General features: G+C 60.4%; 51 protein-coding genes, 1 other RNA gene and 3 pseudogenes (2 of these 55 cut by a window edge). 20 read left to right on the top strand and 35 right to left on the bottom strand.

From position 1 onward, the window contains the following. From ACIN8IBEIGE_RS21190 to ACIN8IBEIGE_RS21180, 4 genes and pseudogenes are all read left to right on the top strand, one after another. Positions 1-703 (top strand): annotated as a pseudogene (locus ACIN8IBEIGE_RS21190) (MCP four helix bundle domain-containing protein) (its annotated part extends 74 nt beyond the left edge of the window); the annotation flags it as partial. Between the two features lie 78 nt (positions 704-781). Continuing rightward, the gene (locus ACIN8IBEIGE_RS21185; RefSeq protein WP_372240010.1) at positions 782-1,561 is read left to right on the top strand and encodes a methyl-accepting chemotaxis protein; all 780 of its coding nucleotides are present in this window, start codon (positions 782-784) and stop codon (positions 1,559-1,561) included. A gap of 100 nt (positions 1,562-1,661) precedes the next feature. Continuing rightward, positions 1,662-1,758, top strand: an RNA gene (gene ffs / locus ACIN8IBEIGE_RS10085) — signal recognition particle sRNA small type. An 80-nt stretch (positions 1,759-1,838) separates the two neighbouring features. Then, positions 1,839-2,147: a DUF6538 domain-containing protein gene (locus tag ACIN8IBEIGE_RS21180; protein WP_372239984.1), complete on the top strand. Its 309-nt coding sequence runs from the start codon at positions 1,839-1,841 to the stop codon at positions 2,145-2,147. A gap of 32 nt (positions 2,148-2,179) precedes the next feature. Here the strand turns inward: ACIN8IBEIGE_RS21180 and ACIN8IBEIGE_RS10080 are convergent, their stop codons facing one another. Next, positions 2,180-2,467: a DUF3509 domain-containing protein gene (locus ACIN8IBEIGE_RS10080; RefSeq protein ID WP_160014504.1), complete on the bottom strand. Its 288-nt coding sequence runs from the start codon at positions 2,465-2,467 to the stop codon at positions 2,180-2,182. A 70-nt stretch (positions 2,468-2,537) separates the two neighbouring features. After that, entirely contained in the window at positions 2,538-2,759 is a 222-nt protein-coding gene (locus ACIN8IBEIGE_RS10075; protein ID WP_090256116.1) for a hypothetical protein, read from the bottom strand. Between the two features lie 461 nt (positions 2,760-3,220). On the opposite strand from ACIN8IBEIGE_RS10075, the gene dnaX reads away from it, so the two are divergent. From dnaX to ACIN8IBEIGE_RS10055, 4 genes are all read left to right on the top strand, one after another. Beyond that, positions 3,221-5,311, top strand: coding sequence for a DNA polymerase III subunit gamma/tau (gene dnaX, locus ACIN8IBEIGE_RS10070; protein ID WP_160014503.1), 2,091 nt, complete (start codon positions 3,221-3,223; stop codon positions 5,309-5,311). Between the two features lie 18 nt (positions 5,312-5,329). Further along, positions 5,330-5,656 (top strand): YbaB/EbfC family nucleoid-associated protein, encoded by a 327-nt coding sequence (locus ACIN8IBEIGE_RS10065; protein WP_090385942.1) that lies wholly within the window; start codon positions 5,330-5,332, stop codon positions 5,654-5,656. A gap of 143 nt (positions 5,657-5,799) precedes the next feature. Then, positions 5,800-6,399, top strand: coding sequence for a recombination mediator RecR (gene recR / locus ACIN8IBEIGE_RS10060; protein ID WP_090385944.1), 600 nt, complete (start codon positions 5,800-5,802; stop codon positions 6,397-6,399). Between the two features lie 108 nt (positions 6,400-6,507). Then, positions 6,508-7,656 (top strand): acyl-CoA dehydrogenase family protein, encoded by a 1,149-nt coding sequence (locus ACIN8IBEIGE_RS10055; RefSeq protein WP_160014502.1) that lies wholly within the window; start codon positions 6,508-6,510, stop codon positions 7,654-7,656. Between the two features lie 75 nt (positions 7,657-7,731). Here the strand turns inward: ACIN8IBEIGE_RS10055 and ACIN8IBEIGE_RS10050 are convergent, their stop codons facing one another. Together ACIN8IBEIGE_RS10050 and ACIN8IBEIGE_RS10045 are read right to left on the bottom strand one after the other, a co-directional pair. Next, positions 7,732-7,944, bottom strand: coding sequence for a cold-shock protein (locus ACIN8IBEIGE_RS10050; protein ID WP_069516724.1), 213 nt, complete (start codon positions 7,942-7,944; stop codon positions 7,732-7,734). Between the two features lie 344 nt (positions 7,945-8,288). After that, positions 8,289-8,654 (bottom strand): annotated as a pseudogene (locus tag ACIN8IBEIGE_RS10045) (helix-turn-helix domain-containing protein); the annotation flags it as partial. 96 nt (positions 8,655-8,750) lie between these two features. Here ACIN8IBEIGE_RS10045 and ACIN8IBEIGE_RS10040 point away from each other — a divergent pair. After that, the gene (locus tag ACIN8IBEIGE_RS10040; protein WP_160014501.1) at positions 8,751-8,951 is read left to right on the top strand and encodes a hypothetical protein; all 201 of its coding nucleotides are present in this window, start codon (positions 8,751-8,753) and stop codon (positions 8,949-8,951) included. Positions 8,952-9,015: 64 nt separating this feature from the next. Here the strand turns inward: ACIN8IBEIGE_RS10040 and ACIN8IBEIGE_RS10035 are convergent, their stop codons facing one another. The 5 genes from ACIN8IBEIGE_RS10035 to ACIN8IBEIGE_RS10015 form a co-directional block, all read right to left on the bottom strand. Continuing rightward, positions 9,016-10,032: an alpha/beta hydrolase gene (locus ACIN8IBEIGE_RS10035; RefSeq protein WP_160014500.1), complete on the bottom strand. Its 1,017-nt coding sequence runs from the start codon at positions 10,030-10,032 to the stop codon at positions 9,016-9,018. Positions 10,033-10,085: 53 nt separating this feature from the next. After that, the gene (locus tag ACIN8IBEIGE_RS10030) at positions 10,086-10,514 is read right to left on the bottom strand and encodes an organic hydroperoxide resistance protein (protein ID WP_160014499.1); all 429 of its coding nucleotides are present in this window, start codon (positions 10,512-10,514) and stop codon (positions 10,086-10,088) included. Between the two features lie 513 nt (positions 10,515-11,027). Continuing rightward, positions 11,028-11,477, bottom strand: coding sequence for a MarR family winged helix-turn-helix transcriptional regulator (locus tag ACIN8IBEIGE_RS10025; RefSeq protein ID WP_160014498.1), 450 nt, complete (start codon positions 11,475-11,477; stop codon positions 11,028-11,030). Between the two features lie 155 nt (positions 11,478-11,632). Further along, positions 11,633-12,517: an SDR family oxidoreductase gene (locus tag ACIN8IBEIGE_RS10020; RefSeq protein WP_160014497.1), complete on the bottom strand. Its 885-nt coding sequence runs from the start codon at positions 12,515-12,517 to the stop codon at positions 11,633-11,635. Then, positions 12,514-14,067 (bottom strand): NAD(P)/FAD-dependent oxidoreductase, encoded by a 1,554-nt coding sequence (locus ACIN8IBEIGE_RS10015; protein ID WP_160014496.1) that lies wholly within the window; start codon positions 14,065-14,067, stop codon positions 12,514-12,516. The genes ACIN8IBEIGE_RS10020 and ACIN8IBEIGE_RS10015 overlap by 4 nt, the downstream gene beginning before the upstream one ends. Before the next feature lie 115 nt (positions 14,068-14,182). On the opposite strand from ACIN8IBEIGE_RS10015, the gene ACIN8IBEIGE_RS10010 reads away from it, so the two are divergent. Both ACIN8IBEIGE_RS10010 and ACIN8IBEIGE_RS10005 read left to right on the top strand, forming a co-directional pair. Continuing rightward, the gene (locus tag ACIN8IBEIGE_RS10010) at positions 14,183-14,905 is read left to right on the top strand and encodes a TetR family transcriptional regulator (protein ID WP_160014495.1); all 723 of its coding nucleotides are present in this window, start codon (positions 14,183-14,185) and stop codon (positions 14,903-14,905) included. 109 nt (positions 14,906-15,014) lie between these two features. Next, entirely contained in the window at positions 15,015-16,580 is a 1,566-nt protein-coding gene (locus ACIN8IBEIGE_RS10005; protein ID WP_160014494.1) for a cation:proton antiporter family protein, read from the top strand. 23 nt (positions 16,581-16,603) lie between these two features. Here ACIN8IBEIGE_RS10005 and ACIN8IBEIGE_RS10000 read toward each other — a convergent pair whose 3' ends face one another. The 4 genes from ACIN8IBEIGE_RS10000 to fnr form a co-directional block, all read right to left on the bottom strand. Beyond that, positions 16,604-17,431, bottom strand: coding sequence for a metal-dependent hydrolase (locus ACIN8IBEIGE_RS10000; RefSeq protein WP_160014493.1), 828 nt, complete (start codon positions 17,429-17,431; stop codon positions 16,604-16,606). Positions 17,432-17,739: 308 nt separating this feature from the next. After that, a complete protein-coding gene (locus ACIN8IBEIGE_RS09995) occupies positions 17,740-18,555 on the bottom strand; it encodes an ion transporter (protein ID WP_160014492.1) in 816 nt (271 codons plus the stop codon). Positions 18,556-18,651: 96 nt separating this feature from the next. After that, positions 18,652-19,200, bottom strand: coding sequence for an adenine phosphoribosyltransferase (locus tag ACIN8IBEIGE_RS09990; RefSeq protein ID WP_160014491.1), 549 nt, complete (start codon positions 19,198-19,200; stop codon positions 18,652-18,654). A 25-nt stretch (positions 19,201-19,225) separates the two neighbouring features. Beyond that, positions 19,226-19,960 carry a fumarate/nitrate reduction transcriptional regulator Fnr gene (fnr, locus tag ACIN8IBEIGE_RS09985; RefSeq protein ID WP_160014490.1) on the bottom strand — a complete coding sequence of 245 codons (735 nt, stop codon included), beginning with the start codon at positions 19,958-19,960 and terminating at the stop codon, positions 19,226-19,228. Between the two features lie 152 nt (positions 19,961-20,112). Between fnr and ACIN8IBEIGE_RS09980 the strand changes: the two genes are divergently transcribed. After that, positions 20,113-20,577 carry a hypothetical protein gene (locus ACIN8IBEIGE_RS09980; protein ID WP_160014489.1) on the top strand — a complete coding sequence of 155 codons (465 nt, stop codon included), beginning with the start codon at positions 20,113-20,115 and terminating at the stop codon, positions 20,575-20,577. Positions 20,578-20,587: 10 nt separating this feature from the next. Here ACIN8IBEIGE_RS09980 and hemN read toward each other — a convergent pair whose 3' ends face one another. The 15 genes from hemN to ccoN (ACIN8IBEIGE_RS09905) all read right to left on the bottom strand — a co-directional run bounded on the left by hemN (position 20,588) and on the right by ccoN (ACIN8IBEIGE_RS09905) (position 34,630). Beyond that, positions 20,588-21,970 (bottom strand): oxygen-independent coproporphyrinogen III oxidase, encoded by a 1,383-nt coding sequence (gene hemN, locus ACIN8IBEIGE_RS09975; RefSeq protein ID WP_160014488.1) that lies wholly within the window; start codon positions 21,968-21,970, stop codon positions 20,588-20,590. Between the two features lie 84 nt (positions 21,971-22,054). After that, positions 22,055-22,738, bottom strand: coding sequence for a sulfite exporter TauE/SafE family protein (locus tag ACIN8IBEIGE_RS09970; protein ID WP_160014487.1), 684 nt, complete (start codon positions 22,736-22,738; stop codon positions 22,055-22,057). Then, positions 22,731-22,958 carry a cbb3-type cytochrome oxidase assembly protein CcoS gene (ccoS, locus tag ACIN8IBEIGE_RS09965; RefSeq protein ID WP_090386000.1) on the bottom strand — a complete coding sequence of 76 codons (228 nt, stop codon included), beginning with the start codon at positions 22,956-22,958 and terminating at the stop codon, positions 22,731-22,733. The genes ACIN8IBEIGE_RS09970 and ccoS overlap by 8 nt, the downstream gene beginning before the upstream one ends. Before the next feature lie 3 nt (positions 22,959-22,961). Continuing rightward, positions 22,962-23,228, bottom strand: a complete 267-nt coding sequence (locus ACIN8IBEIGE_RS09960; protein ID WP_160014486.1) for a hypothetical protein — start codon at positions 23,226-23,228, stop codon at positions 22,962-22,964. 114 nt (positions 23,229-23,342) lie between these two features. After that, a complete protein-coding gene (locus tag ACIN8IBEIGE_RS09955) occupies positions 23,343-25,742 on the bottom strand; it encodes a heavy metal translocating P-type ATPase (RefSeq protein ID WP_160014485.1) in 2,400 nt (799 codons plus the stop codon). An 8-nt stretch (positions 25,743-25,750) separates the two neighbouring features. Beyond that, on the bottom strand, positions 25,751-26,275 hold the full coding sequence (locus ACIN8IBEIGE_RS09950; protein ID WP_256665085.1) for a FixH family protein: 525 nt from the start codon (positions 26,273-26,275) through the stop codon (positions 25,751-25,753). A gap of 12 nt (positions 26,276-26,287) precedes the next feature. Next, complete coding sequence (gene ccoG, locus ACIN8IBEIGE_RS09945; RefSeq protein WP_090386009.1) at positions 26,288-27,700, bottom strand: cytochrome c oxidase accessory protein CcoG; 1,413 nt, start codon at positions 27,698-27,700, stop codon at positions 26,288-26,290. 137 nt (positions 27,701-27,837) lie between these two features. Further along, complete coding sequence (gene ccoP, locus ACIN8IBEIGE_RS09940) at positions 27,838-28,827, bottom strand: cytochrome-c oxidase, cbb3-type subunit III (RefSeq protein WP_160014484.1); 990 nt, start codon at positions 28,825-28,827, stop codon at positions 27,838-27,840. Continuing rightward, positions 28,824-29,009, bottom strand: coding sequence for a cbb3-type cytochrome c oxidase subunit 3 (locus ACIN8IBEIGE_RS09935; protein WP_090386015.1), 186 nt, complete (start codon positions 29,007-29,009; stop codon positions 28,824-28,826). The genes ccoP (ACIN8IBEIGE_RS09940) and ACIN8IBEIGE_RS09935 overlap by 4 nt, the downstream gene beginning before the upstream one ends. Before the next feature lie 5 nt (positions 29,010-29,014). Further along, on the bottom strand, positions 29,015-29,623 hold the full coding sequence (ccoO, locus tag ACIN8IBEIGE_RS09930) for a cytochrome-c oxidase, cbb3-type subunit II (protein ID WP_090386018.1): 609 nt from the start codon (positions 29,621-29,623) through the stop codon (positions 29,015-29,017). Beyond that, positions 29,623-31,065, bottom strand: a complete 1,443-nt coding sequence (gene ccoN / locus ACIN8IBEIGE_RS09925; protein WP_090386021.1) for a cytochrome-c oxidase, cbb3-type subunit I — start codon at positions 31,063-31,065, stop codon at positions 29,623-29,625. The genes ccoO (ACIN8IBEIGE_RS09930) and ccoN (ACIN8IBEIGE_RS09925) overlap by 1 nt, the downstream gene beginning before the upstream one ends. Positions 31,066-31,445: 380 nt before the next feature. Next, positions 31,446-32,384, bottom strand: coding sequence for a cytochrome-c oxidase, cbb3-type subunit III (gene ccoP / locus ACIN8IBEIGE_RS09920; protein WP_160014483.1), 939 nt, complete (start codon positions 32,382-32,384; stop codon positions 31,446-31,448). After that, entirely contained in the window at positions 32,381-32,566 is a 186-nt protein-coding gene (locus ACIN8IBEIGE_RS09915) for a cbb3-type cytochrome c oxidase subunit 3 (RefSeq protein ID WP_090386026.1), read from the bottom strand. Before ACIN8IBEIGE_RS09915 ends, ccoP (ACIN8IBEIGE_RS09920) begins: the two co-directional genes overlap by 4 nt. 4 nt (positions 32,567-32,570) lie before the next feature. Further along, on the bottom strand, positions 32,571-33,179 hold the full coding sequence (gene ccoO, locus ACIN8IBEIGE_RS09910; protein WP_090386030.1) for a cytochrome-c oxidase, cbb3-type subunit II: 609 nt from the start codon (positions 33,177-33,179) through the stop codon (positions 32,571-32,573). Then, entirely contained in the window at positions 33,179-34,630 is a 1,452-nt protein-coding gene (ccoN, locus tag ACIN8IBEIGE_RS09905; protein ID WP_090386033.1) for a cytochrome-c oxidase, cbb3-type subunit I, read from the bottom strand. The genes ccoO (ACIN8IBEIGE_RS09910) and ccoN (ACIN8IBEIGE_RS09905) overlap by 1 nt, the downstream gene beginning before the upstream one ends. A 106-nt stretch (positions 34,631-34,736) precedes the next feature. Between ccoN (ACIN8IBEIGE_RS09905) and ACIN8IBEIGE_RS09900 the strand changes: the two genes are divergently transcribed. Both ACIN8IBEIGE_RS09900 and nfuA read left to right on the top strand, forming a co-directional pair. Next, on the top strand, positions 34,737-35,417 hold the full coding sequence (locus ACIN8IBEIGE_RS09900) for an alpha/beta family hydrolase (RefSeq protein ID WP_160014482.1): 681 nt from the start codon (positions 34,737-34,739) through the stop codon (positions 35,415-35,417). Positions 35,418-35,526: 109 nt separating this feature from the next. Continuing rightward, positions 35,527-36,111, top strand: coding sequence for a Fe-S biogenesis protein NfuA (nfuA, locus tag ACIN8IBEIGE_RS09895; protein ID WP_090386038.1), 585 nt, complete (start codon positions 35,527-35,529; stop codon positions 36,109-36,111). A gap of 102 nt (positions 36,112-36,213) precedes the next feature. Here the strand turns inward: nfuA and ACIN8IBEIGE_RS09890 are convergent, their stop codons facing one another. Continuing rightward, positions 36,214-37,245, bottom strand: a complete 1,032-nt coding sequence (locus tag ACIN8IBEIGE_RS09890; protein WP_160014481.1) for an RNA methyltransferase — start codon at positions 37,243-37,245, stop codon at positions 36,214-36,216. Positions 37,246-37,402: 157 nt separating this feature from the next. On the opposite strand from ACIN8IBEIGE_RS09890, the gene ACIN8IBEIGE_RS09885 reads away from it, so the two are divergent. Beyond that, a complete protein-coding gene (locus ACIN8IBEIGE_RS09885) occupies positions 37,403-37,705 on the top strand; it encodes a DUF1883 domain-containing protein (RefSeq protein WP_160014480.1) in 303 nt (100 codons plus the stop codon). Positions 37,706-37,715: 10 nt separating this feature from the next. Here ACIN8IBEIGE_RS09885 and ACIN8IBEIGE_RS09880 read toward each other — a convergent pair. Continuing rightward, positions 37,716-38,647: pseudogene (locus tag ACIN8IBEIGE_RS09880) on the bottom strand (diguanylate cyclase domain-containing protein); the annotation flags it as partial. Positions 38,648-39,238: 591 nt separating this feature from the next. After that, on the bottom strand, positions 39,239-42,955 hold the full coding sequence (metH, locus tag ACIN8IBEIGE_RS09875; RefSeq protein ID WP_178124346.1) for a methionine synthase: 3,717 nt from the start codon (positions 42,953-42,955) through the stop codon (positions 39,239-39,241). 168 nt (positions 42,956-43,123) lie between these two features. Between metH and ACIN8IBEIGE_RS09870 the strand changes: the two genes are divergently transcribed. Further along, entirely contained in the window at positions 43,124-45,403 is a 2,280-nt protein-coding gene (locus ACIN8IBEIGE_RS09870; protein ID WP_160014479.1) for a fatty acid cis/trans isomerase, read from the top strand. A gap of 118 nt (positions 45,404-45,521) precedes the next feature. Here the strand turns inward: ACIN8IBEIGE_RS09870 and ACIN8IBEIGE_RS09865 are convergent, their stop codons facing one another. Beyond that, positions 45,522-47,087 (bottom strand): PAS domain-containing methyl-accepting chemotaxis protein, encoded by a 1,566-nt coding sequence (locus ACIN8IBEIGE_RS09865; protein WP_160014478.1) that lies wholly within the window; start codon positions 47,085-47,087, stop codon positions 45,522-45,524. Between the two features lie 259 nt (positions 47,088-47,346). Here ACIN8IBEIGE_RS09865 and rlmM point away from each other — a divergent pair, with 259 nt between their 5' ends. After that, the gene (gene rlmM / locus ACIN8IBEIGE_RS09860; RefSeq protein WP_160014477.1) at positions 47,347-48,402 is read left to right on the top strand and encodes a 23S rRNA (cytidine(2498)-2'-O)-methyltransferase RlmM; all 1,056 of its coding nucleotides are present in this window, start codon (positions 47,347-47,349) and stop codon (positions 48,400-48,402) included. Between the two features lie 4 nt (positions 48,403-48,406). Here the strand turns inward: rlmM and ACIN8IBEIGE_RS09855 are convergent, their stop codons facing one another. Next, positions 48,407-49,948: a S9 family peptidase gene (locus ACIN8IBEIGE_RS09855; RefSeq protein ID WP_160014476.1), complete on the bottom strand. Its 1,542-nt coding sequence runs from the start codon at positions 49,946-49,948 to the stop codon at positions 48,407-48,409. Between the two features lie 187 nt (positions 49,949-50,135). On the opposite strand from ACIN8IBEIGE_RS09855, the gene tusA reads away from it, so the two are divergent. After that, positions 50,136-50,390, top strand: a complete 255-nt coding sequence (tusA, locus tag ACIN8IBEIGE_RS09850) for a sulfurtransferase TusA (protein ID WP_090386063.1) — start codon at positions 50,136-50,138, stop codon at positions 50,388-50,390. After that, positions 50,387-50,842, top strand: a complete 456-nt coding sequence (locus ACIN8IBEIGE_RS09845) for a gamma-glutamylcyclotransferase family protein (RefSeq protein WP_160014475.1) — start codon at positions 50,387-50,389, stop codon at positions 50,840-50,842. The genes tusA and ACIN8IBEIGE_RS09845 overlap by 4 nt, the downstream gene beginning before the upstream one ends. On the opposite strand, the gene ACIN8IBEIGE_RS09840 is transcribed toward ACIN8IBEIGE_RS09845, so the two are convergent. Together ACIN8IBEIGE_RS09840 and ACIN8IBEIGE_RS09835 are read right to left on the bottom strand one after the other, a co-directional pair. After that, a complete protein-coding gene (locus ACIN8IBEIGE_RS09840; RefSeq protein ID WP_160014474.1) occupies positions 50,800-51,882 on the bottom strand; it encodes a DUF3080 family protein in 1,083 nt (360 codons plus the stop codon). The genes ACIN8IBEIGE_RS09845 and ACIN8IBEIGE_RS09840 overlap by 43 nt on opposite strands. Further along, the gene (locus ACIN8IBEIGE_RS09835; RefSeq protein WP_160014473.1) at positions 51,882-53,261 is read right to left on the bottom strand and encodes an MATE family efflux transporter; all 1,380 of its coding nucleotides are present in this window, start codon (positions 53,259-53,261) and stop codon (positions 51,882-51,884) included. The genes ACIN8IBEIGE_RS09840 and ACIN8IBEIGE_RS09835 overlap by 1 nt, the downstream gene beginning before the upstream one ends. A gap of 179 nt (positions 53,262-53,440) precedes the next feature. Here ACIN8IBEIGE_RS09835 and pdxB point away from each other — a divergent pair, with 179 nt between their 5' ends. Continuing rightward, a protein-coding gene (pdxB, locus tag ACIN8IBEIGE_RS09830) for a 4-phosphoerythronate dehydrogenase PdxB (RefSeq protein WP_160014472.1) crosses the window boundary here: on the top strand, positions 53,441-54,451 show its 5' portion. Its footprint extends 138 nt past the window's final position; 1,011 of the gene's 1,149 nt are visible here — the first part of the coding sequence; the start codon lies at positions 53,441-53,443; the stop codon falls past the right edge of the window.

Genomic DNA, 54,451 nt, shown 5'->3' with positions numbered 1-54,451 from the left:
GGTTTCTATGGGGGGGCTGGGGATGCGGGGCATCACCCAGGTGGCAGATTCAAGCACGAGGCTGACAAATCGATTCTTGCCAGGTATCAGTCTGCTGCTGAATGCCGATCGTGATCTTTATCAAGCCTTTGTTGCGGAGCGCAGCTTGCTTGATGAGGGGGCGAGTGTGCATGCCGAATCTTTGGTTGCTGCGCATGCAGAAAACTTGCAGCAGGCTTATGACCGCGTACATAAATTTGCTGATATGCAACCTGGTAGCGAGGCGATGCAGTTAGTCGCGCAGTTCGATGTGGGTTTTGATCGCTGGAAGTCCACTTCACAAAAGGTCTTGCAGTTGGCTGTTAGTGACCCGCAGGCGGCCAGTGTGCTGAGCTTTGGCGGCAGTGAGGAGCAGTTCGAGGCGATGCGTACAGCTATCGATAAGCTCGGTGAGATGGATGATGCAGCGGCGAATGCTGAAGGGCTTGCGGCTATTGCGCTGGGGGAAACCTTGAGTTGGCAGCAGGGTGTGATTATTGCCATCGGTTTGGGTGTTTGCCTTGTATTGGTGGTTGGTTTTCCAATTCTGGTGACAGGGCCGCTGCATAATTTACTTAATCGTATTGAGCAGATTGCTGATGGTGATGGCGATCTGCGAGTGCGTCTGGATGTCTTGTCCAACGATGAGCTGGGGAAGCTCAGTCATGCGTTCAATCGCTTTCTTGATAAATTGCAGCCATTGATCAAGGAGGTTGGGCGGGTCACGGGGGAGGTCGAAAGTTCTGCGCAAAGTCTTGCTGGGATGGCGGCTGCAAATGACCGATTAATCAGCAGTGAGCATGCTGCAGTTGACCAGGTAAGCACTGCTGCAACGGAAATGAGCTCTGCCGTACATGAAGTGGCACGCAATGCGCAGAATGCAGCTGACGCTGCGCGTAGTGCTGAAGCGCAGTCTCGCGAAGGGGCGCAGGTTGTAGGTGCCACGATCAATTCGATCCGCCAGTTGGCGCAAGAAGTTGAAAGTGCATCGGCAACCATTCAGACCCTTGAGCAAGAGGCCGCTAATATCGGTGCGGTATTGGCTGTTATCAGAGGCATTGCAGAGCAGACCAACCTACTGGCACTAAATGCGGCCATTGAGGCTGCGCGTGCCGGAGAGCAGGGGCGCGGCTTTGCGGTTGTGGCTGATGAGGTGCGAGCATTAGCGGCGCGTACGCAGGAGTCGACAAAGGATATCCAGGTGATGATCGAGCGCTTGCAGATCGGTGTACAAAACGCCGTGAAGGCGACCCATTCGGGGAGCAGTAAGGCAAGGCAAAGCGTCGAGCAGGCTGCCGGGGTGGATCAGGCCCTCACTGACACCAGTGACTCGGTGCAGCGCATAAACGATATGACCGCGCAGATTGCGACAGCCTGCGAAGAGCAGAGCAGCGTGACCGAGGAAATCGCGCGCAATATCAGCGACATTCGTGATCTGTCCAATGAGGCGGCACAGACCTCCGAGCAGAGTGCTCAAGCCAGTCAGCGACTATCTGAGTTATCGCACGGTTTAAGCGCGCTGGTTGGCCGGTTTCGCGTCTGATGTGCGTTTCGATGAGCTAAGTGTTTGAAACGGTTGTAACTTCGATCCAAGCCGGTACAATGGCGCGGCTCGCTTCTGGCGAGTCGCGTTATGGTGGCCCTACCGGTCCCCTCGCAACGATCAGCCGTGAACCCGGTCAGGCCTGGAAGGGAGCAGCCGCAGCGGTGACATTGTGTGCCGAGGTGTGGCTGGTGGGGTTGCCTCCAGTCTTTTATCTGGTTGATTTGTAAAGGTTTTTCACTCCAAGCCACGCGGTGGTATAAGGAGTGATACAACCGTGTCGACCGTCCCAACCTACCTCCTGTTATCTCGCCACTCGGTCTATTACTTCCGAATCGTGGTGCCTGACGTCATTCGCCCGTTGTTTCGTCGCAGGGAGATACGGCGCTATCTTCAAGCCCGCTGCAGACGTGAAGCCCTGATACGTGGGTGTGAGCTATTGCTGCAAGTTCAGTGGCTATGCACCTGGGCGTTTCAAGGCATCAGGCCGTCGGTGGGCGCTTGGGTGGTGCGTGGGAGTCGGGCGAGGGCAGGCTCGCTAGCAAGGCGTCCTGTATATGTAGGCAATGGTGCAGGTGTTGGATAGCTGCCCTGCTGCTGGCAGGGCGCCGAACGATCCTAGCTTGTGTGGTAGCTAAGCACGCTGTCCTGTTCCTTCAAGGCTTTGCGCATATCCGCCGGGATGCTGCCGGAGCGCATGGCAAGTTCCAGGCGGATGTCTTCAAGGCTTTGAGCGAAGGCTTGCGGGTCTTGACGCTGAGCTGCGCTGAGCACGCGGCTGTATGCAGTGGCGTCGCTAGCATCCAGCAGAGATAGAACAACCCCGCCATCGGGGCGGGGTGGGCTGAATGTAGCGCGCAGCGGGGCAAACAGCTGTTCAACGAGTTCGCGGTTAATGTTGTCCATGACCATGCTCCATCCTGAGGGTGATAGCTTCAGACCTCGAAGATGCTTGATAGTTCGCGGGCTCCGTTAATCAGGCAGTTAGTGACTGTCGCGCGCGTTCGATGACCTGCTCTAGGTGTGCGCCGCTGTACTGGCCGGGGTACAGGCGCTGGCTGTGCTTGGCGATGCCGGCATCGTTGACGATAGTGAAGCTGAAGCTGCCTTTGCGGGCGGCCAGGATGCGGCAATCAAAGGGTGCAAATGCACTTGAAAGGGTGCGAATAGCATCCTGAATTTGGTGTTGAGTGTTCATTTTTTTGGTGTTTCCTAAAACAGCGGGCGCGTCATTGCGCTAAATAAAGCTCCAGGCTGTCGACCTAATATGTCGATTGCATGTGCAGATAGGAGCTGGACTGCACGCACAAGTTCCCTGATGGTTACGGTGTGCGGGTCGGTACGTCGGAGGCGGGCTTGAGTCAGCGCTTGCGCGGGACGGCCAGATCAGTCAGCAGGTTGGGATATAGGTTAGAGCTGTGCGGCATTACCCTTAGGTGATGCGCTCTTACCTGGAAACCATCGAGGGGGCCAAAAGGCCTGATTGACTTACAGCGTGGTACAAACGAGGCGGATGATACCTGTTTGGTTGATTTTTCGCCAGTTTATTTGCAGGCAATGCTGCAGCTTGGCCATTAGTGGGCTGCGCATCGGATGCATTTTGCCCCATGCTCCGTTAGGATTAGCCCCACTTTTGCTTTCCTCTCGTGACGGGTTTCGATGAGTTATCAGGTTCTTGCACGCAAGTGGCGTCCGCGCTCGTTCAACGAAATGGTTGGCCAGACGCATGTGCTCAAGGCGCTGATTAATGCGCTCGATAGCCAGCGATTGCACCATGCCTATCTGTTCACGGGCACACGTGGTGTGGGCAAGACCACTATTGCTCGAATTATTGCCAAGTGCCTGAATTGCGAGACGGGTATCAGCTCTACGCCTTGCGGTGTCTGTTCGATTTGTAAAGAGATTGATGAAGGCCGCTTTATTGACCTGATCGAAGTCGATGCTGCCAGCCGTACCAAGGTTGAAGACACTCGCGAGTTGCTTGACAACGTGCAGTACTCGCCGAGCCGTGGGCGCTTCAAGGTCTACCTGATCGACGAAGTGCACATGCTCTCCACCAGCTCCTTCAATGCGCTGCTGAAGACCCTGGAAGAGCCGCCGCCCCACGTTAAATTCCTCCTGGCCACCACGGATCCGCAGAAGCTGCCGGTTACCGTGTTGTCACGCTGCCTGCAGTTCTCACTGAAGAACATGCCGCCGGAGCGGGTGGTCGATCACCTCACTCATGTACTGGCGGCGGAAAATATCCCGTTTGAAAGTGACGCGCTCTGGTTGCTCGGTCGCGCGGCCGATGGGTCGATGCGCGATGCCATGAGCTTGACTGATCAGGCAATAGCCTTTGGTGAGGGTAAGGTGCTGGCCGCCGATGTGCGCGCCATGCTTGGCACCCTCGACCATGGCCAGGTCTACGGTGTGCTGCACGCCCTGCTGGAGGGTGATGCGCGCAGCTTGATCGAAGCGGTTCGGCATCTGGCTGAGCAGGGGCCGGACTGGAATGGCGTGTTGTCCGAGATGCTCAATGTGCTGCACCGCGTTGCGATTGCCCAGGCGCTGCCCGAATCGGTGGATAACGGCCAGGGTGATCGTGAGCGGGTGCTTGAGCTGGCCAGGGTTCTGCCTAGCGAAGATGTGCAGTTTTATTATCAGATGGGTTTGATTGGGCGACGTGATTTGCCGTTGTCGCCCGACCCACGTAGCGGCTTCGAGATGGTGCTGTTGCGTATGTTGGCATTCCGCCCGGCGGATGCCCACGATGCGCCGAGGGTGGCGCTAAAGCCGCTGGGGATCAGTCAGGCCACTGCTGATCCCGCGACGAACCCAGTGGCCGGTGCGGCTGTCTCGCCACCGGTAAGCATTCCTGTTGCTGTTCCGTCTACGCCGCCGACTCCTGTAGTTGAAGCTGCGCCTGTAGTGCCGGTAGCTGCGCCTGAAGCGGCTGTGGCAGTGCTGCCGCCCGCACCGGAAGCGGTCAGCGAGCCCGCCGCGCAGCCGTCACTGGCTGAAGCGACAGCTGCCCCTGTTGCATCCGCGCCCGTTGTGGATCTGCCCTGGGACGAGCAGGTTAGTGTGCCGGTTGCTCAAACACCTGAGCCTGCTATAGAAGTCGTAGAGCCTGCCGTTGCTGCGATAGAGTCCGTCACGCTAACTACCGAGCCGCCGCAAGCGGCATTGCCTGATCCGCAACTGATTGAGCCGCCAGCTCCGTCCGCCGATACGGATGACGATGAGCCGCCGCTGGGCGATTACGACTATGTCGAAATGGACGCCGAATCGTTTGATTACGACTTTGATGCAGTAGAGCGCACCGCGCCTGCCGAACCGGAAGTTTTGCCTGCGGCGCAGCCGGCGACCGGGCTGGCGGCTGACTGGCTGGAACTGTTCCCGAAGCTTGGTTTGTCCGGGATGACTGGCAGCATCGGGGCCAATTGCACCCTGATAAGCGCAGAGGGCGATAGCTGGTTGCTGCACCTGGACCCGGCGCATTCGGCGCTGTTCAACCTGACCCAGCAGCGGCGCCTGAATGATGCGCTCAATCAGTTTCATGGGCGTGAACTCAAGGTGCTGATCGAGTTGTGCAAGCCTGAGCAGGAGACGCCAGCGCAGGCGGCTGCGCGTAAGCGGGCCAATCGCCAGCGTGAAGCGGAGGCATCGATCCATCAGGACCCGATTATTCAACAAATGATTCAGCAGTTCGCCGCAATTATCCGCGCGGACAGCATTGAACCCCTGGACACTCCCGTTAACCCCTAATTACCGAGGACTTACACCATGATGAAAGGTGGCATGGCCGGCCTGATGAAGCAGGCTCAGCAGATGCAGGAAAAAATGCAGAAGATGCAGGAAGAGCTGGCAAACGCCGAAGTAACCGGTCAATCCGGGGCCGGGCTGGTCAGCGTGGTCATGACTGGGCGTCACGATGTCAAGCGTGTCAGCCTGGATGACAGCCTTATGCAGGAAGACAAGGAAATCCTTGAGGACCTGATCGCTGCAGCGGTAAACGATGCCGTGCGCAAGGTCGAGCAGAACAGCCAGGACAAGATGTCTGGTATGACTGCCGGTATGCAGTTGCCACCAGGCTTCAAAATGCCATTCTAAAAAGCATCGGATCAGCGCACATAGCTGCGCTGCAGGCAGGTGTGGGTATCCTCAGCTCACGCCTGCTTGAGCCTTGATTTCTCAGGGTTCAATAGCCCCGTAGGGTTTTGTTGGTAAGCGTTAGTAGTCATCGAGTATTTCCCATGAGTTTCAGCCCGCTGATCCGCCACCTGATTGATTCTCTGCGCATTCTTCCGGGCGTTGGGCAGAAGACTGCACAGCGTATGGCATTGCAGATGCTTGAGCGTGATCGCTCCGGCGCCTTGCGTCTGGCGCAGGCGTTGACGCAGGCGATGGAGGGGGTGGGCCATTGCACGCAGTGCCGTAGCCTGAGCGAGGACGAGGTGTGCCAGCTGTGTCTGGATCCGCGGCGTGATGACAACCTGCTGTGCGTGGTCGAGGGACCGATGGATGTGTATGCGGTCGAGCACACCGGATTCCGTGGGCGTTACTTTGTGCTCAAGGGGCATCTGTCGCCGCTCGACGGCTTGGGCCCGGAGGCCATTGGCATTCCCGAGCTACTGGCGCGAATCACTGCCGGCAGTTTTACCGAGGTGATTCTGGCTACTAACCCAACAGTGGAGGGCGAGGCTACCGCGCATTACATCGCTCAGCTGTTGGCGGGCAAGGGGCTGATTGCCTCACGCATTGCCCATGGTATGCCGCTTGGCGGTGAGCTGGAGTTGGTGGACGGCGGCACTTTGGCGCATTCGATTGCCGGGCGTCGGCCTATCCAGCTCTAAGCCCGCGCCTTGCGATCGGCTTGATCGCCCTTGTGCATGGCATAATCCTCTTCTTGTAAACCAAGCAAGCGCTTGGTAATTTCCCTGAAAACTCAGTGGGAATACCTCATGTCTGCCTTCCAGGAATACTTCGACGAATCGCACCAGTTGGTGCGCGATTCGGTCAGGCGCTTTGTCGAGCGCGAAATTCTGCCGCATATCAATGATTGGGAAGAGGCCGAGGAGTTTCCGCGCGAGCTTTATCTCAAGGCAGGGGCGGCTGGGATTCTCGGTATTGGCTACCCGGAAGCTTTTGGCGGTAGCCATGAAGGTGATGTATTCGCCAAGGTCGCGGCCAGCGAGGAATTGATGCGCTCGGGTTCTGGCGGCTTGGTGGCTGGGCTCGGTTCCCTGGATATCGGCTTGCCGCCTGTGGTGAAGTGGGCCAAGGCGGAGTTGCGTGAGCGTATCGTGCCGCAGGTGCTGGCAGGTGAGAAGATCATGGCCCTGGCGGTGACCGAGCCATCTGGTGGTTCGGATGTGGCTAATCTGAAAACCCGGGCAGTTCGCGATGGCGACTTCTATTGCGTCAGCGGCAGCAAAACCTTTATCACCAGCGGCGTGCGCGCGGATTACTACACAGTGGCCGTGCGTACCGGAGGCGAAGGTTTTGGCGGCGTCAGCCTGTTGCTGGTGGAAAAGGGCACACCTGGTTTCACCGTGGGGCGCAAGTTGAAGAAGATGGGGTGGTGGGCATCGGATACCTCCGAGCTTTTCTTCGATGATTGCAAGGTGCCGGTAGGCAATCTGATCGGTGCTGAGAACATGGGCTTTGCTTGCATCATGGCCAATTTCCAGAGCGAGCGGTTGTCGCTGGCGATCATGGCCAATATGACGGCGCAGCTGGCGCTTGAGGAGGCACTGAAGTGGGCCAAAGAGCGCGAGGCGTTCGGTAAGCCTATCGGCAAGTTTCAGGTGCTCAAACATCGTCTGGCAGAGATGGCGACCCAGCTTGAGGTGTCGCGTGAGTTTACCTATCGGCAAGCCGCGAAGATGGCGGCAGGTAAAAGCGTGATCAAGGAGATATCCATGGCCAAGAACTTTGCCACTGATATTGCCGATCGACTGACCTATGACGCGGTGCAAATCATGGGTGGCATGGGGTATATGCGCGAAAGTCTGGTGGAGCGGCTGTACCGCGATAACCGCATTCTGTCGATTGGTGGTGGCTCGCGTGAAATCATGAACGAGATCATCAGCAAGCAGATGGGTATATAGATAAGGTAGGTTTTACAACCGCCAGATAAAACAAACCCCGCGAGCGCGGGGTTTGTTTTAAAGCAGGACAGGGGCTTAGGCCACCTGTACCTCTTCAGCTTGCATACCTTTCTGACCGCGAGCGGCCACGTAGGTAACAGTCTGGCCTTCTTTCAGGCTTTTGAAACCGTCGCTTTGGATGGCTTTAAAGTGAACGAAGAGATCATCGCCGCCGTTAGTCGGGGTAATGAAGCCGAAGCCTTTCTCATCGTTGAACCATTTGACGGTGCCAGTTTCGCGATTTGCCATGGTGTGTCTCTTAAATCGATACGAAGTGCGGTGCCAGAGTGCTCATAGCACCTATGCGGTTTTGCTGATAACTACAAGTCAGCTCAGCCATAATAGGCCGTTTTCACGGGAAGTGTTGGGTTTAACGTTAATTATTCATATTTTTCTCTGCACATAACCTGCAACGTCCCTATTGGCCTGGGCTGCAGGGCGTTGGGCGTCTGTCAGATGTTGTGGCTGATAATGAAGTTTGGCCAGTTTTGCCTGCTTAAGCGCTAACTTGATTCCAAGTAAAACGCCCCGGTGCTCTTGAAAGGCGCCGGGGCGTTTGTTTTTCAGTCTGCGGCCAGAGATTTTTAGCCGTGTCATGCCAAGCTGCGTAAGCGGGCCAGGTCGCGTAGCGGCGGTGCACCGAACAGGCGGCTGTATTCACGGCTGAACTGCGAAGGGCTTTCATAGCCGACGCGGTAACTGGCTGAAGCCGCTTCCAGCCCTTCGCAAAGCATCAGGCGCCGCGCTTCTTGTAGGCGTAGCTGTTTCTGATACTGCAGAGGGCTGAGGGCGGTTACGGCCTTGAAGCGGTGATGCAGGGTCGAGGTGCTGAGGCTGACTTCACGGGCCAGATCCTCGATGCGTAGCGGTTGGTCGAAATTCAGGTTCAGCCATTCGATGGCGCGGTTGATGCGTTGGCCCTGGCTATCGACGATGGCGATTTCGTGCAGACGATGGCCAGTCCTTATTGAGCCTGTATCCCTGGAGGGCAAGCCGATGCTGAGTCATAGCGCAGTGCTGCATGCCAGGGCGGAACGCACCGAGCAGTTGGGGTTGTGTCTGCATGGCTTGGGGGAATCCATGCAGACCTTTCCCGGTTTGAGGTGCAGCAGCTGCCGGATGATGCGGCGCAGTGGCTGCTGCAGAGTCGCTGGCAATCGACAGCGGCGCTGCAGGCATTCTTCGCCGCACCGCTGTTGCAGCAGGTGCTCGGCCAGGCCTTACAGCAAGGTCTGTTGCGTAGCCTGCAATGCTAGGCCGCTTGAACAGCAGAACGCCCCGGCACGCTAAGCGCGTCGGGGCGTTTTGTTGTAACGCGGGTTACTTGAGGTTGGCTTTTAGCGCGGCAGCGGCTTGCTGCATGGCGCTTTGCGTGCCGGGTATCTGGCTGATCACGTTGAGCAAGCCGAAGTCATGGATCATGCCGTTGTAGCGCGCGGAGGTGACGTTGACTCCAGCCGCATCCAGCTTGCGTGCATAGGCTTCGCCTTCATCACGCAGCACGTCGAACTCGGCGGTTTGCACCAGGGCTGGCGGCAAGCCTTGCAGCTGTTTCACCGATGCCTGCAGCGGTGCGGCGTAGATTTCGGCGCGCTGTTTCGGGTCGGTGGTGTAGTTGTCCCAGAACCACTGCATCAGGCTCTTGCTGAGGAAGTGACCGTCGGCGAACTGGTTGTAGGAGGCGTTGTTGAAGTTGGCGTCGGTTACCGGCCACATCAGCAGCTGGAACTTGATCGCCGGGGAGCCTTTGTCTTTGGCCATCAGGCTGACCACAGCGGCCATATTGCCGCCCACACTGTTGCCGGCCACTGCCAGGCGCTTGCCGTCGACACCAATCTGCGCACCGTTTTGTGCCACCCATTGGGTTGCGACGTAGGCCTGGTTGATCGCAGTCGGGTACTTGGCTTCGGGTGATGGGGTGTAGTCGACATACACCGCCGCCGCGCCGGAGCCTACCACTAGGTCACGGATTAGGCGTTCGTGGGTCGGGTAGTCGCCCAGTACCCAGCCGCCACCATGGAAGAACATAAAGACCGGCAGCGTGCCTTTGGCATCAGTCGGGCGCACGACCTTGAGCTGGATCGACTGGCCATCGACCTCAATGGTCTTGTCGGCCACCTTGATGCCCGACACATCGACCTTGACCCCGGCCTGCGCGCCGACCAATACAGCGCGTGCGTCTTTCGGGCTCAGCTGTTCGAGGGGCTTGCCACCGCCAGCGGCGAGGGCATTGAGGAAGCCTTGAGTAGTACGCTCCACCCCGGAGCTACCAGCGGCAAACGCGCTGTTGACGGCAAGGGCGAGTACGGCGATCGACAAACCTTGTTTGATGTTCATGTGCAGCCTCCTGGGGCGGGCCGCTGACTGGCAGCGGCCGGATGAGTGGTGGGTTAGTCGAGCAGCGTCAGGGTGACGTCGATATTGCCGCGAGTGGCGTTGGAGTACGGGCAGACGATGTGCGCGCGGTCGATCAGGGTCTGTGCTTGCTCACGGTCCATGCCCGGCAGGCTGATGCGCAGCTCGACCTCGATGCCGAAACCGTTGGGGATCGCACCGATACCTACGACACCTTCAATCGAGGCGTCTGCTGGCATCGCCAGCTTGTCGCGGCCGGCAACGAATTTCATTGCGCCGATAAAGCAGGCCGAGTAGCCCGCAGCGAACAGTTGCTCCGGGTTGGTGCCCGCACCGCCAGCACCGCCGAGTTCTTTCGGGGTGGTCAGGGCGACGTCGAGTACGCCGTCGGAGGAGATGGCACGGCCGTCACGGCCGCCGGTGGCTTCTGCATAGGCACGGTAAGCAATGGTTTGAATCGACATGGTGGTAATCCTCTGGAGCTGTTTGGGTTGGTTTGTTTAAGGCGTTGCGGTGTCAGGTGGCGATCAACCTTCGTGGCTGATCAGCCAGCTTGGGTAAAGGCCTTTGCCATCTGCCTGGCTGTCGTCAGCTAGAACCGGGGCGGAAAGAGCGAGCAGGGCGGTGAAAGCGATCAGGGTTTTCATAACGGTTCTCCACGGCTGTCAGGTTGTTGGGTTGGATGAAGATAACTGCAGGTCTATGCGGTCTTTTCGCGCTAATGTTTTGCGCGCTAATCAGTTCCATGAAGCGAACTCTAGTCCGCATTAATTTAGTGCGCAAGATATATTTTTTGAACATTTAGCGATAAGCGCTGCTGTATTCAGGCATAAGCCAGGCGTGGCGGGCGGTTGCGCGAGCTTCTGAGCGTGGCGGCTGGATGGAGATGCTGAGCCGAGCGGGAAAATAACCGCTAAGAGGGCGGGAGGTGGACGGCGAGGTTACCGGAGCGGGCGACAGCCTCGTCGGCCTGGTGCTTACACGGCCTGCTGCAGGCTGCTGCGCAGGGTGACCAGCTCAGCTTTCAGGGCGCCGAGTTCTGCCGCGGATTGCTGGGTGGCGGTGAGGATGCATCCGGGTATGCGCTTGGCTTGTTCGCGCAGGTTGCGGCCTTTGTCGGTGAGGAACAGCTCGACCACACGCTCGTCGACACTGCTGCGGGTGCGCTTGAGCAGTCCTTCGGCTTCCAGGCGTTTGAGCAGTGGGGTGACGGAACCTGGGTCGGTGAGCAGACGGTTGCTGATCTCGCCCACGGTGATGCCATCACCTTCCCAGAGCACCATCATCGCCAGGTATTGCGGGTAGGTCAGGCCCAGTTCCTGTAGCAGCGGCTTGTAGACCTTGGTCAACAGCAGCGAAGTCGAATACAGGGCAAAGCACAGCTGGTTATCGAGTAGCAGTTCGGCGCAAGGGGCTTGCGTAGCCATGGCGTTCTCCAGCGGCACAGGACAGGTGCCGACAATTTATCGCGCCAACTACTGTTATGCCAATTGAATGCGCGCGGTGTTCATCCTGCGCAGGCAAACGTTAGACGTAAAAAAGCCCCAGACACCTGCGGCGCTGGGGCTTGTGGGCTGGCCGATTACTCCACGGCCGCCTGGGCTTTCTTGCTTGAGCCTTTCGGCGCAAAGCGGGCGGCCAGGCGCATGGAGGCGGTCACCAGGCGTTGATAGAAGGCCGGCCATAGGCGTTGCATGCCATCCAGGGCGTAGGCGTCCGGGCCGATCAGGATGCGCCGCTTGTTCGCCAGCGCACCGCTGATGATCACCTGGGCGGCTTTCTCCGGCGTGGTGCGCAGCAACTGATCGTTGAACTGCTGGCGCGCCTTGTCGGCGTCCTGGCCGGTGACGTTGCTCAGGCTGGCATTCATCCGCGCGGTCTTGGCGATGTTGGTCTTGATTCCGCCCGGGTGCACGCAGCTGGCCGATACACCGCAGTCGGCCATGTCCAGTTCCTGGCGCAGCGACTCGGTAAAGCCGCGCACGGCAAACTTGCTGGCGTTATAGGCGCTCATGCCCGGTTGAGCGAACAGACCGAACACGCTGGAGACGTTGACGATATGGCCGCTGCCGGAAGCCTTGATATGCGGCAGGAAGGCTTTGGTGCCGTTGACCACGCCCCAGAAGTTGATGTTCATGATCCACTCGTAGTCGGCGTAGTCATTGCCTTCCACGGTGCCGCCCTGGGCCACGCCGGCGTTGTTGAAAATTGCATTAACCCGGCCGAATTCGCTCACTACCTGATCAGCCCAGGCATGCACGGCCTCACGGTCGGCGACGTTGACCAGGGTTTCGCTGACCTGCACGCCAAGCTTGCGCGCTTGGGCGGCGGTTTCCGCCAGCCCTTCGGCATTCACATCGGAGAGCGCCAGCTGGCAACCCTGGCGAGCCAGACCGAAGGCCAGGGCGCGGCCAATACCGGAACCTGCGCCAGTGATGGCGGCTACCTTGTTTTCAAACGACTTCATGCGCTGGCCTCCTGGGCAGTCAACTGGATAGCGCTGGTCTGCGCCGGGTGTGCCGCGTGCTTGCGACTGAAATGATAGGCCGCTGGGTCAAAGTTGCGCGTCAGCAGGCGGAAACGCCAGGTAAAGCCCGGCCACACTGTGCAGTTGCGGCCACTGACCGGATGCAGGTACCAGCTGGTGCAGCCGCCGGCATTCCACACGGTGTTGCCCAGGCTGCCCTGCAGCTTGCCGTTGAATTTATCCTGCACCGCCTGTTTGACTTCCAGGCTTTGCAATTCTTGCTCACCAACCAGCTTGAGCGCACCAAGCACGTAATGGATCTGCGACTCGATCATATAGACCATCGAGTTGTGGCCCAGGCCGGTGTTCGGGCCCATCAGGAAGAACAGGTTGGGGAAGCCGGCAGTCAGGGTGCCTTTGTAGGCCTGCGGGCCTTCTGGCCAGGTATCGAGCAGGTCGACGCCGCCCCGGCCAAACACCACGCCGCGCGGCAGCGGGTCGCTTGGGGTGAAGCCGGTGCCAAAGATGATCGCGTCAATCTCGCGCTCTTTACCGTCCACGGTGCGGATGCTGCCGCTGCGGATTTCCTCGATGCCATCGGTGATCAGGTCGACGTTGGGCTGGGTCAGCGCCGGGAAGTAATCGTTGGAGATCAGCACGCGCTTGCAGCCCATCAGGTAATCCGGTGTGACCTTGGCGCGCAGGACCGGGTCCTTGATCTGCTTGTTGATGTACCACTTGCCGACTTTCTGGGCGAGGGTCATCACCTTGGGCAGCATGGCAAAGCCGATCACCCGGCTTTCCAGCAGGGCATAGATGGCGCCGCGCCAGAGTTTTTGCAGCAGCGGGAAGCGCTTGAAGCGGTTGCGCTCGCGCTCGCTGATGGCACGGTCGGGCTTGGGCATGATCCACGGTGCGGTGCGCTGGTACAGATCAAGCTGGCTGACCTGCTTCTGGATCTGCGGCACAAACTGGATCGACGATGCGCCGGTGCCGATCACCGCAACGCGTTTGCCGGTAAGGTCATAGCTGTGGTCCCACTGCTGCGAGTGGAAGATCTTGCCGGTGAAGTCGCCCAGGCCCTTGAGCGCCGGAATCGAAGGGGTGGACAGTGCGCCCATGCCGGACACCACAAATTGTGCGGTGTAGCTGTTACCGGCACTGTCACTGATCTGCCACAGCTCCTGCTGTTCATCCCAGGCAAGGCGGGTGATTTCGGTGTTCAGCTGGGTGTGGTTTTGCAGACGATACTTGCTCCAACAGCCTTCCAGATAACCCTGGATTTCTGGTTGCTTGGCGAACATGCGCGTCCAGTTGGGGTTCTGCTCGAAGGAGAACGAATACAGGTGCGATTGCACGTCACAGCCGCAACCCGGGTAGTTGTTGACCCGCCAGGTACCGCCGACACCGGCTTCTTTCTCGAACAGCAGAAAGTCATGTTCACCAGCCTGCTTCAGGCGGATGGCCATGCCCAGGCCGGAGAAGCCCGTGCCGATTATGGCTACCTTGCAGTGGCGGGTGGCAGTTGGGGGTGAGACGGGTGCATTCATGGCCAAGCTCCTGTTATGTTTATTGCTGGCGTATACAGCTGTATACCAAGGTAGACAAATGTATACTCGCCAGCAAGCAGCATTCTCACAAGCCAACTTTTAGGTAGGGTTCGTTATGCAGGCAGACGCCAGCGAGCAGCAGCCAGCCGCAGAAAAAGCCACCGAGGCCCCAGGCAAGACTCTGTTACTGGAGGCCGCGTTACGTCTCACCTCAACTAGTCGCAGCTTGAGTAATCTGGGCCTGCGCGAGTTGGCGCGTGAGGCGGGGCTCAACCCCAATACCTTCTATAGGCACTTCAAGGATGTGGATGACCTGGGGTTGACGGTGATTCGGCAGATCTCCACCCAGCTGCGCCAACCGCTGCGCGACCTGCGCCGTGAGGCGGCCGAGCGAGCGGTGCAGACGAACCGCAAAAGCCTGCCGATGCTGTTTGGCATTGACTTGCAACGCGGCCGGCGGGTGTGCCACGAAACCGTGCAGCTGTTCTTCGATTTTGTTGCGCAGAACCCCGAAGCTTTCATCATCGGCGTGCGCGAACTGCATGGTGCTTCTGCGGTGCTGCGGGCGGCGCTGCAGGAGGTGATGGATGAGTTTGGCGCGGACATGGCCGAGGACATCATTGCCTTCAAGCTGCTGCCGGACATGGTCAACCCGTCAGTGGTACGGCAGGTGTCGAACCTGATCAGCCGCAACCTGTTCCAGCTGTCGCTGGACTATATCGAGCAGCCTGAGCGGCAAGCGGCGATCTGTGCACTGGCCGAAGAGCAGATCGTTATGCTGTTTACCGGGGCCAGCGTGTTGCAAAGTCTGGGGCAGTTGAAGTTGCCCGCCGAATAAACGCGGCTACAACTGAGGCGAATCAATGGCGGTGCCATCTGCGAGCGTTATGCTAGATCGGCATAGTGCTACCGTGCTGTTCCGACGTTTTCCCCATTAAGGATCCCCCATGATTGAAGCCACCTGGATTGCTTTTGCCTTTGTCATGGGGCTGGTGGCGCGGGGGATTGGTCTGCCGCCGCTGGTGGGCTACCTGGCGGCTGGCTTTGCTCTGGCCGGTTTTGGCGAGCATATCGGCGTTGGCCCGCGTGACAGTGTGGTGCTGGATCACGTCGCCCATCTGGGTGTGCTGCTGTTGCTGTTTACCGTGGGCCTCAAGCTGAAAATCGGCAACCTGGTGCGGCGTGAAGTGATCGGCGGCGGTCTACTGCATTTCGCTATTTCCAGTCTGATCTTCCTCCCGGCGATTCTGTTGCTGCTGGAACTACCCTGGCAGCAAGGGCTGCTGTTGGCCATTGCCCTGTCGTTTTCCAGCACGGTGCTGGCGGCCAAGGTGCTGGAGGGTAAGCGCGAGTTGCGCGCCTTCCACGGGCGCGTGGCGATTGGCGTGTTGATCATCCAGGACCTGATTGCCCTGGTGGTGATGAGCCTGGCCAGTGGCAAGGTGCCTTCGGCCTGGGCATTGCTGCTGTTCGGTTTGCCACTGCTGCGCCCGTTGCTGTTTAAGCTGCTCGATGTCAGCGGTCACGAGGAGCTGATGGTGCTGCTCGGCTTGCTGTTGGCGCTGGTGCTGGGCGGTTACGGCTTCGAGCAATTGGGGCTGAGTTCCGAGCTGGGCGCGTTGGCCTTCGGTGCCATGCTGGCCAAGCACAAGCGCGCCACCGAGCTGGCCAACTCGCTGTGGGGCATCAAGGAAATCTTTCTGGTCGGCTTCTTTCTGCAGATCGGCATTGCTGGTCTGCCGGATGCCGCCGCCTTGAAGTTCGCCCTGGTCATGGCGGTGCTGCTGCCGCTCAAGGGCGTGCTGTTCTTCTTCCTCTTTCTGCTGTTCCGCTTGCGCGCGCGCAGTGCCTTTCTCAGCAGCGTGACCCTGACCAACTACAGCGAATTCGGCCTGATCATGGCCAGCGTGGTGCTGCCTGAGTGGATGATTCCCCTGGCCATTACCGTGGCCCTGTCTTTTGTGATTTCCGCGCCGCTCAACCGGGTTGTTCACCCGCTATACGAGCGCCTGGCTAAACGTTTGACGGCCCTTGAACGCAATATCCGTCATCCGGATGAGCAGCCGGTTTCTCTCGGCTTTTCCCAGGTGCTGGTGATGGGCATGGGGCGTACCGGGCGTGCAGCTTATGACTACTTGCGGGAGAAGGGCTATCAGGTGGTCGGCCTGGATTCCGACCCAGTGGTGATCGAGCAGAGCAACAAGGTAGGACGTAGCGTGCTGTTTGCCGACGGTGAGGACCCGATGTTCTGGCAGCACCTGCAAATGCCCAATATCGACGCGGTGATCCTTGCGCTCAACGATGAAGAGGCCAAGGTGATTGCCACGCAGAAGCTGCGCGAGCGCGGGTTTAACGGTTTGGTGGTGTCCCATGCTCTGTACGAGGATATCGCCATGCGTATCCAGCAGGCCGGAGCCGACCGTACTTACCTGACGATGAGTGAGGCGGGTGCCGGCCTGGCCGAGCATGTGTTGCGCACGCTGAAAAGCCGGGCCGAAGCTGACGCGAATTAGCGGTCAGCCTCGGCAAGCTGGGCTTAGCTGAAGCCCAGACGCTGGCGCCAGCGTTTTTCCAGCGCCTTGCTATCGTGGTCCAGCGGATGGAAGCCCGGGCGGTAGTAGTCTAGGTACGGCAGGATCAGTTTGCTCAGGAAGCCGTTGCGTGGGCCGAACAGGGTCTTCAGGCCTTTGCCCCAGCTGCGCCAGTTGAACAGTTGGCCGTCCTTGCGCAGCAGGTGCAACTGGAACCAGCCAATCACGCCGAAGAAGATCACCGTGGAAATCGCCATCATGCCAACGCGGGTGAAGTAGCCGCCGTAGACCTTCTGGTATACGTCGTAGCAGACTGCCTTATGCTCGTTCTCTTCAATCGCGTGCCACATCCACAGTTGATACAGCTTGGGGTCGTTCATCTGGGTGGTCAGGTCTTCGCGCTGTAGCAGTTGCTCGGCCATGGTTGCGGTGAAGTGCTCCAGGGCGCAGGTGGCAGCCAGGCGCTGCTTCTTGGTGGTGATCTTGGTAACCCACTCCAGCAGCACCTTGATGCGCAGTTCCAGCAACTCCAGGTCGATATTGTGCTCGGCGGCGTAGTCGTTGTAGGCCGCGTGTTCCTTGGAATGCATGGCTTCCTGGCCGATGAAGGCGCTGATGTCCTTCTTCAGCTGCGGCTCGCTCACCTGTTCGCGCACGGCGCGCACGCTGTCGACGAAGAACTTCTCGCCATAGGGAAACAACGACGACAGGTTGTTCATGAAGTGGCTCATAAAGGGGTCGCCGGCAAACCAGAACTTCTGGCTTTCATCGAAGCTGAAGTCCATGCGACGCACGGGGAAACTGGCGGTTGGGGTGCTGGTTTTGGCTGTCATAAGGGCGACTCCTCGGCATCTTGATCGCGTTCGCGACCGCTCTTGTTATGGGGCTTGGGACGACAGGCTGGGCTGTCTTGGGCCGTGATTTATCTTTAGCCGAGGGCGTTTTAGGTGCGAGGTCATTCCTGGCCAGGGCGGCCGGAATTACGCCAACTTATGGATAGTTGTCGGACAGTTCGTCACGCCTGGCGCCTTGAGGGCGCGAGCTAGCAGCGAGTGGGCTGGTCGGTGCGGGGCGCTTCGATACAGCCCTGCCGCACGAGGAAGGCACGGCAGAGCTGCTGGTTATTGATTTTTAAGGGCGCTCAGCGTTGCTGGCGCAGCTCGGCAACTTCCGTGCGCAGGGCGCGCAGTTCATCGAGCAGCAATTGTTCGGTGGGCGAGGGCGGCGCCAGCTTGGCTTCCTGTTCATGGGTGGTCTGCATGGCATTGACCACCACAGCGATAAACAGATTAAGCATCATAAAGGTGGCAATCAGGATAAACGGCAGGAAATACATCCACGCCAGCGGGAACTGCTCCATTACCGGGCGCACGATGCCCATCGACCAGCTTTCCAGGGTCATCACCTGGAACAGGGTATAGAGGCTGGCACCGAGGCTGCCGAACCATTCGGGGAAGGCTGCGCCGAACAGTTGCGTGGCCATCACCGCCGCCACGTAGAACACCAGGCCGAGCAACATGGCGATGCTGCCCATGCCTGGCAGTGAGGACAGCAGTGCTTCGACCACTCGGCGCATGTTCGGGTTGATCGAGATCAGCCGCAGCACGCGCAACACGCGCAGCGCACGCAGCACGGCGAATGGACCGCTGGACGGCACCAGCGCTACGCCTACCACCAGGCAGTCAAATACCGCCCAGGGGTCACGCAGCAGACCCAGGCCGCGGGCAACAAAGCGCAGCGCCAGCTCCAGGATAAACACCGCGAGAATCAGCTGATCCAGCGTCAGCAGCAGCTCGCCCCATTCGGCCATCAGGCCTGGGTAGGTCTGGATGCCGAGAATGGCGGCGTTGAGCACGATCAGGGTGGTGACCAGGCGGGTGATGGCTTTGCTTTCCATCAGCGCGCCGAGGCGCAGACGCCAGTGGCTGGCTGTCGGGTTCATGGGTATTTCATTCATGGTCTGTGGGTACTTGTGTAGACGGTGGTCGAATCAGTTGGCGAGGGGCAGCCAGGCCCGGACAGGCAGCGCTGCCGTCAGGGCCGTCAAGCAGAGTTATTGGTCGGTGAGGGCGAAGCGGGTCAGGGCAAAGGTGGGAATGCCGCTGTCCTGCAGTTTCTGCGAGCCGCCCAGTTCGGGCAGGTCGATGATTGCGGCGGCTTCGATGATGCTCGCGCCCATGCGCCGTACCAGTTGTGCGGCGGCCAGCAGGGTGCCGCCGGTGGCGATCAGGTCATCGAAAATCAGCACCTTGTCGCCTTCGCAGAGGCTGTCGGCGTGCACTTCCAGTTTGGCTTCGCCGTACTCGGTCTGGTAGCTCTCGCTGAGCACATCGGCAGGCAGTTTGCCCTGCTTGCGGAACAGAATCAGTGGCTTGTTCAGTTCATAGGCGATGATCGAGCCGATCAGAAACCCGCGCGCATCCATGGCGCCGATATGGCTGAAATCGGCTTCGACGTAACGCTGGATAAAGCTGTCGGCGACCATGCGCAGGGCACGTGGCGACTGAAACAGCGGGGTGATATCACGAAAGATCACCCCCGGTTTGGGGAAGTCCAGCACCGGGCGGATCAGGGTTTTGATAGTGAATTCGTCGAAGATCATCGGCTAGGTCCTCAGGGCGGGTCGATCAGCCCTCGAGGTTACCGCCGGCCAGGGCGCACAGCTCGATGGGGTCGAGGATATGCACTTCCTTGCCTTCGGCTTCGAGCAGCTTGTTCTGTTGGAAGCGGGTAAATACCCGCGATACGGTCTCCACCGCAAGGCCCAAATAGTTACCAATTTCGTTGCGCGACATGGCCAGACGGAACTGATTGGCTGAGAAGCCGCGGGCGCGGAAGCGTGCCGAGAGGTTGACCAGAAAGGTCGCAATGCGTTCGTCGGCGGTTTTCTTCGAGAGCAGCAGCATCATCTGCTGATCGTCGCGGATCTCCCGGCTCATGATGCGCATCAGCTGGCGGCGCAGTTGCGGCAGCTGCACCGAGAGTTCGTCGAGACGTTCGAAGGGGATTTCGCATACCGAAGTGGTTTCCAGGGCCATGGCCGACACTGGGTAACTTTCGCTGTCCATGCCGGACAGGCCGACCAGCTCGCTGGGCAGGTGGAAGCCGGTGATCTGCTCATCACCGCTGTCGCTCAGGCTGAAGGTTTTCAGTGCGCCGGAACGCACGGCGAACACCGAATTGAAGGCATCGCCCTGGCGGAACAGGAACTCGCCCTTTTTCAGCGGGCGGCCGCGTTTGACGATTTCGTCGAGCGCGTCCATGTCCTCCAGGTTCAGGGACAGCGGCAGGCACAAGCTCGCCAGGCTGCAATCCTTGCAATGGGCTTGATGTGGGGTATGCAACTTGATGCTTTCGGACATCGCTGGCGATCCTGGTTAAACACACAATAGCCGTAAGGTTACAGCAGGGCGCAGAACAGAGCCACTAAGACGCAAGTCTGATCGAATGTTCAAGTTTTATCCTGGCTGGCCGATAACCCAGGCGGCTTTCAATACCTGCAAGGAGCATCGCTATGCGTCTGGAATCGACTCAGTTGAGCACCCGTATGAACCTCGCGCTGGAGCGCAAGAGTGCTGCGGCCGAGGGCGTTGTGGCGAGCAGCGAAGGGGATGAGCAGGCACTGCGCGACAGTCTACGAGTTAGTCTGTCGGAGCTGGGCAAGGCGCGCTCCGCCGCCGCGCAGAAAAACCGCGATATTGATGAGAGCAGCCTGCCGGATGTGGTCAAGGATCTGCTCAAGCGAATCCGTGAGCTCAAGGTGCAGATCGAGGCGAAGAAAGACGAGCTGAAAGAGGTCATGCAGGACCAGAGCCTCGACCCCGAGGCCAAACGTATGAAGATCGAAATGCTGCAGGGCGAGCTGGCTTCTCTGCAGGGCGCCTTGATCAGCGCCAATGCGACGCTGATCAAGGTTATGCGCGAGCAGGATCTGAGTGATCAGCAGATGCAGGAAGTGGCCAGCCTGATCATGAAATAGAGCTGGCCTACTAAATCACTCGGGAAAAACGCTGCCTGCTCAGCTCGGTCAGGTAGCGATCAAACAGCATGCACAGCGAGCGCACCAGCAGGCGACCCGCGGGCCGCACTTCGATGCCCTGGGCATTCAGCTCGATCAATCCATCACTGGCCATCTGCTGCAGTTGCGGCCAGATATCGGCAAAGTAACTGCGAAAATCGATGGCATAAGCCTGCTCGATATCAACAAAGCGCAACTGGAAATGGCAGATCAGCTGTTGAATGACCGCCCGGCGCAGACGGTCGTCGGCATCACAATGCAGGCCGCGTAGGGTGGCCAGTTCGCTGTGGCCGAGGCAGTCCTGGTATTTGCTCAGGTCGCTGTTGTTCTGGCAGTACAGATCGCCAATCTGGCTGATCGATGACACGCCTAGACCGATCAGGTCGCAATGGCCGTGGGTGGTGTAGCCCTGGAAGTTGCGTTGCAGGCTGCCGTCTTCCTGGGCGCTGGCCAGTTCGTCGTCAGGCAGGGCGAAGTGATCCATGCCGATATAGCGGTAACCGGCGGCGCTCAGTTGCTCGATGCTGGCCTGCAACATGGCCAGCTTGTCACCTGGGCTGGGCAAGTCGCAGGTGTTGATCCGCCGCTGTGGCATAAAGCGCTCCGGCAGGTGGGCGTAATTGAACAGCGACAGGCGATCCGGCTGCAGGGCAATCACTTCAGCCACGGTGCGGGCGAAGCGCTCCGGGGTTTGCAGCGGCAGGCCGTAGATCAGGTCGATGTTTACCGAGCGGAACTGCAGGGTGCGCGCCGCTTCGACGATGGCGCGGGTTTCTTCCAGGGTTTGCAGGCGATTGACCGCCCGTTGCACGGCCGGGTCTAGGTCCTGCACACCCAGGCTGACCCGGTTGAAACCCAGCTCGCGGAGCAGGCCCATGGTCGACCAGTCGGCTTCGCGCGGGTCGATCTCGATGCTGTAATCGCCGCTGTCGTCATCCAGCAGGTTGAAGTGCTGGCGCAGGTGGCCCATCAGATGGCGCAGTTCATCGTGGCTGAGAAAGGTCGGGGTGCCGCCGCCGAAGTGCAGTTGCTCGACTTTCTGCTGCGGGTCGAGGTGACGGCTGATGATCTCTATTTCGCGTTCGAGCTTTTCCAGATAGGGCTGAGCGCGGCCGCGATCCTTGGTGATCACCTTGTTGCAGGCGCAGTAGTAGCAGATGTGCGCGCAGAACGGGATATGCACATACAGCGACAGCGGCCGCAGCGCTTTGCGACTTTCGCGCAGGGCGTGCAGCAGGTCGAACTGGCTGATGCGCTCATGGAATTGCACCGCGGTCGGATAGGAGGTGTAGCGCGGGCCGGCCTGGTCGTAGCGGCGGATCAGGGTGCTGTCCCACTGGATGGCGTTGAGCATGCGGGTATTCCCGGTTTGGCTTTCAATACCGGGCAGTCTATGAGCGCTGCGTCTGGGGTGTTTTGACCTGTATCAAGCGGCCTGCTAGTGACCCATCAGCCAGTGCTGGTGCGGGCCGGGCATTGTCCACAGGCCGAAGAGGATCACCAGAATACCGCCGGCCGTGCGCACACCCTGTTTGCGCAGCAATGCGGTCAGGCGTTCGGCGGCCATGCCGGTGGCCAGCAGCACAGGCAGGGTGCCGAGACCAAAGGCCAACATCAGAGCAGCGCTGTCGACTGCACTACCTTGGCTCGCGGCCCATAGCAGGGTGCTGTAGACCAGGCCGCAGGGCAGCCAGCCCCATAGGCCGCCGAGTATCAAGGCATGCGGCAAACTGGTGACCGGCATAAAACGCCGGGTCAGTGGCTGGATATGCCGCCAGAGACCACGACCGAGGGCTTCGATACGGGTCAGACCACTCCACCAGCCGGCCAGGTAAAAGCCCATGGCAATCAGCAGCAGCGCGGCAATCACCCGTAAGCCCATGACCAAAGGGCTATTGGCCACTGCCCAGCCGGCCAGGCCAAGCAGCAGGCCGGCCAGGCTGTAGCTGAAAATGCGCCCCAGGTTATAGGCCAGCAGCAGCTGAAAGCGCTGCGCGCGCTGTTCGGGTGGAATGGCCAGGGTCAGCGCACCCATCAGGCCGCCGCACATACCCAGGCAATGGCCGCCGCCGAGCAGGCCGAGGATCAGTGCCGAGATCAGTAGCGGCAGTAGCTCAAGCACCGGGCTTGTCCTGTGGGGCCTGATCGGCCTGAGGCTCGTCGAGTTGTTGCACCTGGCTTACGGCTGCAGTGTGCTTGGGGTCTTCGTCGTCGAACAGGATGCTGTGCGCCGGGCCGTCGAGGTCATCGTACTGACCGCTGTCCACCGCCCAGAAGAACAGCCAGATGGCAAAGGCCACCAGGGCGATGGCGACCGGGATCAGGATATAGAGGGCGGGCATGGCTTAGTGGCTCCGGCGCAAGAATTGCCGCAGATCGAGGCTGGCAACTGGGAAGAGTCTGTCCGGGCTGCGACCGGTCAGTGCGACGAAGGCAAACAGAGCATTAAGGAAAAGCATGATCAGGGTGTCCGGCAGGCTGTCAGTAAACAGGCTGCTGAGTGTGGTCTGCTGGCTGATCAGCGCGGTAGCAACGTGGTAGGCCATAAACAGCTGCAGGCTGAACAGCGCTACGGCCAGTAAGCGCACCCACCCGGCAACCTTGCCAGTCATGTTGTTTCGCATAGGACCTCGCCGAGCGTATTAGTGGACTGTTTGACCTGTGCATGTCGGTTATCACTTCCACCCCCGACGGCGCGGTAGCGGATCGGTGAGACGTGATCCACCTTACGTGCGAGTCAGGCGCAGAGCGTTGACCACCACCAGCAGCGAACTGACCGACATACCCAGCGCCGCCCAGATCGGGGTAATCCAGCCGATAGCGGCGAAGGGCAGCACCAGGCCATTGTACAGGCTGGCCCAGGTGAGATTCTCGATGATGATGCGCCGGGTTCGTTGCGCCATGTGTAGCGCCTGCACCAGGCTGCTCAGGCGGTTGGACAGCAGCACGGCATCGGCGCTGGTTTTTGCCAGGTCGGTGGCGCTGCCCATGGCCACGCTGATATCGGCGGCGGCCAATACCGGCACATCGTTGACCCCATCGCCGAGCATCAGCACCCGGCGGCCCTGGCTATGCAGCTGCTTGAGCACCTCCAGCTTGGCATCCGGAGTCAGGCCGCCACAGGCATCATTGATGCCCAATTGGCGCGCCACTTCACCGACCATGGGCGAGCTGTCGCCGGACAGCAGCATGATTTGCCAGCCTTTGGCCTTGGCCATGTCGATCAGTTGCGGCGCGTCTTCGCGCAGGCGGTCATTCAATACAAACCAGGCCAACGGCCCTTGCTCATCACCCAGCAGCAGCCATTGACCGTGTTCACCGCTGATCGCTGGCTTTGTCTGCGCACTCAGTGCGCAGACAAAGCCAGCCTCACCGATGCGCAGCAGCCGGTTGCCAACACGCCCCTGCAGGCCTTGGCCCGGATGGCTGTCAACTGCATCTGCAGCTTCTGGTGCCTGACCGAAGGCGCGGGCAATCGGGTGTTCTGAGCGGTTTTCCAACGCCGCGGCCAGGGCCAGACAGGCGTCGGCATCCAGCTCGCGCAGGGGGTGGATGGCGCTAAGGGTCAGGCGACCTTCAGTGAGGGTGCCGGTCTTGTCCAGCACCAGGGTGTCGATTTGGTTCAGACCTTCCAGCACGTGGCCACGGGTCAGCAGCATGCCCAGTTTGTGCAGTGAGCCGGTGGCGGCGGTCAGTGCCGTGGGGGTGGCCAGCGCCAGCGCGCACGGGCAGGTGGCGACCAGTAGGGCCAGGACAATCCAGAATGCGCGGGAAGGGTCGAGTTGCCACCAGACCAGGCCGACGACAGCGGCCACTACCAGGACAATCAGCAGGAACCACTGCGCAACCTGATCGGCCAGTACCGCCAGGCGCGGCTTGTCGCTCTGCGCACGTTCCAGCAGGCGGACGATGGCCGACAGTCGCGTGGCATCACCGAGGGCCTGCACTTGAATTTGCAGCGGCCCTTCAACATTGAGTGTGCCGGCGGTCACGCTGTCGCCGACGTTGCGTGGTTGCGGCAGGTATTCGCCGGTCAGCACGGACTCATCCACGCTCGACTGGCCCTGGATGATGCAACCATCGGCGGGCAGCAGGGCGCCGGGCGGCACCAGCACTTGATCGCCGACCTGCAGTTCATTGAGCAGAATGCGCTGGCTCTGACCTGCTGCGTCCAGGCGTAGACAGGAGGCGGGCAGTAGATTGACCAGCTGTGCGGTGGCGGCAGCTGTGCGTTCGCGGGCGCGGCGCTCCAGATAGCGGCCTGCCAGCAGAAACAGGGCGAACATGCCCACCGCATCGAAATACAGCTCGCCCTGGCCGGTGACGGTTGACCAGATACCGGCGATGTAGGCGCCGCCAATCGCCAGGGACACCGATACATCCATGGTCAGGTGGCGGGTGCGCAGGTCGCGCAGCGCGCCACGGAAGAACTGACCGCAGCAATAGAAGACAATCGGCGTGGTGAGAAACAGGCTGACCCAGCGCAGGATCTTGTCCAGCTCGGGGCTGAGGTCGATGTTGAATTCCGGCCAGGTGGCCATGGTCGCCATCATCACCTGCATCCACAGCATGCCGGCTACACCGAGCTCGCGCATGGCGCGGCGGTTCTCGCTGTGCAGCTGTTCGGCGGCGGCATCGGCCTGCCAGGGGTGAGCGGCGTAGCCGATCTTGCGCAGCGCCTTGAGCAGGCTGCTGAGCGGCAGTTGGCTGTCGGCCCAGCGCACTTGCAGGCGGTGGTTGGACAGGTTGAGCTGCGCCTCGGCAACGCCGGGTAGGGCGCGCAGGTGTTTCTCGATCAGCCAGCCACAGGCCGCGCAGCTGATGCCCTCGATCAGCAGGCAGGTCTCGCTGAGTTCGCCGTCATGTTCGACAAAGGGCTGCTGTACATCGCTGCGGTCATACAGCGCCAGCTCGTCAGGCAGCGCCTGAGGCAGGCTTTGCGGGTTGGCGGCGCTTTCGCTGCGGTGCTTGTAGTAGTGTTCCAGGCCGCCGCTGACAATGGCTTCGGCCACTGCCTGACAGCCCGGGCAGCACATCTCGCGGGTTGCACCCAGTACCTGGGTCTGAAAACGGCTGCCGGCAGGAACCGGCAGGCCACAGTGATAGCAGGGAGTTGGACTGGCCATCGGTGTGCTTATTGGGCATCCCCGAGGTTGATCGTCTGTCCGCTCTGCACATTTTCTTCTTCGAACAGGCGCCAGTCCTTGCCGCCTTCCTGGCCGATCAGCTCGACAAAGCGGCGGCCCTTGACCGCGTCGATCATCTGTCCGCTGTAACTGCCATCGGCCTGCGGCTGCAGGATCACCCGGCGGTCGCGCTCGGGTTGGGTTGGCGAGATCAGGTTGAGCACCAGTTGCTGCGGACGGCTATTGCCGCTCAGCTGCAGGGTGGCGGTGCCGTTGTCATCGTTGAGCAGCAGGCTGGCGTGCAGCTTGAGGCGAATGGCGTGGTTTTCCCGCTCCAGCGACTGGTTGATGCCTTTGCCGACATCGTAATAGTCATCGGAAATCAGCCCCGGTGGGTTCTTCGTGGCGATGGTCAGCAGGGTCAGCCCCTGGACCACTGAATAGGCCAGCAGGCCAATCAGGAACCAGGGCCAGAATTGCTTGTACCAGGGCTTGACGATTTCGGGGTTCTTTTCAGTTATGGGTTCAGACATGGGCTTCTCTAATCAGCGCACGCTCGGGCCGATAAAGCGGCTGGCGGCGTCGGTTTTGATGCTTGGGTCATCCGCCGAGTGCAGGCGGAAGGTGATTTCATTGGTGCTCGAAGGTAATTTTTCCGGCTCGATGGACAACTCGACTGGCAGCGACAGCACCTCGCCAGCGATTGCCTTGATCTCGCGCTTGCCTTCGTACACCAGACCGTCGAGGCCATCGGCTTCGATCAGGTAGGTCACGTCGTGCTGGGCCTTGTTCATGATCTTCAGGGTGTAGACGTTCTCGATCCGGCCTTCTTCGTTTTCGCGGTAGAGCACGCGGTCCTTGAGCACATCCAGTTCTACCAGCGAACGGTCGGCGATGGCCCAGGCGAAGACGCAGAACATGGCGGTCAGCGCCACTGCATAACCGATCAGGCGCGGGCGCACCAGATGGGTTTTCTGTCCGGAGAGATTGTGTTCGGTGGTGTAGCTGATCAGCCCTTTCGGGTAGTTCATTTTCTCCATGATGCTGTCGCAGGCGTCGATACAGGCGGCGCAGCCGATGCATTCGATCTGCAAACCGTCGCGGATATCGATGCCGGTAGGGCAGACGTGTACGCACATCTTGCAGTCGATGCAGTCACCCAGGCCCTGGGCCTTGTAGTCGGCGTCCTTCTTGCGCGGGCCACGGGATTCGCCACGACGAGGGTCATAGGAAACGATCAGGGTGTCCTGGTCGAACATCACGCTCTGGAAGCGTGCGTAGGGGCACATATAGATGCACACCTGTTCGCGCAGGTAGCCGGCGTTGCCATAGGTGGCCAAGGTAAAGAAGCCGACCCAGAACAGTGCCCAGCCACTGGCCTCCAGGGTGAACAGCTCCGGGATCAGTTCGCGAATCGGCGTGAAGTAGCCGACGAAGGTAATCGCGGTGACCAGCGATACGCCGACCCAGATGCCGTGCTTGGCCAGCTTGCGCAGAAATTTCTGGGTGGTCATCGGTGCCTTGTCGAGCTTCATGCGCTGGTTGCGATCACCTTCGGTGACCTTTTCCGCCCACATGAAGACCCAGGTGAACACGCTTTGCGGACAGGTGTAGCCGCACCACACGCGGCCGGCGAACACAGTGATAAAGAACAGGCCGAAGGCGGCGATGATCAACAGCGCCGAGAGCAGGACGAAGTCCTGCGGCCAGTAGGTGGAGCCGAAAATATAGAACTTGCGCTCCGGCAGGTTCCACCAGACGGCCTGACGGCCATTCCAGGTCAACCATACGGTGCCGAAGTACAACAGGAAGAGGGCTGCGCCACCGAGCATGCGCAGGTTGCGGAAGATGCCGGTGAAGGAGCGGGTGTAGATTTTTTCGCGGTTGGCGTACAGGTCGACAACTTCGACCTTGGCCGGGGCAGGGGTGACGTCTTTAACTGGAATCTGTGCACTCATCAGTTCGTACCACGGCGGTTGATTGGCTGCCCTGGTCGATACGTGCCGGCCGGGGTCATACGGGCTCTTGCGCTATGGTACGCCTGACGATTGCTCGGCAGGTGCGACCAGCGGTCGCGCCTGCCAGAGCCGGAGAATTACTTCTCGGTTTTACCTTGCGACAGGCTGTACACGTAAGCCGCCAGCAGATGCACCTTATCGTTGCCCAGGAAGTCAGCCTGGGCTGGCATCTTGCCGTTACGGCCATAGCGCAGAGTTTGTTGTACCTGAGCGAAACTGGAGCCGTAGAGCCAGGTTTTGTCGGTCAGGTTGGGTGCGCCCATGGCCTGTTGGCCCTTACCTTCAGCGCCATGACAGACTGCACAAGTCGTCGCGAAGATGTCTTGACCTGCGGCAAGGTCAACCGCGATACCTTCCGGGTTTTTCAAACCGGAGAGGCTGCGGATGTAGCCAGCCACGTTGCGGATACCTTCCTCGCCCAGTGCATCGAGCTGCGCAGGCATCATACCCTGACGACCAGCCATGATGGTGGTCTTGATGGTTTCCGGCTCGCCGCCGTGCAGCCAGTCGTTGTCGGTCAGGTTGGGGAAGCCATAGGCACCTTTGGCGTCGGAGCCGTGGCAGACCGAGCAGTTGGAGGCAAACAGGCGGCCGCCCATTTTCAACGCTTGCTCGTCCTGGGCCACTTGTTCGATCGGCATGGCGGCATATTTGGCGAAGATCGGGCCATATTGACCTTCAGCCTTGGCCATTTCCTTTTCCCACTGGTGCACGCCGGTCCAGCCTGCGTTGCGCTCTACACCACCAGCAATTTCGATATTGGTGGCGAAGGGCGTTTTGGCTTCGGTGTCGAGGTAGTCGTAGCCTGGCAGCAGACCTTTCCAGTTACCCAGGCCCGGGTAGAGCGCCAGATAGCCAAGGGCAAAGATGATGGTGCCGACAAACAGCATGAACCACCACTTGGGCAGCGGGTTGTCGAACTCTTCGATACCGTCGAAGGAATGGCCGACGGTTTCTTCGGTGGTTTCTTCGCGCTGGCCCTTGCGGGTGCCGAAGATCAGCCAGGTCAGGGCAAAGATGGTGCCCAGAGACAGAATGGTTACGTACCAACTCCAGAACGTGGTCATTGGTTATTGCTCCTGGAAGATTGCTCGTCACGCTCAGTGGGTTTGGGATCGTCGGCGAAGGGCAGGTTAGCGGCCTCGTCGAAACTGGATTTACGCTTGCTGCTGTAGGCCCAGAGCACCACGCCAATAAAGGCGACGAATACCACTGCTGTGCCTATGCCGCGAATCATCCCGATATCCATGTGCGTTACCGTTTGTTCTTGATGGATGTGCCGAGAACCTGCAGGTACGCAACGATGGCGTCCATTTCGGTCTTGCCTTTTACTGCGTCCTGGGCCCCTGCGATGTCTTCATCGGTGTAGGGGATGCCAAAGCCACGCATGATTTCCATCTTCTTGGCGGTGTCCTTGCCGTCGAGCTTGTGCTCGACCAGCCATGGATACGCCGGCATCTTCGACTCAGGCACCACGTTGCGCGGGTTGTACAGGTGCGCACGCTGCCATTCATCCGAGTAGCGGCCGCCAACACGGGCCAGGTCCGGGCCGGTACGCTTGGAACCCCACAGGAACGGGTGGTCCCAGACGCTTTCACCGGCTACCGAGTAGTGGCCGTAACGTTCGGTTTCAGCACGGAACGGACGAATCATCTGCGAGTGGCAGCCGACGCAACCGTTGGCGATGTACACATCGCGGCCTTCCAGTTGCAGCGCGGTGTAAGGCTTGAGGCCTTCCACCGGCTCATTGGTAACGTCCTGGAAAAACAGCGGAACGATTTGAGTCAGGCCGCCGATGCTGACGGCCAGAACCATCAGCAGCGCCATCAGGCCGATATTCTTCTCAATGATTTCGTGTTTCATCAGTGCGCTACTCCGGCAGGAATCTGTGCAGCCGCTTCGTATTCAGAAGCTTTGGCGGCACGCACGGTGCGGTAGGTGTTGTAAGCCATCAGCAGCATGCCAGCGACGAAGAAGGCGCCGCCGATCATGCGCACCACGTAACCGGGGTGGCTGGCTTCCAGCGCTTCAACGAAGGAGTAGGTGAGCGTGCCGTCTTCGTTGACTGCGCGCCACATCAGACCCTGGGTGATGCCGTTGACCCACATCGAGGCGATGTACAGTACGGTGCCGATGGTAGCCAGCCAGAAGTGGGCGTTGATCAGGCCAACGCTGTGCATCTGCGGACGACCAAAGACTTTCGGCAGCAGGTGATACAGGGCGCCGATGGAGATCATCGCAACCCAGCCGAGAGCGCCGGCGTGTACATGGCCGATGGTCCAGTCGGTGTAGTGGGACAGGGCGTTGACGGTCTTGATTGCCATCATCGGGCCTTCGAAGGTCGACATGCCGTAGAACGCCAGCGATACCACCAGAAAACGCAGGATTGGGTCGGTGCGCAGCTTATGCCAGGCGCCCGACAGGCTCATCATGCCGTTGATCATGCCGCCCCAGCTTGGTGCCAGGAGAATGATCGACATCGCCATGCCCAGGGACTGTGCCCAATCCGGCAGTGCGGTGTAGTGCAAGTGGTGCGGACCGGCCCAGATGTACAGGGTGATCAGTGCCCAGAAGTGCACAATGGACAGACGATAGGAGTAGATCGGACGCTCAGCCTGCTTGGGTACGAAGTAGTACATCATCCCCAGGAAGCCGGTGGTCAGGAAGAAGCCCACGGCGTTGTGGCCGTACCACCACTGAATCATCGCGTCAGTCGCACCGGCGTAAGCCGAGTAGGACTTGAACAGGCTGACCGGAACGGCAGCGCTGTTGACGATGTGCAGCATCGCAGTAACCAGGATGAAGGCACCGTAGAACCAGTTGCCCACATAGATGTGCTTGGTTTTACGCTTGACGATGGTGCCGAAGAACACCACGGCGTAAGTGATCCAGACGATGCCCAGAAGGATATCGATTGGCCACTCCAGCTCAGCGTATTCCTTGGAACCGGTGAAACCCATTGGCAGGGTGATCACCGCAGCAACGATCACTGCTTGCCAGCCCCAGAAGGTGAAAGCAGCCAGACCATCGGAAACCAGGCGCGTCTGGCAGGTCCGCTGGACCACGTAATAAGACGTGGCGAACAGCGCGCAACCGCCGAAGGCGAAGATTACCGCGTTGGTGTGTAGCGGACGCAGACGGCCGAAGCTCGTCCATTCCATGCCCAGGTTGAGTTCAGGCCACACGAGTTGCGCGGCGATGAAAACACCTAGAGCCATGCCAATGACTCCCCAAATCACCGTCATTACGGCGAACTGGCGAACCACCTTGTAGTTATAAGCAGTCTGACTGATTGCTGTGCTCATTATGGGTTCCACGGTTAATGGATTTTTTAGGGGCAAAAATCGGCGGCAAGTATGGAGAAAGCGGGTAGCCATTGCAACGACACAAGCCGGCGCGATAAGGCTTTCAGGGCTGTTGGCAAGCATGCATGGCCGCTTATGCAGGGCATTGCCGCGAGCATAAAACGCCTTAGACAGGCGTAGCGCAAAGATGGGAATCGCCTTGGAGTTATGACAGGTGGCGACTGTCGACAAGATTAGCTCAAGTCAAACATCGCGCATGCACTTGGTCGGAAGGGTGCGACCTTGGGTCGCATGGCTCGGGCGGCTGTCCGGGCGCGGAAGAGGCTTGCTTGAGTGGCTGACGACCTGGGGTCGCCAGCCGGATGCTGCGGTTCTAGTGATTACTGTGCGGCGGCGTTCTGTTGTTTCTGGCTCAGGCTCAGTACATACGCGGCCAGCAGATGCACCTTGTCGTTGCCCAGATACTGTTCTTGCGCCGGCATCTGGCCGTTGCGGCCGTGGCGAATGGTCTGCTGCAACTGCACCAGGCTGCTGCCGTAGATCCAGCCAGCCGGGCTGGTCAGGTCGGGCGCGCCGAGCATGGCCATGCCTTTGCCTTCTGCACCGTGGCAGGCCAGGCAGTTGGCGGCATAGATGGTGGCGCCTTGTTGCAGGTCGAAGCTCTTGTCGGCTGGCAGTGGCAAACCGGCCAGATCCTTGCGTACATAAGCGGCAACCTGCTGCACGCCTTCTTCGCCAATCACGGCGACCCAGGCCGGCATGGCACCAATGCGACCATTGAGGATGCTGGTCTTGATTACATTAGGCTCGCCGCCCCAGCGCCAGTGGCTGTCGGTCAGGTTGGGGAAACCCACCGCACCCTTGGCGTCGGAACCGTGGCAGACCGAGCAATAGGTGGCAAACATGCGGCCGCCCATTTTCAGTGCTTGCTCGTCTTTAGCGACTTCTTCCAAGGGCATGGCCGCGTATTTGGCGAAGATTGGCCCATATAGCTCGTCAGCCTTATCGACTTCGCGCTGCCATTGCTTGACTTGAGTCCAGCCGTCTTCATAGCCCGGCAGTACGCCTTTCCAATTGCCCAGGCCGGGGTACAGCACCAGGTAGCCAATCGAGAAGATCAATGTGCCGAGAAACAACATGAACCACCACTTGGGCAGCGGGTTGTCATACTCCTCGATGCCGTCGAAGGCATGGCCCATGGTCTGCTCGGTGGGATTCTTGTGAACCTCACTCTTGCGGGTGGCGAATATCAGCCAGAACAGCGCAAGCAGGGTGCCGACGGTCAGCAGGGTGATATACCAGCTCCAGAACGTGCTCATGGGGTCTTGCTCCTTGGTGCAGCCAGCTTGGGTTCATCGGCAAAGGGCAGTAAGGCGGCCTCGTCGAACGCCGGGCGGCGCTTGCCGCTGTAAGCCCACAGGGTGACGCAGACAAACGACAGCAGAACCAGTGCCGTGCCGATGCCGCGCAGGGTGCCTATATCAATAAAGTCGAATGACATGGCTCTACCTCTTGTTCTTTACGGCAATGCCGAGCACTTGCAGGTAGGCAACCATGGCGTCCATCTCGCTTTTGCCTTTTACAGCTGCGGTGGCGCCGGCAATGTCCTCATCGCTGTAGGGCACGCCTAGCAGGCTCAGGGCCTTCATCTTGGCCGGGGTGTCTTGGCCATCCAGGGTGCTTTCCACTAGCCATGGGTAAGCGGGCATTTTCGATTCCGGCACCACGTTGCGCGGGTTGTACAGGTGTGCGCGGTGCCATTCATCCGAGTAGCGGCCGCCCACACGGGCCAAGTCCGGCCCGGTGCGTTTGGAGCCCCAGAGGAAGGGGTGGTCATAAACGCTTTCACCGGCTACCGAGTAATGGCCATAGCGCTCGGTTTCGGCGCGGAACGGGCGAATCATCTGCGAGTGGCAGCCGACGCAGCCTTCGCGGATATAGATGTCGCGGCCTTCCAGTTGCAGCGCGGTGTAGGGCTTGAGACCGGCCACCGGCTCATTGGTAACGTCCTGGAAGAACAGCGGGACGATCTGCGTCAGGCCGCCGATACTCACGGCCAGCACCATCATCAGCGCCATCAGGCCGATATTCTTCTCGAGTATTTCGTGTCTCATCAGTGGGCTCCCTCAAGCGAAAACTGCGCGGCGGCGTCCATCTCAGCGGCCTTGGTATGACGCACGGTCTGCCAGACGTTCCAGGCCATCACCAGCATGCCGGCGAAGAAGATCGCACCGCCGATTACCCGCACCACAAAGCCCGGGTGGCTGGCTTCCAGCGCTTCGACGAAGGAGTAGGTGAGGGTGCCGTCTTCGTTGACTGCACGCCACATCAGGCCCTGGGCGATACCGTTGACCCACATCGAGGCGATATAGAGCACGGTGCCGATGGTGGCGAACCAGAAGTGCACGTTGATCAGGCTGGTGCTGTGCATCTCGTCGCGGCCGAAGACTTTCGGCAGCATGTGATACAGCGAGCCGATGGACACCATGGCCACCCAGCCGAGTGCGCCGGCGTGCACGTGGCCGATGGTCCAGTCGGTGTAGTGGGACAGGGCATTGACGGTCTTGATCGCCATCATCGGGCCTTCAAAGGTCGACATGCCGTAGAACGCCAGGGAGACGACCAAGAAGCGCAGGATCGGGTCGGTACGCAACTTATGCCAGGCCCCCGAGAGGGTCATCATGCCGTTGATCATGCCGCCCCAGCTCGGAGCCAGGAGGATCAGCGACATCACCATGCCCAGGCTCTGCGCCCAATCTGGCAGCGCGGTGTAGTGCAGGTGGTGCGGGCCGGCCCAGATATACACGGCGATCAGCGCCCAGAAGTGCACGATGGACAAGCGGTAGGAATACACCGGGCGCCCAGCCTGCTTGGGCACGAAGTAATACATCATCCCCAGGAAGCCCGCGGTGAGGAAGAAGCCCACGGCGTTGTGGCCGTACCACCACTGGATCATCGCGTCTGTCGCCCCGGCGTAGGCCGAGTAGGATTTGGTCAGGGTGACTGGCACTTCCAGGTTGTTGACCAGGTGCAGCAGCGCCACGGTGAGGATAAAACCACCGAAGAACCAGTTGCCCACATAGATATGGCTGACGTTACGCTTCATCACTGTGCCGAAGAACACGATGGCGTAGCTGACCCAGACAATGGTGATCAGAATGTCGATCGGCCACTCCAGCTCGGCGTATTCCTTGGAGCTGGTCCAGCCCAGTGGCAGGCTGATGGCCGCCAGGAGAATCACCAGTTGCCAGCCCCAGAAGGTGAAGGCCGCCAGTTTGGGGGCGAACAGTGTGGTCTGCGAGGTGCGTTGCACCGCGTAATAGCTGGTGGCGAATAGCGCGCAACCACCGAACGCGAAGATCACCGCGTTGGTATGCAGCGGGCGCAGACGGCCGAAGCTGGTCCACGGCAGGTTGAAGTTGAGTTCGGGCCAGGCCAGTTGCGCGGCGATAAATACGCCGAGTCCCATCCCGACAATGCCCCATACCACCGTCATGATGGCGAATTGGCGAACCACCTTGTAGTTGTAGGCGGAACTGGTTGCTGTGTTCCCGGTTATGTTCATTTCAGGGGGCTTCCATCCACGGTTAAAGGTCAATCATCGAAAACCCATGGCTGCGCGCCTGTACGATCTGCGTCGCAGTCCAACGGATTCTTTAAGCGAGGCAAGCATGAGCAAAGGGCAGGTTGCGGGTATTGACGGGGATCAATGCGGGCAGGGGCAGGGTGATGGCACGTGGCTGTGGGATCGCCCGCTTGGCGAGACGCATGCCACCTTGATTCTGGCCCACGGTGCTGGTGCGCCGATGGACAGCGAGTTCATGCAAGACATGGCGCAAAGCCTTGCTGCGCGTGGGATTGCCGTACTGCGCTTCGAGTTCGCCTATATGACCGCACGGCGTCTGGATGGCAAGAAACGCCCCCCCAATCCCCAGGCCAGACTGCTTGAGCAATGGCGTGAGGTCTATGCGCAGGTGCGCCAACAGGTCGCAGGGCCGTTGGCCATCGGCGGCAAGTCCATGGGCGGACGCATGGCCAGCCTGCTGGCCGACGAGTTGGGCGCCGATGCGCTGGTGTGCCTGGGTTATCCCTTCTACGCCGTCGGTAAGCCGGAAAAGCCGCGTGTCGCGCACTTGGCCGAGCTACGCACACTGACGCTGATCATTCAGGGCGAACGCGATGCCCTGGGCGATCGTCAGGCGGTGGCGCGCTACGCGCTTTCTGAGGCGATCACGCTGCACTGGCTGACTGCCGGCGACCATGACCTAAAGCCGCTGAAAAGCTCGGGCTTCAGTCATCAGCAGCACCTGCAGGCGGCAGCCGATGCGATTGCACAGTTTCTCTGTGCATAGCCGGTGATGGCTGGCGTTGGGTGAATAAGTTCTATTCCTACTAAAACACTAGGACTTTGCCGGCGCTGGTGAGTGGCGTACACTGCGCCCATGTTTGCGAGGAGTTGCCATGAGCACCATTACCATTACCGACGCTGCCCACGATTATCTGGCTGACCTGCTGAGCAAGCAGAACACCCCGGGCATCGGCATTCGCGTGTTTATCACCCAGCCGGGCACCCAGTACGCTGAAACCTGCATTGCCTACTGCAAGCCGGGTGAGCAGAAGGCTGAAGATACTGCGCTGGGCCTGGCCAGCTTCACCGCCTGGATCGACGCCGTCAGCGAGCCGTTTCTCGAGGACGCCGTGGTCGACTACGCCACCGACCGCATGGGCGGCCAGCTGACTATCAAGGCGCCAAACGCCAAGGTGCCGATGGTCAACGAAGACAGCCCGATCAACGAGCGCATCAGCTACTACCTGCAGACCGAAATCAACCCCGGTCTGGCCAGCCATGGCGGTGAAGTCAGCCTGATCGACGTGGTCGACGACGGGATTGCCGTGCTGAAGTTCGGCGGCGGCTGTCAGGGCTGCGGTCAGGTTGATCTGACGCTCAAGGAAGGCATCGAGAAAACCCTGCTTGAGCGCATTCCCGAGCTCAAAGGCGTGCGTGACGTGACCGACCACAGCATCAAGGAAAACGCCTACTACTAAGTAGATGGCCAAACAAAAATGCCCGCGATCTGCGGGCATTTTTTATGCTGCTTTCTTGGCGTGGGAGCGGCTTTAGTCGCGACGCAGCAGTGCAGTCATCACTTATGCACGGCTTTTGCGTCGATCGAGCACCTCGGTCGCCCGCGCGCGCAGTTGTCCGCAACCGCCATCGATGTCCTGACCCGCCGAATTGCGCACCTTGGTCAGTACGCCGCGGCTGTGCAGGTAGCGCACGATCTGCACGATACGGTCGCCATCAGGGCGCTGGAATTCGTCGGCCTCCAGGCTGTTGTAGGGGATCAGGTTCATGATCGCGTACTTGCCCTTGAGCAAACGCAGGATGCCGTCCATTTCTTCCTGGCTGTCGTTGATGCCCTTGAGCAGCGTCCACTGGTACTGAATCGGGTAATCGATCTGCCGCGCGTAGGTTTCGCCTAGCTCGACCAGTTCTTCAGGATCAATACGCGGCGCGCGCGGCAGCAGCGTCTGGCGCAACTCGGCATCGGTGGTATGCAGCGACAGCGCCAGGGCAGGTTTGATCTGCTGTTGCGGTAAGCGCTCGAACACCCGCGGGTCACCAACGGTGGAGAACACCAGGTTGCGTTGGCCGATACCACCTTCGGTGCCGAGCAGGTTGATCGCTTCGAGTACGTTATCGAGGTTATGCGCCGGTTCGCCCATGCCCATAAACACCACTTTCTTCACGGGGCGAAAGCGTCGGGCGAGCGCCACCTGGGCGACGATCTCGGCGGTGCTCAGCTGGCGCAGCAGGCCGCTCTTGCCGGTCATGCAGAACACGCAACCCACTGCGCAACCGACCTGGCTGGAGACACACAGGCCATCGCGCGGCAGTAGCACGCTTTCCACCATCTGTTTGTCGGCCAGCTCCACCAGCAAGCGCGCCGAACCGTCCGTCGCAGGGTGTTCAGAGTTCAGACGCGCCAGTCCATCGAGTGCGCTGCTTATCTCGGGCAGGGCATTGCGTACCGCCAGCGGCAGGAAGTTTTCGGTTTTCTGGTTGCGCGTACCGGTATCCAGCGGCATGCCGCGCAGCCATGCACGGGTAATCCGTCCGATGTGCATGGGCTTGGCACCGAGCTCGGTAAGGTGTTGTTGAAAGTCGTGAATATGCATGGGGCGCGCATGCTACCACCGGCCCGCTTGCGGTGGTATGTGTGACGGCGGGCAGGCGTCGGAGTGAGGCGGCAAAACCGCTTAGTCTTTGCTCAAGCTGCCTCAGGCACTCATACTAGCGACCTGATTGGCCTGACCCAGCTGTGCGGAGCGGTAGATGAAATTTATACACCAGCGCGAACACCTCAACGAAGACGACGTTGTTGTCATTGAGTGTTCGCAAACCTGCAACATTCGCCTGATGAGCGACGCCAACTTCCGCAGCTTCAAGAATGGCGGCCGGCACACTTACCACGGCGGCGCGTTCGACACCTTCCCGGCCAAGATCACCGTACCCAGCAGCGGCTTCTGGAATATCACCATCGACACTGTGACCCGTCGCCCCATTAGCGTCACGCGCAAACCGACGCTTAAGCACTCGATAAAGATTATTCGCCGCTCCAGTTCCAGCTTTAGCTGATAGGTTCTGGTTATTTACTGTGAACGTGCTTCGGGCTGTTTGCGCCCATGCGGTACTGGTTTTCGCCACTGCGCTTGGCTTCATACATCGCCAGATCTGCAATATGGATCAACTTGTCCAGGGACGCACCGTGGTCTGGGTAAGCTGCAATGCCCAGGCTGGCGCCAATCTGCTGTTGGCGGCCAGCGACACTGAGCGGCACCGTTAGCGCGGCGAGGATCTTCTCGCCGATATTTCGGGCTTCTTCGCTAAGAGGGCGGCTCAAGGGCAGGTTCTCGAGTATCACCACGAATTCGTCACCGCCGATTCGCGCCACGCTGTCCGACTCTCTGAGTGCGGTCTTGAGTCGCTGGGCAGTGGCCACCAGCACGTGGCCACCAGCACGTGGTCGCCGGCAATATGGCCGTGGGTATCGTTGATCGCCTTGAAGCCGTTGAGATCGATAAACACCAAGACTACACGCGTGGAGTTGCGTCGTGCCCGCTCCAGTGCGGTGCGCAAGTGATCCTCGAATAGCAGGCGATTGGGCAGGCCGGTCAGGGGGTCATGGTGAGCGAGTTGGTGCATCTGCCGGGCCCAGTTTTTTTCCTCAGTGATGTCGCGGACCACGCCCATCATCTTTATGGCCACGCCTTGTCCATTTTTCACCACATTGCCGGTTTCCCGCAGCCAGCGCACTGTGCCGTTGGGCCAGAGTACTCGGTACTCTTCGTCGTGATTCTCGCCAGTCCCTATGCAGCGCAGTTCACCGGCCCGAACCTGCGCGCGATCGTCCGGGTGCACGCTGGCGTAGAACAGTTCATAACTCGGCGTAACTGCGCCAACCGAATACCCGAACATGGCGTAGATAGCTTCCGACCAGTAGAGCTGGTTGGTGTCGATGTCCCAGTCCCAGGTGCCGATGCGGGCGAAGTACTGGCTGCGTTGGAAGCGCTCGGCCTCGTCCAGTATCGGACGAAGGAGTAGCAACGAGCCGGGCCCAGGGAGTGAATCAAGCTGCAGTGGGTAGGTTTGGCTGGCATCGAGCAACTCGTGCAGCTCTTGCCCCTGTAACGATTGCCCTGAACGCCCCAGCAGCTCGGCTGCTCTAGGGGTATGCCAGCGTATTCGACCGGCGGGCGTGGTCTGCAACGCGCCGACTTCAAGCTGCACCAGCAGCGCATTGCGCTGGGCCAGCAACAGGCGCTGACGCCACAGCACAAAGGTCAGTAGCAGGAGGGCAGAGAAAGTAGAAAAGGCAAGCAGTGGAATCATAGGATGTCTATGGTGAGTGCTGGGCCGTGATGTCCTCTGATGGGCCTCCGAGGTCTGAGAAACCTGGGCTGCTCGAACAGCCTAGCGTTGTCATTGGCTGAGGTAAAGGATTGGAACATCTGTCCCAATTGGATGCAACGCTGGCATCGCCTGGCGGCGAAGGTTTACCCCGGCTCCGTCAAGGTTGGACAGGCTCAGTGCGTAAGTACTTCTGTGTCCGCGGTCGCCCGGTTTTAGCATCAGGCCCGCATTGTGCGGGCCTGATAGGTGAGCCAGTGGTCAGCTGTCATAGCCCAGGCTAGGCGCCAGCCAGCGCTCGCTGACGTTCAAGTCCTGCTTTTTCCGGGCGGTGTAGCTTTCCACCTGGTCCTTGTCGATCTTGCCGACAGCGAAGTATTGCGCCTGTGGGTGGGCGAAGTACCAGCCGGACACCGCCGCCGCCGGGAACATCGCGTAGTGCTCGGTGAGGAACACGCCGCTGTCGCCGGCTTTGTTGAACTCGGCCGCCGGGTCGAGCAGGGCGAACAGGGTCTTCTTCTCGGTGTGGTCCGGGCAGGCCGGGTAGCCGGGAGCAGGGCGGATGCCCTTGTAGGCTTCCTTGATCAGCTCCTCGTTGGAGAGCTGCTCGTCCGGCTCATAACCCCAATAGGTGGTACGCACCTCTTTGTGCAGCCACTCGGCGCAGGCCTCGGCGAGGCGGTCGGCCAGGGCCTTGACCATGATCGAGTTGTAGTCGTCGCCGGCGTCCTGATAGGCCTTGGCTACTTCCTCGGCGCCGATGCCGGCGGTGGTGATAAAACCGCCGACATAGTCGGTAATGCCGCTGTCTTTCGGTGCGACGAAGTCGGCCAGCGAGTAGTTCGGCTTGCCGTCCGGTTTGATGGTCTGTTGGCGCAGGTGATGCAGGGTGGCCAGCTTCTCACCGTTATCGGCGTAGACGTCCAGGTCGTCGTCATCCACCTGGTTGGCGGGCCAGAAACCGAATACAGCGCGCGCTCTGATGAGTTTTTCGTCAATCAGCTTTTTCAGCATGGCCTGAGCATCGGCGTACAGCGCGGTCGCTGCTTCGCCAACCACTTCATCGGTGAGGATGCGCGGGAACTTGCCGGCCAGGTCCCAGGAGATAAAGAACGGCGTCCAGTCGATATATTCGGCCAGAACATTCAGGTCGATATTCTCCAGCACCTTAACGCCGGTAAAGCTCGGCACAGTCGGCTGATACGTTGCCCAGTCGAACTTGGGTTTGTTTTCCACCGATTTGGTGTAGCTCAGACGTTCGGTGCGGGCACTACGGTTGGCGGTGCGCTCGCGCACTTCGATGTAGTCCAGGCGGGTGCGTTCAACGAAATCAGCTTTCAGCTCTTTGGACAGCAGCTGAGTGGCCACGCCGACCGCGCGCGAGGCGTCGGTGACGTAGATCACCGCGTCGTTCTGGTACTTGGGCTCGATCTTCACCGCTGTGTGAGCCTTGGAGGTGGTGGCGCCGCCGATCATCAACGGCAGGTTGAAGCCCTGGCGCTGCATCTCGCGGGCGACATGCACCATCTCGTCCAGCGACGGGGTGATCAGGCCGGACAGGCCGATGATGTCGCACTTCTCGGCGATGGCCGTCTGCAGGATCTTCTCCGCCGGCACCATCACGCCCAGGTCGACGATGTCGTAACCGTTACAGCCTAAGACCACCCCGACAATATTCTTGCCGATGTCGTGCACATCGCCTTTCACCGTGGCCATCAGGATCTTGCCCTTGGCTTCGGGCTTGTCGCCTTTCTCGGCTTCGATAAAGGGGATCAGGTGGGCCACGGCCTGCTTCATCACTCGGGCGGATTTCACCACCTGCGGCAGGAACATCTTGCCGGCGCCGAACAGGTCACCGACCACGTTCATGCCGGCCATCAGCGGGCCTTCAATCACTTCGATAGGGCGCGCGCATTGCTGGCGGCACTCTTCGGTGTCTTCGACGATGTGTGTGGTCACGCCCTTGACCAGCGCATGCTTGAGCCGCTCGACCACGCTCCAGGTGCGCCACTCTTCGGTTTCCGCTTCCTTGACGCTGCCGTCGCCCTTGTAGTTGTCGGCAATCGCCAGCAGCGCTTCGGTGGCGCCGGCGTTGCGGTTGAGCACTACATCTTCCACCGCGTCACGCAGCTCTTTGGGAATCTCGTCGTAGATTTCCAGTTGGCCGGCGTTGACGATGCCCATGGTCAGGCCGTTCTTGATCGCGTAGTACAAGAACACCGAGTGAATCGCCTCACGCACCGGGTTGTTGCCACGGAAGGAGAACGATACGTTGGACACGCCACCGCTCGACAGGGCATAGGGCAGGTGGTCACGGATATAGGCGCAGGCCTCGATAAAGTCGACCGCGTAGTTGTTGTGCTCTTCGATGCCGGTGGCCACGGCGAAGATGTTCGGGTCGAAGATGATGTCTTCCGGCGGGAAGCCCACTTCGTTGACCAGAATGTCGTAGCTGCGCTGACAGATCTCGCGCTTGCGCTCGGCGGTGTCGGCCTGACCCACTTCATCGAAGGCCATGACCACCACGGCGGCGCCGTAGCGTTTGCACAGACGGGCGTGGTGCTTGAACTGCTCGACGCCTTCCTTCATCGAAATCGAGTTGACGATGCCCTTGCCCTGGATGCATTTCAGGCCGGCCTCGATCACTTCCCACTTGGAGGAGTCGATCATGATCGGTACGCGGGAGATGTCCGGCTCGCCGGCAATCAGATTCAAGAAGGTGACCATGGCCTTCTGTGAATCGAGCATGCCCTCGTCCATGTTGATGTCGATCACCTGGGCGCCGGCTTCGACCTGCTGCAGGGCGACTTCCAGGGCTTCGGTGTAGTTGTCCTCGCGGATCAGCCGGGCGAACTTGGCCGAACCGGTGATATTGGTGCGCTCGCCGACGTTGATAAACAACGAGTTGCGGTCGATGGTGAAGGGCTCCAGGCCCGACAGGCGACAGGCTTTGGGAATATCCGGGATGGCGCGCGGCGGGTATTTGCTCACCGCTTCGGCAATCGCCTGGATATGCGCCGGGGTCGTGCCGCAGCAGCCGCCGACGATGTTCAAAAAGCCCGAGGCGGCAAACTCTTCAACTACTACGGCCATTTCCGCCGGGGTTTCGTCGTACTCACCAAAGGCATTCGGCAGGCCGGCGTTGGGGTGCGCGGAGACAAAGGTATCGGCTTTGTTGGCCAGCTCTTCCAGGTACGGGCGCAGGTCGCTGGCACCGAGGGCGCAGTTCAGGCCCACGGAAATCGGCTTGGCGTGGCGCACCGAGTTCCAGAAGGCTTCGGTGGTCTGCCCGGACAGGGTACGGCCGGAGGCGTCGGTGATGGTGCCGGAAATCATGATTGGTAGCTCGAAGCCCTGCTGCTCGAAGACTTCCTGCACGGCGAAGATCGCCGCCTTGGCGTTGAGGGTGTCGAAGATGGTTTCGATGAGAATCATGTCCGCGCCGCCTTCGATCAGGCCGCGGGTGGCTTCCACGTAGTTTTCCACCAGCTCGTCGAAGGTGACGTTGCGGTAGCCGGGATTATTCACGTCCGGGGAGATCGAGCAGGTACGGCTGGTTGGGCCCAGTACGCCGGCAACGAAACGCGGGCGATCCGGAGTTTCCAGGGTCTTGGCATCGGCCACGCTGCGGGCCAGGCGCGCGCCTTCGACGTTCAGCTCATACACCAGGCTTTCCATGCCGTAGTCGGCCTGGGACACCTGGGTGGCGTTGAAGGTGTTGGTTTCCAGGATGTCGGCGCCGGCATCCAGATAAGCCTTCTCGATAGCGCCGATTACATCCGGGCGGCTGAGGATCAGCAGGTCGTTGTTGCCTTTTACATCCTGCGGCCAATCGGCGAAACGTGCACCGCGGTAGTCCTCTTCCTCCAACTTGTAGCTCTGGATCATGGTGCCCATGCCGCCGTCGAGGATCAGGATGCGTTCCTTCAGGGCTTGCTGAAGTGCGTTAGAGCGGGCGCTGCGATCGGACAGAGACATGGAGAAAACTACCTGGGACGCGTGAAAAAAAGATGCACGATGATAACAAAGCTGCACGCTTTTGCAGTGTACTGCGCTTTTACATGAATCTTACTCATGTTTGCGGGTTGGCCTTGGCCAGCCGGCGCCAGCTAGAATCGGCGCTTAAGCCATTTTAGAGATGTTTCCATGGTCTGCCGTTTACTGCTTGGCGTGTGTTTGTTGTTCATCGGCTCATTACAAGCGGCCGAACCCATCTCCTACAGTCGCGATATACAACCGATTTTTACCAAGAACTGCGTGGCCTGCCATGCCTGCTACGACGCTGCCTGCCAGCTCAATCTGGGCAGTGGCGAAGGTGTGCAGCGCGGCGCCAGCAAGGCCACGGTGTACAACGGCACGCGCACCGAGGCCCAGGCCACCACGCGCCTGTTTGTTGATGCCCATGGCGCAGAAGCCTGGCAGCGCAAGGGCTTTACCTCCGTGCTGGATGCGCAGGGCAGTCAGGCCGCGCTGATGGCGCGCATGTTGGAGCTAGGCCATCAGCAACCATTGGCCGCCAACAGCAAACTGCCGGCGGAGCTGAATATCAACATCGACCGGGTCAACCAGTGTCCGTTGCCGCCGGAGTTCGACGAGTTTGCCCGCAAGAACCCGCAAGTCGGCATGCCGTTTGCGGTGACCGGATTGAGTGAGGTCGACTACCAGACGCTGCAGGCCTGGATCGAGCAGGGGGCGCCGGTCGATCAGCAAGCGCTGCAGGCCAGCGCAGCCGAGGCGCAGCAGATCGCCACCTGGGAAGCCTTTCTGAACGCTCCCGGCGCTCGCGAGTCGCTGGTTTCACGCTGGCTCTACGAGCATCTGTTTCTTGCCCATCTGTATTTTGCCGGCGGCGAGCCAGGGCATTTTTTCCAGATGGTGCGTTCGCGTACACCCAGCGGTAAGCCGGTGGACATCATCGCCACGCGCTTGCCCAATGAAGACCCGGGTAACGAGTTCTACTACCGCCTGACGCCGGTGCAGGGGGTGATCGTGCACAAGACCCACATCACCTACGGGCTGAGTGCGGTCAAGCTGGCGCGGGTCAAGGAGTTGTTCTTTGCCAGTGACTGGCAGGCCGACGCCGTGCCCGGTTACGGCCTCCAGCGCCGGGCCAATCCATTTGAGACCTTTGCCGCGATTCCGGCGCAGGCACGCTATCAGTTCATGCTGGATAACGCCGAATACTTCGTGCGTACCTTTATTCGCGGCCCGGTATGCCGGGGGCAGATTGCCACGGATGTGATTCGCGATAACTTCTGGGCAGTATTTCAGGACCCGCAGCACGACCTGTATATCACCGACCCCGAGTATCGCGATCAGGCCAAGGAACTGCTGGCCATGCCTGGGCAACTGGACAGCATCAGTGATCTGCTCGGCCTGTGGCGCACCTACCGCGATAAGCGCAATGAGTACGAAGCCCTGCGTATGCAGCGCTATGCCGATGCGCCTGCGCCAAGCTGGTCGCATATCTGGGCCGGTAACGACAACGCATTGCTGTCGATCTTTCGCCAGCACGACAGTGCGTCGGTGCGCAAAGGCCTGATTGGCGAGGTGCCACAAACCATCTGGTGGCTGGACTTCCCGCTGCTGGAGCGCACCTATTACCAGTTGGTGGTGAATTTCGACGTGTTCGGCAACGTGTCGCATCAGGCGCAAACACGGTTGTACTTCGACTTGATCCGCAACGGCGCCGAGGTCAACTTCTTGCGGCTGATGCCAGCCGAATCGCGCCAGGGCTATCTCAGTGACTGGTACCAGAGCAGCGGCAAGCTGAAGATTTGGCTGGATTACCAGCCCATCGACAGCGAAAGCCCGAGCGCCCTGTGCCTGCCTGGTAGCGATCCCAAGCGCAGCTTTGTCGACGCTCTACTGGAGCGCTACGGCAGCCTGAATGCGCGACCCGATCCGATTAACCTCTGTACTGACGCACATTGCCATCGCCCGGGGCTGGACGTCGAGTTGCAGCGCGCCGAGCAGTCCCTGAGTCGGTTGACGGCAAAACCTGCGGGCACGCTCAAGGTGATCGAGCAACTGCCGGAGGCAACCTTGCTACGGCTGGAAATGGCCGATGGCCAACGTGAGGTATACAGCCTGCTGCGCAACCGAGCGCACAGTAACGTGGCATTTATGCTCGGTGAGGAACTGCGCTACCAGCCGGCGCTGGATACCCTGACGGTGTATCCGGGGGTGCTTAGCAGCTATCCGAACTTTATCTTCAATGTGCGAGTGGAGCAGGCGGCGGAGTTTGTCACGGCGCTGGAGCAGGCGCGTGACGCCGCGGCCTTCGAAAAAGTCGTCGAGCGCTGGGGTATTCGCCGCACTCATCCAGAGTTCTGGCGCTACTTCCACGACATGTCGGCCTATATTCAGCAGACCGAACCGCTGGAAGCTGGTGTGCTGGATATGAACCGTTACGAGAACTTGTAGCAAGCAGGCCGGCGCGCACTGCAGGGCGTAGGTTGGGTTAAGGCGCGCAGCGCCGAAGCCCAACATAGCTTGGCGTTCCTGCGTTGGGCTTCGCTGCGCTCAGCACCAACCTACGGTTTTAGCGATTGAAGCGTTCCACCAGTGCGTACTGACCATTGGCAGTGGCCGTCAGGGCTTCGCTGAGCAGGGCGGTGTCGTGCGCTTCGCCTGCGGTCTGGTCGGCCAGTTGGGCAATGGTGGTGATGCTGCGGTTGACCTCATCGGCCACCGCGCTCTGCTCTTCAGCGGCTGCCGCAATCTGGTTGGCCATATCGGTGATATTGGCCACCGCGTCGCTGATGCCGGCCAGCGCTTCATCGGCTTGCTGCACGCGCTCAACCCCTTCGTCGGCCTGTTTGCGGCCAACTTCCATGGTCAGCACCGCCTCTTCGGCGGTGCGCTGCAGTTTGGCGATCAGCTGGTGAATCTGCCCGGTGGATTCGGCAGTGCGCTGCGCCAGTGAGCGCACTTCATCAGCCACCACGGCAAAGCCACGGCCCATTTCACCGGCACGCGCAGCCTCGATGGCGGCGTTGAGGGCGAGCAGGTTGGTCTGGTCGGCGATGCCCTTGATTACATCGACCACGCCGCCGATTTCAGTGCTGTCCTGGGCCAGGCGGGTCACGGTTTCGCCGGTATCACCAACCGATTGCGACAGGCGCTGAATGGCCTGACGGGTTTCTGCTGCAATGCCACGGCCGGCGCTGGTCAGGCGGTTGGCGTCCTGGGTGGCGATGGCAGTGCGGGCGACGTTGCTTGCCACTTCCAGGGTGGTGGCGGCCATTTCGTTGATCGCGGTAGCGACCTGGTCGGTTTCGCTGCGCTGGCGTTCAAGTCCGGCGGAGCTGTTGTGCGCCAGGGCGTCGGCCTGTTTGGCTTGCAGGGTGAGCTGCTCGGCAGTGTCCTGCAGACGGGTCAGACAGGTTTTCAGACGCGCTTCCTGGCTGAGGATGGACATTTCCAGACGAGCCTGGGCGCCACGGCTGTCGGTGTACATCTGCGCGATCAGCGGGTCGGAGGTGGTCTGGTCGGCCAGGCGCAACAGACGCTTGAGGCCGCGTTGTTGCCAGTTCAACCCGGCCAGTCCCAGTGGCACCGACAAACCGGCGGCGATGGCAAAGCCCCAGCTGGAGTCGAGCCATACGCCGATCAGAAAGCCGACCTGGCTGACCAGGATAAACGGCAACCAGTCCTGCACGATTGGCAGCCAGCGATCACTGTTGGGGATTGCCGATTTACCACTGTTGATACGTTGATACAGCGCCTCGGCGCGACGTACCTGCTCGGCAGTCGGCTTTACCCGTACTGATTCGTAGCCAACGACCTGGTTGTTTTCTGTGACCGGCGTGACGTAGGCGTTAACCCAGTAATGGTCACCGCTCTTGCAGCGATTCTTGACGATACCCATCCACGGCCGGCCCTTCTTCAGGGTGTCCCACATATGCTGGAACACCGCTGCCGGCACGTCCGGATGGCGCACCAGGTTATGTGGCGCACGAATCAGCTCATCGCGGCCAAAGCCACTGATCTCGACAAAGGCGTCATTGCAGTAGGTGATCTGGCCTTTGAGGTCGGTGGTGGAGATCAGTCGTTGCTGCGCGGGGAAGGTGCGCTCGCGCTGAGTAATAGGTTGGTTGTTGCGCATGGCGTTCTTTATTCCTTTAAACGTTACCGGTACTTCGGCCGTTGCTGGCGGAAGTTTAGCCGTGAATCCAGGTGTAACTGGCAAGAGGCAGGTTGTGGTCGTTTACCCCGCTGTTTTGCTAGGGCGGCCGATGATCGATTGGCAGGGCCAGAGCCTTGCGCGATGGCGCCAGTCTAACCTGCAGATCAGGAAAAGGCCGATGCAAAGCAAGCATAGGCGGGTGACTCGGCTATGATGCGCGCCTTGAGGAGAGTCGCTGATGAATACGTTGTTGTTGCACTGCCGTCCGGGTTTTGAAAATGAGGTGTGCGCGGAAGTCGCCGAGCACGCTGCGCGTCTGGACGTTGCCGGGTATGCCAAGGCCAAGCCGAGTACCGCCTGCGCGGAGTTTATCTGCACCGAGGATGACGGTGCCGAGCGCCTGATGCATGGGGTGCGCTTCAATCAGCTGATCTTTCCGCGGCAGTGGGCGCGCGGCGTATTTATTGACCTGCCGGAAACGGATCGCATCAGTGTGCTGCTGGCTCACCTGGCCGACTCGCCGGTGTTTGGCAGCCTGTGGCTGGAAGTGCTGGACAGCAACGACGGCAAGGAACTGTCGAATTTCTGCAAGAAGTTCGAAGCGCCGCTGCGCAACGCCCTGAGCAAGGCTGGCAAGTTGGTTGACGATGCACGCAAGCCGCGCTTATTGCTGACGTTCAAAAGTGGTCGCGAGGTGTTTGTCGGCATGGCCGAGGCGAATAACTCGGCGCTGTGGCCCATGGGCATTCCTCGGCTGAAATTCCCCCGCGAAGCGCCGAGCCGTTCGACCCTCAAGCTGGAAGAAGCCTGGCACACCTTTATCCCCCGCGAGCAGTGGGATGAACGCCTGTCCGATGAAATGACTGGGGTCGATCTTGGCGCCGCGCCGGGCGGCTGGACCTATCAGCTGGTCAAGCGCGGCATGCTGGTCACCGCCATCGACAACGGGCCGATGGCGGAAAGCCTGATGGACACTGGCCTGGTCAATCACCTGATGGTTGACGGTTTCACCTGGACGCCCAAGCAGCCGGTGGACTGGATGGTCTGCGATATCGTCGAGAAACCGGCGCGAACTGCGGCGATGGTGGAAACCTGGATTGGCGACGGCCATTGCCGGGAAGCGGTGGTCAACCTCAAGCTGCCGATGAAGCAGCGTTACGCCGAAGTGCGTCGCCTGTTGCTGCGCCTGCAGGACGCGTTTGCCGCGCGCAAGATCAAGGTGTCGATCGCCTGCAAGCAGCTTTATCACGACCGCGAAGAAGTCACCTGTCATCTGCGCCGCTTAGGTAAATAGCCCCTCAGTGCCTGGCCAGTTGCGGTTGCAGCGGCAGCAATTGCGGCCACTCGATGCTGCCGTGCAGTGTGCTGCTAGCGAACTGCCAGGAGCCATTGAACAGGTATTGACCACTAAAGCCGCTGATACGCAGGCCCAAGGTGTCGCCCGGTTGCAGCTGTGCGCTGATGGCAGCCAGCTCTGTGCTGGCTTGCCCGTTGAGTGGGGTGACCTGTTCACTGAGCACTGCACTGCTGCCATCGGCACGCTTGACCACCATGGCGGCAAACAGTGTCGGCATTCCTTCGGCATTTTCCAGATGCACGCGTGGCACGCCAACCAGGGCGCTGCTCGTCTGCACCTGTTGCAACGGGATAAAGCGCGACGGTTGCAGCAGGCCGCTGCTTAACGGCCGAATCAGCGTGACCGGCAGTTCGATACGTTGACTGGCCGGCAGTTGTTGCAGGGCCACACCCTGGTCCAGATCGAGGCTGACGCAGAAATCGGGAATGCTCGCCGCCACGCCCTTGCGTCCGCGCAGCTTGTCTTCGTACCAGCTGATGATGCTCTGATACAGGTTGATCGCCCGACCGTCGCAGTTCAGCACCGCTTCGTTATTGAACGGCGGCAGGCCGCTCCAGCGCTGCATCGGTGGCGGCAGAATATGCCCACCCTGCATGCCGAGCAGGCGCACATCACGCGCGCCTTGTTGCAGGCAATCGCGAATTGCCAGGCCCTGGTTGAGCGGGAACAGGGTGTCGCGCATGCCCTGAATCAGCAGGGCATCGGCCTGTGGACGCTGGCCGCGTGCGCAGTAGCTGGTCAGGCTGTGGGCCTTGAGCTCGGCGCGCACCGGTTCGCGCATACGGCCGTCAGCGCTTTGCAGGTAAGGCGCCTGGACGAACTTGCCCAGGTCATAGCCGGTGGACAGGCCCAGGCTGAGCAGCACACCGGTCCAGCCAACTTTCATATGGCTGTCAGGGGCCAGGGCTTCGCTCAGGTCATACCAGGTGGCGATGGGCACAATGGCGTCGATGCGCGGGTCTGTCGCGGAGGCTAGCAGTTGCACCGCGCCGCCGTAGCTTTCACCGAGCATGCCGACCTTGGGGTCATTCGGCGCGTCCATGCTCAGGCGCGGCAGATTGGCAGCGGCCCAGTCGATCACGGCCAGGGCGTCCTGCACCTCGTACTTGGGGTCCATCATCTCGATATCGCCTTCGCTGCCGCCCCAGCCGCGCTGGTCGTAGCTGATTACCCAGTAACCGGCCTGCCAGGCTTTCACGGCGGCGCGCCCGGACATCATCTGCGTGCCGTAGAAACCGTTCGGCCGGGTGACGCGCCAGCCGCCCCAACCGTGGGTGTGCACGATCACCGGAGCCTGTTCGCCGGCCTTCAAGGCTGGCTGAAAGACCGTGGCTGATAGCCGTGTGCCGTCGCGGCCGTAGATCACTGCATCGAAATAGGTGGCTGGCAGATCCTGCTGCGCGGTGGCGCTGAAGTCCGGCAGTTGGTCACGGGCGGCACAACCGCTGAGCAGCAGGGCGGCGAGTAGCAAGGCAAGGCGCATAGATGGCTCTTATTGGAGTGATGGACGCTGCGCAGCCTGCCTGATCAGGGCGTGGCTGCCTGCCCATCCAAGGTTGTGTTGACCTGCTGTCGGGCCAATCTCGTTACGCAGGCGTTTTCCATCAAGCGCTAGATGACCTTTGGGTCAGCTTTGCGCGAGAATAGCGGCCTGCTACTGGAGCCAGCCGATGTCTTTGCAAACCACCGCCATTCCCGATGCCACCCTCGACGCCACTGGGCTCAATTGCCCCGAACCGGTGATGATGCTGCACAACAAGGTGCGCGACCTGCAGGCCGGCGGCCTGCTCAAGGTGATAGCCACCGATCCCTCGACCCGTCGCGACATTCCCAAATTCTGCGTATTTCTTGGCCATGAGCTGGTGGAGCAGGCTGAAGACGGCGCGACGTACCTGTACCTGATTCGCAAGAAATCTGACGAATGAATTGGTACTTCGCCTACGGCTCGAATATGAACCTTGCACGTATGCAGGCGCGTGGCATGACGGTGCTGGAGGCGCTACCAGGGCATCTGCCGGGTTACAGCCTGTGCTTTAACAAGCGGGCGGCGGATCGAGCGCCGGGGCGGGCTTATGCCAATATTCGGCATCAGCGCGAGGGGCGGGTGGAAGGTGTGCTGTATCGCCTGGCCGACGCTGGTGAGATCGCCAAGCTGGATCACTTCGAAGGCACGCCGATCTATTACAGCCGCGAGTGCCTGCCGATTGTCGCGGCCCATGGCGTGCAGCCGGCCTGGGTGTATATCGCCAACCCGGTGTTTCGCGAAGAGGGTCTGTTGCCCAGCGCCGATTACCTGGCCCACCTGCTGGCTGGGCGTGAGTTGTTGTCCGAAGCCTACTGGTCGACGTTGGCGGCCTGGTCGGTCCATCCCGACTGACCGGGCGCCAGGCCGCAGCTGTTCAGCACATCCTGCCAGCTGCGTACATGGCGCGCGGTGGCCTGCTGAAAGTCCGCCCATAACGAAGCCTCTGGGCCGCTCAGGTTGTGCAGATACTCCCGCGTCGCTGGCGGTATCTGCGCCACGCCACTGAGGCTGCGCAGGCTGCTGCTCCAGGCCTGGCCACGCTGATCTACCTGCGCCAGATAGGGCTGCAGGCCACCGGCGTAATACTTGATGAAGATGTTCTGCACAATGCGCGCACGTTCCGTGGCCTTGCCCGTGGGGCAGAGCGGTCGGTCCTGTTGGCGGCTTTGCAGCATGTCGCTGCCCTGGTTGAGGTTGTGGGTCAGGCTGGCCAGGCTGCTGATCAACTGACCGCCCTGGTCGCTGGCATGCAGGGCGAAAAACAATGGATCAAGCTGCTCTGCACTCGGTGGCAGCGCATCAGGCAGCGCGCTGCCGATGGCGGCCAGCTGCGCCAGGGCATCCAGCGCGGCATTATCTTCGCTGGCATTGGGCGGCAGGGACTGTTCGGCAAAGCGCAGGTAGCGTTCGACCTCCGGGCTGGCATTTAGGGCGTTCCAGAATACGCCGGGCAGTTGCGCACGTTTTTCCTGTGCCAGCTGTTCAAGGGTGTTGCGCAGGGGTTGCGGATCCTGACTGCGCAGGTGTGCGCTGCAGGCATTCAGGGCGCGCAGCAGGTCGCCTTCATAAGCCAGACGGCTGCTGGGTGTGAGTTGTTTGCCGAGGCTGTTGTTGCGCTGGCTGATTTGCTGTTGCAGGGCAGGGCAACGACGCACATCGACCAGCAGGTCGAGCAGGCTGATGCGCAGTTCGGCAATTTCTATCAAGCGTTTGCGGCGTGCTGGCAGGCGGTAGCGGGTCAGTTCGTTGAAGTCGAAAGCAGTTGCCGGTTCGACATCCAGAGCATTACTTAAACGCTGCAGGTAATCGGCCTGCAGCGCCAGGCCATCATCGGCGGGCGTGCAGGCGCACAGGCAAAGTGCAGCGAGCAGAAGCAGCAGGCGGGCATTCATCAGGCCATCTTAGCGGCTCGAATACGTTTGCGCGCGCTGCTGGCCAAGCGCACGGCGAGCATGCCGCCGGCGCAGGTCAGTCCGACCACCAGACCCTGCCAGAGCCCGCTGGGGCCGCTGGGTTCGCCGAACCAATCGGTCAGGCCGAGCACATAACCCACAGGCAGGCCGATACCCCAATAGGCGAACAGGGTCAGGATCATGGTCACGCGGGTGTCCTGATAACCACGCAGCGCGCCGGCAGCCGTCACCTGAATGGCATCGGAGAACTGGAACAGCGCCGAATACACCAACAGCGTGGTGGCCACCGCAATTACCGCGCGGTCCGGGGTGTAGATCTGCGCAATCTGTTCGCGTAAGAGCAGCATCAGACTGGCCGACAGGCAGGCGTAGCCCAGCGCCGCCGCCATGCTCACCCCCGCAGCAAAGCGCGCATCACGCGGCTCGCCACGGCCCAGGGCTTGGCCAACGCGCACGGTGGCGGCCATGCCAAGCGAATACGGGATCATGAAGACCATGGAGCTGAAGTTCAGAGCGATCTGGTGCCCAGCTACCACGGTGGCGCCCAGGCCGCCGATCAGTAGGGCAATCACTGCAAAAATGCTCGACTCGGCAAATACTGCAATACCAATCGGCAGGCCGACCGAGAGCAGGCGCTTGAGCACCGGCCACTGCGGCCATTCGAAGTGGCTGAAAATCTTGCTCGGCTGATAGAACGGCGCCCATTTCACCCACCAGAGCATGCTTAGGAACATAAAGCCCATCACCATTCCGGTGGCCCAGCCGCAGCCGACGCCGCCCATGGCCGGTAGACCGAGCTTGCCGTAGATAAAGATGTAATTGAGCGGAATGTTCAGCGCCAGGCCGCACAGGCCGATGACCATGCTCGGCCGGGTATGCCCCAGACCGTCACTGAAGCAGCGCAGTACGTGGTACATCGCTACGGCGGGGAAACCGCAGGCCACGGCGCGCAGGTAACCCATGGCAGGCTCGATCAGCGCCGGGTCGACGTCCATCAGGCTGAGGATGATTTCCGCGTTCCACAGCATCACCGCCGCTGTCATGCCCACCGCCAGCGCCAGCCACAGTGCCTGGCGCACCAGCGGGCCGATCTCGGTATGCGCGCCTGCGCCGAAGCGCTGTGCGACCTTGGGCGTGGTGGCCAGCAGAATGCCGGTCATCAGCAGAAACACCGGCACCCAGATCGAGTTGCCCAGCGCCACCGCGGCCAGATCCTGCGGGCTGACCCGGCCGGCCATCACGGTATCGACGAAGCCCATGGCAGTGTTGGCCAGTTGGGCAATGATGATCGGCGTTGCCAGCTTCAGCAGGCTGTAGAACTCGGTGCTGACGCGTTGCAAGCGGGTTTGGGCAAGCATTGAGGTGTATCCGGCTGTATATCAGGAAACCGCGCAGTCTACGCCTTGACGGCTTGGTCAGGAAACCTTGTTGCGCGATGTTTCGGTGCGAAGGGCGCATTACACGACTCAGCGTAGCCAAGCGCTGCCGGCAGGTTAGAATGCCGGCCTGATTTGCGGAGCACGGGAACAGACCCTCTATGCGCATCGTTGCTGACGAAAATATCCCTCTGCTTGACGAATTCTTTGCCGGGTTTGGTGAGATTCGTCGCCTGCCCGGCCGCAGTATTGATGCGGCGGCGGTCGCCGATGCCGACCTGTTGCTGGTGCGCTCGGTGACCCAGGTTAACCGCGCGCTGCTCGAAGGCTCGCCAGTAAGGTTTGTCGGCACCTGCACCATCGGCACCGACCATCTGGACCTCGACTACTTCCAGCAGGCCGGCATCACCTGGGCCAGCGCACCGGGCTGTAATGCCCGTGGTGTGGTCGATTATGTGCTGGGCAGCCTGCTGGTATTGGCTGAGCAGCAGGGCGTTGATCTGGCGGCGCGCACCTATGGGGTAGTTGGCGCGGGGCAGGTTGGTAGCCGTTTGCTCAAGGTGCTGCGTGGCCTGGGCTGGCGTGTGCTGGTGTGCGATCCGCCGCGTCAGGCGGTGGAGGGTGGCGATTTCGTCAGCTTGCAGCAGGTGCTGGATGAGTGTGACGTGATCAGCCTGCATACGCCGCTGGAACGTCTGGGCGATCACCCGACGTATCACCTGTTCGATCACGCGCGTTTGAGCGCGCTCAAACCAGGCAGTTGGCTGATCAATGCCAGCCGTGGCGCGGTGGTGGATAACCAGGCCTTGCGTGAGTTGCTTGTGCTGCGTAGCGATCTGCAAGTGGTGCTGGATGTCTGGGAAGGCGAGCCGCAGGCGGATGTAGATCTGGCCGCGTTATGCCGCATCGCCACGCCGCATATTGCCGGTTACAGCCTGGACGGCAAGCTGCGCGGCACGGCGCAGATCTACCAGGCGCTGTGTCAGTACCTGGGCGTTGCGCCCAGCGTTGAACTGCAGCAACTGATGCCTGCCGCCTGGCTAAGTGAGCTGACTGTCGATGCCAGCGCTGATCCGGCCTGGGCCTTGGCCAGTATCTGCCGTGCGGTGTATGACCCGCGCCGCGATGATGCGGATTTTCGTCGTAGCCTGCAGGGCGATGTGGCAACCCGG

The organism is Pseudomonas sp. 8BK (assembly GCF_902506475.1).
Classification (GTDB): Bacteria; Pseudomonadota; Gammaproteobacteria; order Pseudomonadales; family Pseudomonadaceae; genus Aquipseudomonas; species Aquipseudomonas anguilliseptica.
This window is presented reverse-complemented; position numbering and strand designations above follow the sequence as displayed.

Excerpts from the sequence above, each read along its gene's own strand:
- ACIN8IBEIGE_RS09890 (WP_160014481.1), bottom strand. The coding sequence starts at position 37,245 with ATGCATATTCACGACTTTCAACAACACCTTACCGAGCTCGGTGCCAAG.
- ACIN8IBEIGE_RS10030 (WP_160014499.1), bottom strand. The coding sequence starts at position 10,514 with ATGTCGATTCAAACCATTGCTTACCGTGCCTATGCAGAAGCCACCGGC.
- ACIN8IBEIGE_RS10025 (WP_160014498.1), bottom strand. The coding sequence starts at position 11,477 with ATGGCTACGCAAGCCCCTTGCGCCGAACTGCTACTCGATAACCAGCTG.
- ccoP (WP_160014483.1), bottom strand. The coding sequence starts at position 32,384 with ATGAGCACGTTCTGGAGCTGGTATATCACCCTGCTGACCGTCGGCACC.
- nfuA (WP_090386038.1), top strand. The coding sequence starts at position 35,527 with ATGAGCACCATTACCATTACCGACGCTGCCCACGATTATCTGGCTGAC.
- ccoO (WP_090386030.1), bottom strand. The coding sequence starts at position 33,179 with ATGAGACACGAAATACTCGAGAAGAATATCGGCCTGATGGCGCTGATG.
- ACIN8IBEIGE_RS10015 (WP_160014496.1), bottom strand. The coding sequence starts at position 14,067 with ATGAATGCACCCGTCTCACCCCCAACTGCCACCCGCCACTGCAAGGTA.
- ACIN8IBEIGE_RS10055 (WP_160014502.1), top strand. The coding sequence starts at position 6,508 with ATGTCTGCCTTCCAGGAATACTTCGACGAATCGCACCAGTTGGTGCGC.
- ccoS (WP_090386000.1), bottom strand. The coding sequence starts at position 22,958 with ATGCCCGCCCTCTATATCCTGATCCCGGTCGCCATCGCCCTGGTGGCC.
- ACIN8IBEIGE_RS09960 (WP_160014486.1), bottom strand. The coding sequence starts at position 23,228 with ATGACTGGCAAGGTTGCCGGGTGGGTGCGCTTACTGGCCGTAGCGCTG.
- hemN (WP_160014488.1), bottom strand. The coding sequence starts at position 21,970 with ATGCTCAACGCCATCCAGTGGGACAGCACCCTGATCCGCCGCTACGAC.
- ACIN8IBEIGE_RS09840 (WP_160014474.1), bottom strand. The coding sequence starts at position 51,882 with ATGAATGCCCGCCTGCTGCTTCTGCTCGCTGCACTTTGCCTGTGCGCC.
- tusA (WP_090386063.1), top strand. The coding sequence starts at position 50,136 with ATGTCTTTGCAAACCACCGCCATTCCCGATGCCACCCTCGACGCCACT.
- ACIN8IBEIGE_RS09885 (WP_160014480.1), top strand. The coding sequence starts at position 37,403 with ATGAAATTTATACACCAGCGCGAACACCTCAACGAAGACGACGTTGTT.
- ACIN8IBEIGE_RS09915 (WP_090386026.1), bottom strand. The coding sequence starts at position 32,566 with ATGTCATTCGACTTTATTGATATAGGCACCCTGCGCGGCATCGGCACG.
- fnr (WP_160014490.1), bottom strand. The coding sequence starts at position 19,960 with ATGTCCGAAAGCATCAAGTTGCATACCCCACATCAAGCCCATTGCAAG.
- ACIN8IBEIGE_RS09935 (WP_090386015.1), bottom strand. The coding sequence starts at position 29,009 with ATGGATATCGGGATGATTCGCGGCATAGGCACAGCAGTGGTATTCGTC.
- ACIN8IBEIGE_RS09845 (WP_160014475.1), top strand. The coding sequence starts at position 50,387 with ATGAATTGGTACTTCGCCTACGGCTCGAATATGAACCTTGCACGTATG.
- ACIN8IBEIGE_RS09870 (WP_160014479.1), top strand. The coding sequence starts at position 43,124 with ATGGTCTGCCGTTTACTGCTTGGCGTGTGTTTGTTGTTCATCGGCTCA.
- ACIN8IBEIGE_RS09835 (WP_160014473.1), bottom strand. The coding sequence starts at position 53,261 with ATGCTTGCCCAAACCCGCTTGCAACGCGTCAGCACCGAGTTCTACAGC.
- ACIN8IBEIGE_RS10005 (WP_160014494.1), top strand. The coding sequence starts at position 15,015 with ATGATTGAAGCCACCTGGATTGCTTTTGCCTTTGTCATGGGGCTGGTG.
- rlmM (WP_160014477.1), top strand. The coding sequence starts at position 47,347 with ATGAATACGTTGTTGTTGCACTGCCGTCCGGGTTTTGAAAATGAGGTG.
- ACIN8IBEIGE_RS10075 (WP_090256116.1), bottom strand. The coding sequence starts at position 2,759 with ATGAACACTCAACACCAAATTCAGGATGCTATTCGCACCCTTTCAAGT.
- dnaX (WP_160014503.1), top strand. The coding sequence starts at position 3,221 with ATGAGTTATCAGGTTCTTGCACGCAAGTGGCGTCCGCGCTCGTTCAAC.
- ACIN8IBEIGE_RS21185 (WP_372240010.1), top strand. The coding sequence starts at position 782 with ATGGCGGCTGCAAATGACCGATTAATCAGCAGTGAGCATGCTGCAGTT.
- ccoN (WP_090386033.1), bottom strand. The coding sequence starts at position 34,630 with ATGAACATAACCGGGAACACAGCAACCAGTTCCGCCTACAACTACAAG.
- ACIN8IBEIGE_RS10065 (WP_090385942.1), top strand. The coding sequence starts at position 5,330 with ATGATGAAAGGTGGCATGGCCGGCCTGATGAAGCAGGCTCAGCAGATG.
- ACIN8IBEIGE_RS09980 (WP_160014489.1), top strand. The coding sequence starts at position 20,113 with ATGCGTCTGGAATCGACTCAGTTGAGCACCCGTATGAACCTCGCGCTG.
- ACIN8IBEIGE_RS09990 (WP_160014491.1), bottom strand. The coding sequence starts at position 19,200 with ATGATCTTCGACGAATTCACTATCAAAACCCTGATCCGCCCGGTGCTG.
- ACIN8IBEIGE_RS10035 (WP_160014500.1), bottom strand. The coding sequence starts at position 10,032 with ATGAACATCAAACAAGGTTTGTCGATCGCCGTACTCGCCCTTGCCGTC.
- ACIN8IBEIGE_RS10010 (WP_160014495.1), top strand. The coding sequence starts at position 14,183 with ATGCAGGCAGACGCCAGCGAGCAGCAGCCAGCCGCAGAAAAAGCCACC.
- ccoO (WP_090386018.1), bottom strand. The coding sequence starts at position 29,623 with ATGAAACACGAAATCATTGAGAAGAATATCGGCCTGATGGCGCTGCTG.
- ACIN8IBEIGE_RS10020 (WP_160014497.1), bottom strand. The coding sequence starts at position 12,517 with ATGAAGTCGTTTGAAAACAAGGTAGCCGCCATCACTGGCGCAGGTTCC.
- recR (WP_090385944.1), top strand. The coding sequence starts at position 5,800 with ATGAGTTTCAGCCCGCTGATCCGCCACCTGATTGATTCTCTGCGCATT.
- ACIN8IBEIGE_RS09950 (WP_256665085.1), bottom strand. The coding sequence starts at position 26,275 with ATGTCTGAACCCATAACTGAAAAGAACCCCGAAATCGTCAAGCCCTGG.
- ACIN8IBEIGE_RS09900 (WP_160014482.1), top strand. The coding sequence starts at position 34,737 with ATGAGCAAAGGGCAGGTTGCGGGTATTGACGGGGATCAATGCGGGCAG.
- ACIN8IBEIGE_RS10000 (WP_160014493.1), bottom strand. The coding sequence starts at position 17,431 with ATGACAGCCAAAACCAGCACCCCAACCGCCAGTTTCCCCGTGCGTCGC.
- ACIN8IBEIGE_RS09865 (WP_160014478.1), bottom strand. The coding sequence starts at position 47,087 with ATGCGCAACAACCAACCTATTACTCAGCGCGAGCGCACCTTCCCCGCG.
- ccoG (WP_090386009.1), bottom strand. The coding sequence starts at position 27,700 with ATGAGTGCACAGATTCCAGTTAAAGACGTCACCCCTGCCCCGGCCAAG.
- ccoN (WP_090386021.1), bottom strand. The coding sequence starts at position 31,065 with ATGAGCACAGCAATCAGTCAGACTGCTTATAACTACAAGGTGGTTCGC.
- ACIN8IBEIGE_RS10080 (WP_160014504.1), bottom strand. The coding sequence starts at position 2,467 with ATGGACAACATTAACCGCGAACTCGTTGAACAGCTGTTTGCCCCGCTG.
- ACIN8IBEIGE_RS10050 (WP_069516724.1), bottom strand. The coding sequence starts at position 7,944 with ATGGCAAATCGCGAAACTGGCACCGTCAAATGGTTCAACGATGAGAAA.
- metH (WP_178124346.1), bottom strand. The coding sequence starts at position 42,955 with ATGTCTCTGTCCGATCGCAGCGCCCGCTCTAACGCACTTCAGCAAGCC.
- ccoP (WP_160014484.1), bottom strand. The coding sequence starts at position 28,827 with ATGACCACGTTCTGGAGTTGGTACGTAACCATTCTGTCTCTGGGCACC.
- ACIN8IBEIGE_RS09995 (WP_160014492.1), bottom strand. The coding sequence starts at position 18,555 with ATGAATGAAATACCCATGAACCCGACAGCCAGCCACTGGCGTCTGCGC.
- ACIN8IBEIGE_RS09955 (WP_160014485.1), bottom strand. The coding sequence starts at position 25,742 with ATGGCCAGTCCAACTCCCTGCTATCACTGTGGCCTGCCGGTTCCTGCC.
- ACIN8IBEIGE_RS09855 (WP_160014476.1), bottom strand. The coding sequence starts at position 49,948 with ATGCGCCTTGCCTTGCTACTCGCCGCCCTGCTGCTCAGCGGTTGTGCC.